Below are 57,671 nucleotides of genomic sequence, written 5' to 3' on the forward strand. Positions count from 1 at the left end.
ATGAAGCATAAAAAAAATTATTTTGGTATCATTTCAGCTATTGGTTTATTATGTATCATGATTGGTTATGCCTACATGATGTATAAATTAAATACCATAACTGAAGAAGTTGAATTAAAGCAACAAAATTTAAAAGAAATAACCCGAGAGCTTACGATTACCGAAAAGAAATTAGTATTAAAAAAAGAATTGATCAATGAGCTTGATAGCCAAATTAAAAAAAGCAACGATACTACTTTAATACTAAGAACATCTAACCAAATAATCACCAACAACAACCTAGAAAAATCAATCGAGGCTAACAAACAAAATACGACTATTTACATACAAGTAAACACGAAAAAAGTACAAGCTACACTTGAAAAAGTAGATTTAGTAGGCTTTTTAAATGCTAAAGGATATACAACATATGGGTATGATTTTGTAAGTGGTCGTGCAAACAATACGCTACGGTATTTTCATGAAGAAGATGTGAAAATTGCAAAATCTGTTCAAAAAATACTAAAAACGGATTTCAACATTACCTTAAAATTAGTCTTCATAAAAAAATATGGTGATAAGGCACCAAAAAAGCAACTAGAACTGTGGATTAAATAAAAACTATAATCAAGCTAATGCTACATAACCAATAAAAAACATACACGATGTTAGAAGAAAATAATTTAATTGATGAAATAACATTTAATCAAATTCAAGAGTTAAAATTAAACAACATTTGTTATCAATCAACAACAAGAGGAAGCTTTTGGCCTTTTAAAGCTAGCTTTAATTCAACCTCTTTTTTTATTGATAAAAATGTTCTCTTAACATCTGCACATAATGTTGTAAAAACATATAGAAGCGTAAACAAGCTAGTCGTAGCACCTGCAAGAGTTGGTAAAATGTATCACTATGGTAAGTTTTCTATAAACACAGAAAACTCTAAAAACTTTAGCATTTTTCCTGATTATGATATGCGAAACAAACCAACAAGAGGCCTCTATGACATTGCTTTAATTTATATTCCCAATCATGTAATTGATAGCAACACCAGCTTTACCTACCAAAACTCGTTGCCTTTATTAGAAGATATTTCTTCTTTATCAATTAATGAAGAAGTGTATTGTGCAGGCTATCCAGCCTCAGGAAAACACAAAAACAGGTATCGAATGACTCTAGATAAATCTAAAATCACTGAGATTAACGAACATAGTTTTACGCATAACCTTAGTACAGCAACAGGCAATAGTGGCTCACCAATTATGGTAAAAAGAAACAATCAATTGTATATTATTGGGGTTAACTCAATAAAACATAATGGAACATTAATTAATGATGTAAAGAAGAACTGGATTCAACAATCCAAAGAAATTCTTGCTTCAGCATAAATAATCACTTTTAAAATCTATATAAAATGGCAATATTAGGAACAAAAAAGTTTTGGAAGCCTGCTATAGGCGCTTCAACAACCCAAAAAGAAAATCAAATTTTAAAAAATTCTGGATATCTAAATATTCAACTCACTTCAGTTAACTATATGTCAAAAGGTAATTTTTGGCAAAATACTTTTGGAGGAAGAGATAATATTGCTTTGGCTACAAATTTAAAATATCAAACAGGCGTTGAAACTATCGAAGCAACTTCAGTTCAAGACGTTCGTGAAGTAAAAGTAAATAAGAATTACAATTTGGGACTAAACAGAAATATTGCTGTAAAAATACCTTTGAATGCAGATGCTATTTCAATTGATGTTAAAATGACTGCCGTAAAAAACGACTTATTAGAAGCGAAGTTTGACATGTTAAACAAACCCGAATATCAATCAGCGCTACAACTCGCACCTACCCTTGTAGGCCAAGTAATTACAGTTACATCATTAGTTAAGGGTTTATTTTCAGATTCTAATCCAGATACGCAACTAGAAGCAAGTTACGCAGGAATTATAAGTGCTCAAAAAGAGGAATACCCTGTTTCAAACGGTAAATTAACTAAGGGGTTATTAATTTTAATTTCAACAGATGATGGAGATAATTTTAGTAATGTTGATGAAAATGACTTTGAATTAAGAGGAGATACTTTATATTATAAAAATAATGAAGTAGAGAATACGTATGCTATATTTAATATTTCATTTGATTTATATAGAGGTGATGACGAAAATTCAAATTGGTTTAAAAAATACAGCAACTCTTTAAATAATTTAGATAAAATTCAGCTCGCTCTCAATAACGATGAAATAGAGAAGATTTATAATGATTCTCTTAAAATGTGGATTGAAGGAAACGCTCTTATTGATGCAGATGCTACCTATGTAAATAAAGAAAAGTTACAAATTAAAGGTTTAGCATTAGACACTTTAAGAAAAAAATATTTAGAATATAGCAATACTACTGCCAACACAGATATGCAAAAATCTACAGAATTATTTGCTGAGTTAATAGGCTCTACACCTTTTAACATGATAAAAGAAGCTTTCCCGTCAACTGGCAATTTAATTGAATCTCATATTAATATGGATACAACTAAATCAATCGACTCTGTTGAATTAGGTTTTTTAAATTTAGATAGTAATTTTTTGGATTCGTTGGATATTGACACTTCTAAATATTTAAAAGATTTAGAAGAAAATAAAATCACTTTTCACTTGCTAAAAAAATAACTTAATTTAACTATAAGCTGTTAAGAATAAAGGTTACATTTAGGAGTTAAAAAGCACTGAAATCACAGAAGTCGTTTTTTTTATGCTTAATAATAGTTATTGCTCATCTCAATTCCTATTACGCAATATTTATAAACTATTCCTTGTCTTATATATTCAAAAAAACGTAACCTTTCATAAAATTATTGTATGGAAACAAACAACACTACTACACTATCAATGAACGATACATTTAACGATCGAATTAAACTACCTTTTAGTTTTGAAACTGCTAAAATGTTAGAAGAAGCAAAAGCGCTACAATTAGATAATTTTGAATATTACGACGTAATTCCTTTACGGTCACCAGCACATTTAGTAGATACTTCATTACCATTCCCTCCTCCTGCAGATGATTATGCTGATGGTTCTTGGACCGATTGGTTAGATACTCTTGCACTAAAAAAATCTCCTTACCTAACCAACGTAGTTAATTTTTTTAAAGAAAACACTACTGTAACTTTAGTACGACTACTCCGATTAGCTCCACATTCAACAGTAAAAGAACATACCGATCCTACTTTAGGTTTAGAGATTGAAAAGTCAGTAATTCGTCTTACAATACCTATTCTTAATAACGAAAATGTTACTTTTTATTTAAACAACACCCCAGTAATAATGGCTACTGGAGAATGTTGGTACATGCGTCTTACCGACCCGCATAAAGTAATAAATGATGGAGATGAAGAACGTATAAACCTTACGATAGATATGATTCCGAACGATTGGATTCGACAAATAATTAAAGACAGTAAACATAGCTAAAAGAAAGAATAATTGTATTAATACCAATAAAAAAAGGTTACGTTAAAACGTAACCTTTTTTTATCTATATATTTATTCTTTGTCGTTTATTCTAAAGCACCTAAATAACGCTCTGCATCTAAAGCTGCCATACAACCTGTACCTGCAGCAGTAACTGCCTGGCGGTATTCTTTATCTTGAATATCTCCAGCAGCAAAAACTCCTGGTAAATTTGTTTTGGTAGATTTACCTTTGGTAATTAAATACCCTGTTTCATCCATATCTAACACACCCTTAAATAAATCAGAGTTTGGTTTATGTCCAATTGCAATAAATACACCTGTTACAGGAATCTCAGTTTTCTCTCCAGTTTGGTTGTTTACAGCACGAACACCTTCAACCACATTCTCACCTAAAACCTCATCAATTTCAGTATTGTACATAACAGTAATATTTTCTGTTTTGTTAACACGGTGCTGCATTGCTTTAGAGGCACGCATATAATCTTTACGAACTAATATGGTTACCTTGCTACAAATATTCGCTAAATATGTTGCTTCTTCTGCTGCAGTATCTCCTGCCCCAACTACAACAACATCTTGTCCTTTATAAAAGAAACCATCACAGGTAGCACAAGCAGAAACTCCACCACCAATTAAACGTTGTTCGCTTTCTAAACCTAAATATTTAGCAGTAGCGCCGGTAGAAATAATAACCGTTTGTGCTTCAATTTCTGTTGATTCGTCTACAGTTATTTTATGTATTCCTCCTTCTTTTTCAGAAAGCTCTACTTTGGTAACCATTCCAAAACGAACATCGGTACCAAAACGCTCTGCTTGGTTTTTTAAATCTTCCATCATTGCTGTACCATCAGTTCCATTTGGGTAACCAGGAAAGTTATCAACCTCTGTCGTTGTTGTTAACTGCCCTCCCATTTGCATTCCTGTATACATAACTGGTTTCATATCTGCTCTTGCCGCATAAATTGCTGCTGTGTAACCTGCTGGTCCAGAACCAATAATAAAACATTTAATTTTTTCTGCCATCGTCTAAAAATTTTGAAGTTACAAATGTAATTTTTTTTTACATCTATTATCTACTTTTGAATATATTTTAACTATGAACATATAAAATCATATTATTTAATAAATATTTTGTTTTTTTATTTGTCATCTACTTTTTTTTTCTACATTTGCAATCCGAATTATTCGGGGTGTAGCGTAGCCCGGTCATCGCGCCTCGTTTGGGACGAGGAGGTCGCAGGTTCGAATCCTGCCACCCCGACAAAAACCTGTAAATCTTTTGATTTTCAGGTTTTTTTTATTACTTGATAGTGTATTCCAATAACAAGTAAGAACCTTCTGTAAAATACAGTATACTAATGAAGTGGTACTTATTTTTTATAAATCTAGAAAGGTTTATAAGAATGCAAATTATGAAGCTTTTAAAAAACATACCAATTCAGCACTCTTAGTATCCTAAAAACTAAATCTTAAGAAATTAAAGCCATTATTAATCATGATATCTACTATAAATGTTATTGATTCTAATAAAAAGGCATTAGAACAATTTCACAGGCGTTGGATTTTAACGAAAAAACCTCTGATAAAAAATTGCTAAAATCAACATCTTAGTTAATCTTGCCAATGTTTATAGTTAAATAGATAACACAGACAAAGTGATTTTAAAAACTCAAATAATGAACAAGAGCATCAATTAAACTGACGGTCTATGTTTCTTATCAAAGAATATTTTTTACAACAACTAAAAACACACATTACACCTTGGCTTACAACATAAACCAAGGTGTTTTTATATAAAACAGCTATTATAACATTAGTATTCTATACAAGATTTTATGTAAATTCGTACTTATGGAATTACTTTTTTTAGGGTTGGCTGGTGGAGCCATCATATCTTATTACATTTTAAAAAAATTCACCTCAGTAAAAAGAAAAAATTTAACCGAAAAACAGTCGGTTGTATTATTAGATAAGATTAAGAAAGTATCTAAATTAATTACTGTTGAAGGAGAATTTGCTGAAATATACCATCACGAAAATACCAAGGAGAAGTTTTTAGGACTTGTTACTAGTAAGAAAAAAGCCATTATTTTAATTAATGCTAAAGTGCATATTGGTTTTGATTTTAGGAAAATAAAAATGCATACTGACACTAAGAAAAAAGTATTAGTTTTATCCGAATTCCCACAACCTGAAGTATTTTCAATAGAACCTAATTTACGTTTCTATGACATTCAAAACGGCTTACTTAATAAGTTCAGTTCAGAAGATTTAACTGAAGTTAATAAAGAAGCAAAAGAACATATTCTTCAAAAAATACCCGAAAGCAACTTAATGCAAACAGCAAACAAAGAAGCTATAGAAGCTGTTAGTTTAATGCAAAATTTAGTAGAAACGATTGGATGGAAACTAGACTACACTGCTTTAAAGATTCCTGAATCAACTCAAAATTTAATTGAATAACTAACAGTAATGGAGAAACATTATAAAACATTTAAACTATTATTCATTTCTGCTTTTTCTTTTTTTTTATACTATTACGTAGGCAATCATGATGCTTTAATGTTACTTCAAGAAAAAGCAGACAAATATTTCACACATGGAGGTTTTGAATTTTTCTTATTCATAAATATTTTTAAATACTTTTTCTTATTACTTAGTTTTATGTCTATTATTTTCCTAGCTTTTATACCCTATAAAAATAAAAAAAATGAATATTGAAGAGTTACGTAATTATTGCATTACAAAAAAAGGAGTTACTGAACATTTTCCTTTCGATGAAGTTACCTTAGTCTTCAAGGTCATGGGAAAAATGTTTGCCTTGGTTGGACTAGATAGGTGGGAACAGGGAGAAACAAAAATTAATTTAAAATGTGATCCTGAACGCGCCTTAGAGCTACGCGCTGAATATGAAAGTATTAACCCAGGATATCATATGAGTAAAAAGCATTGGAATACAGTTACTTTAAACAATGATGTTTCAGACACTCTTGCTTTTGAATTAGTTGACCATTCATACGAATTGGTAGTAAAAGGATTGACTAAAAAACTACAAGAAGAATTAAAATCAATGTAATTGAACATGATAAAATCTGAACTTAGAAAACTTTACAAACAAAAAAGAAACACACTTACTCCGTCAGAAAAAGAAAAACTTGAAGAAAATATTTATCAACAAATTTTCGAGTTAAAAAATGATAACATTCACAATGTGCATTTGTTTTTATCTATGCGAAAGTTTAATGAAATTGACATGCAACCTGTGATCGATTTTTTTAGAGAAAAGGAAAAAAGAATTATTGTTAGTCGCTGCAATTTTGAGAATGATTCTCTTACTCATTTTTATTTTGAAAAAGATGCCAAGCTAGAACTTAACAAATTTGGTGTTCCAGAACCAGTAAAAGCAAAAGAAGCTTTTATAAAAGATATCGATTTGGTTTTTGTTCCTATGTTAATTTCAGACGAACAAAATTACCGAGTTGGTTATGGAAAAGGGTTTTATGATCGGTTTTTATCAGAGTGTAGAGAAGATACTCAAACTATAGGACTCAACTTTTTCTCTCCTATCAAAAAAATAGAAGACACTCATGAATTTGACGTTCCATTAGATATTGTTATATATCCAAAATAAAAAATCCCGCAAAAAGCGGGATTTTTTATTTTATATACTAACGATTATCCGTTCATTGAAATTAAAAACTCTTCGTTGTTTATTGATCTTTTAATTCTGTCTTGAATAAACTCCATTGCTTCAATAGGATTCATATCTGCTAAATACTTACGTAATACCCACATGCGATGCACTGTTTTTTCGTCTAATAATAAATCATCACGACGTGTACTCGACTTAATTAAGTCAATTGCAGGATAAATTCTACGATTTGCAATATTACGCTCTAATTGTAATTCCATGTTACCTGTTCCTTTGAATTCTTCAAAGATAACCTCATCCATTTTCGAACCAGTTTCTGTAAGTGCAGTAGCAATAATAGTTAAAGACCCTCCATTTTCAATGTTACGAGCTGCTCCAAAGAAACGTTTTGGTTTGTGTAATGCATTTGCATCAATACCTCCAGATAAAATCTTACCAGATGCTGGTGCTACGGTGTTGTATGCTCTTGCTAAACGTGTAATAGAATCTAATAAAATTACTACATCATGTCCACATTCTACTAAACGTTTTGCTTTTTCCAATACAATATTAGCTACACGAACATGTTTATCTGCTGGTTCATCAAAAGTAGAGGCAACTACCTCACCACGTACACTACGTTGCATATCAGTAACCTCTTCTGGTCGTTCATCAATTAGTAAAACAATTTGATATACTTCCGGATGATTAGCTGCAATTGCTTTTGCTATATCCTTTAATAACACTGTTTTACCTGTTTTTGGTTGTGCTACAATCATACCACGTTGTCCTTTTCCTATTGGAGAAAACAAATCAATGATTCTAGTTGAGAATGAGCTTCCTTTTTCTGCTAAATTGAATTTTTCTTCAGCAAATAATGGAGTTAAGTGTTCAAAAGAAACACGATCTCGAACAATATTCGGATTCAATCCATTAATTTTTGAAACTCTAATTAACGGAAAGTACTTCTCTCCTTCTTTTGGAGGACGCACATTACCACGAACGGTATCTCCTGTTTTTAGACCAAATAGTTTTATTTGAGATTGTGATACATAAATATCATCAGGTGACGACAAATAGTTGTAATCTGAAGAACGTAAAAAACCATATCCATCAGGCATCATCTCTAACACACCTTCACTTTCTATAATACCATCAAATTCAAAATCAGGATCACGGTACTTGTTACCACTTTTATGGTGTTGTTTATTACTACTCTGATTTTTATTGTGCTTATTACCTCTATTGTTTTGGCTTTTACTATGCTGCGGTTGCTTTTGAGGCTGCTGTTTTTTATCTTCAGTAGCCTTTGGTGGCTGCTTCTTTTCTTCTTGTCTTTTTTTAGGCTTAGCAACAACCTCCTTTTTTTCTGGAATTTCTTTTACCTCTGGCTTCACTACAACTTCTTCTTGTTTTTCAACAACTTTAGCAGTCGTATTAGGTTCAGCTTTGTTAATTCTCTTCCTTTTTGGCTTTTCTACTTTAGGGGCAGCAGGCTTAATTTTAGCCTCATTAGCACTTGCTTCCGCTTGCGCATCTAAAATTTTGTATACCAAGTCTAACTTCTTTAGTTGACTCATTTTGGTTAATCCTATTGATTTCGCAATAACTTGTAAGTCAGCTATTTTTTTAGTTTTTAATTCCGAAATATCGAACATTCGTTAAATAATTAAGTTACTAAAATTCTTTATGTCTAAAGAATTATTTTGTATTAAGTTTTGTTTTGAGTGCTAATTATATAGGGGTTATATAATAATTTGGAGCAGTTACATACATGGCAAATATATACAAAAAATTTAACTTGTAATATTTCTTTTTAAAAAAAGAAGTATTACATTTGCTTTCCTATAAAAAAACATGATACAAAGAATACAATCTATATACTTATTAGTTGCAGGAATTATTTCTGGAGGCTTAACTTTTGGTGTTCGTCTTTGGGCTACTTCACAAACTAATTCTACTGTGTATGTAATGGATTTATTTTCTGGAAACTCAATTTTAGAAAAATGTATTCCTGTTTTATTTTTTAGTTCAGCATTAGTAGCTATTGTAACCATTTTTTTATTTAAAAATCGTCAATTACAATTTGTGCTAAATCGCTTAAACATTTTGATAAACCTTTTTTTATTAGGACTATTGATATATTTATCACAAACATTATCTGGAGAAACTTCGGTTTCTGAGAAAGGTATTGGGATGTTCTTTCCTATCATTGTTGTTTTGCTGTTAGTTTTAGCAAATAGAGCCATTAAGAAGGATGAAGATCTTGTAAAATCTGTAGATAGATTACGATAAGCCTAACATCTTAGTATATTTAGTGCGAAAAAAACCGAGATTTAAAATCTCGGTTTTTTATTTTTGTTTCCTAGGATATTTAAGGCCTACAAACCTAAATGTTAAAGAAATGTTAAAGAAAACTCAGGGTTATCCCTGAGTCAATAATAAAACAATTAGGGATATTGTGTATTGTACACACTCTTTTAACCTTATAAATTTGTAACTGTAATAACAACGATGAATTACAAAAAGATAAAAGTTCACATAGCAGATGACCACAAAATTTTAATAGATGGAGTCATTGCTTTATTAAATACTGAAGATGACATTGAAGTTGAGGGTTTTTCTTTAACAGGTAGACAAGTAATAAACTGGTCTTCTAAAAATACAGCAGATGTATTGGTTTTAGATATAAATATGCCTGAAATGGATGGTATTGAAGTTTTAAAAGCGTTTAAGAAACGTAACACAAACATCAAAACAATAATACTGTCTAGTTTAAGTGACCCAAAACTTGTTCAAGAAATGATAGCATTAGGTGCTAACGGTTTTGTTGATAAAAGTCGAGCTAATGAGCAAATAATTGATGCCATAAAAGTTGTGCACAACGGCATACAATACATTAGCGAAGATATTAAGGTAAAATTATTAAACTTATATGCTTCTGATGCAAAAGAAAAAGAACAAGCTGAATTTCTACATGGAGATTTAACCGAGCGGGAAATTGCTGTTTTAAAGCTTATTGCCAAAGAGAAAAGTTCTAATGAAATTGCAGAAAAACTAAATGTCAGTATAAAAACAGTTGAAACTTATCGAAGCAATTTATATAAAAAATTAAAAGTAAAAAACGTAGTAGGTTTAGCGATGTATGCTGTTAGAAACAAAATAGTGTAAAGACATAATCAAAACCCTTCAAATTTTTCTTTAGTCCCCCAGATTAAGAAGAAGCCCCCCGAAGTCTATACATTTGATACATCGCTAATAAACTACTTTTAATAAATAAACACAATAGCGATGTACGCGTTATTAAACATAGTATAGAAAACCCCTTCATTTTGTTTTCTTTTATCCACAAGAGATATCGTCTCCCGGTCTCTCAACATCTATCCTAAGTACATCGCTATTTTTTTTATAAATTAATAGCTCTAAAACAAAAAATAAAAATCATGAAAAAAAATACTCCTTACTTTCTCGCGTTATCCTTAAGTGTGTTATTTGTTTCTTGTGCTTCTAACGACACAGAGATTATAAATGATACTCCTGAAAACTTGTTGCAATCTTATACTTTAAAAAGAGATGCTTCAGGAGCTTATTCTATTGATTTTCACACAACAGACAATACTGATGTTACTACAGTAACAAATGTAGATAACTCTAACGAAATTATTTTGGCAGAAACTTCCCAAAATACAGCAACAAAACACTCTAATAGTTTTTCTATTGAAAACGACCAACTAAAAATTGGGTTCTTAGAAGCTAATAAAGGAAAAACAAGGAATATATATATTGAAGATGAAAACATTACCTTTGCTAAAGGAATTACAGAGTTTTTAAATTCATATAGTATCACTGCCAATGAAGATAATACCTATCAATTAGATTTCGTGGTAAATGATAATGTAAGCACCAATTTTATATATAATGAAGATCTAAAAACCTATGAAGTACATTTAACCAATGGAACATCTTCTCAAAATAACTTTTCTAGAGAACTGAAAAAAAGACCCGATGCTGATATGCTTAGGTTAGATTTTGTTAACCATATTTATGCTGGAAAAACAGAAGAAGAAATGGTTACAAGAAAACCTAAAGTAGGTGTAGACAACGGTGAATTTATTTAATTTTATTTGTTTGTGAAAATTAATCATTATAAATACTTACTCTTACTTTTTCTAATATTTTCTTTCTGTAAACAAAATATTAGAGCATATCAATTAACTAATAATAGTTTTTTTGATCAAACTTATAATCACAAAAAAGACTCAGCATTAGCTTCTAAATATAACTTTCTAATTAAGGAATATAAAAATCAAAAATACTATAAAACCTTAAAAGAAGCCTTGCGCACATATAGCGCGATAAAGAAAACAAACAATTATAAATATACTTATTTATTCTCTTTATTAATAGCTGATGTATATGATAAAACAAGAAACCACAAACAATCGTTACATTATTATAAAGAGTCTTTCTTTTTATTAGAAAATCAAAGCATAAACGAAATTAGCCCTACTATAATTGAATCCATTGATGATGAAACCCCAAAAGTTATATTAAGGATTGGAAGTTCTTTCCAAAAATTAGGTTTAAAGGATAGTGCTATTTTTTATTATAAAAAGTTAGAAAACTTTCACTTAATTAATGATAATATCCTAAAATACAAGGCAGCATCTTATTCGAACTTATCTGGAATTTATGAACAAGACTCTATTTATGATAAGGCACTAAATTATGCAATCAAAGCTATAGACATTCATAAAAGCAGAAACAATAGAGTAAATCTTGCCAACTCACTAAATAACCTTGGAAACATATATTTATCTCAGTCAAATTACAGTAAAGCAAAAAAAACTTACTTAGAGGGTATTGAATTAATTCAAAATGATAATAGCCAAAACGCTGTAAGGTTTAAAGCTAACCTTTATTATAACCTAGCTTGGGCAATGAGGAAGCTTAAAGACTACAAGGCGTACGATTTTCAAGAACTCTCTTATGAAATAGAAGATAGTCAACGAGAAAAAGAGACTAGAAGAATAATAGCTGAAGTAACAGCAAGGCATGAAGAAAACTTAAAGCAACAAAAGATTGAATTAATAAAACATGAAGTCCAATTAGAAGAAACCCAGCAAGCCAAAACCTCAATCTTGTTTGCCGCTTTAAGTCTTCTTGTTCTTGTTATATCAGGTGTTATTATATACAATTATAAGTTGCGTCAAAAAAACTTACGCCTCAAATTATCTGAAACTAACCTTTTGCAACAACAAAACCTTGAGAAAGTTAAGTCAGAATCGCAAATTAAAATATTAAATGCTACCATAGACGGAAAAGAAACCGAACGAAAACTTATTGCAGAAATTTTGCATGATAATGTTAGTGCCTTATTGTCTTCTGCAAATATGCATTTAACGGCTACCAAAAAACAATTTATCGGAGAAACACCACAAGAAATAGAAAAAACACAAGCTATCATATCAGAAGCTTCACAAAAAGTAAGAGATTTATCTCACAATTTGGTTTCTTCTATTCTATTAAAATTTGGTTTAGAATACGCCATTAAAGATGTCGTAAAAAAATATTCAAACAGTCAGTTAAAGCTGGATGTTTCTGCTCATAACATTGGTCGCTATAACCAAGAGTTTGAAATAAAAATTTTTAACGTAATTCAAGAATTAATCAACAATATCTTAAAACACAGTAAAGCACAATATGCACAAATAGATTTAAAAGAAGAGAAAAATCAACTAACCGTTCTCGTTAAGGATGATGGGGTAGGCTTTTCTACCTCGTCTCCTTCTTTTTCAGATGGTATTGGGCTTAATCAAGTAGAAGCAAGAATTCATATAATGAATGGTAAGCTTACCATAACATCAAAAGAAAATATTGGCGCTTCTATTCATATTATTGTTCCGATAGTAAAAAAAGAAAAAGATTTTAAGTTAACTTCTGTTAGCTAGTTCAATAATTTCCATATTCTTTATCTCCCCGCTATCTATTTCGAACCTCAACATTGTTCTTACCTTATGAAATCCATATTTACCTGCTGCCCCTGGATTTAAATGAAGTAAATTTAATTTTTTGTCGTATTGAACTTTTAAAATATGTGAATGCCCACAAATAAATAGCTTTGGCGTATTCCTTTTTAATTCTTCACGGACTCTTTGGTTATATTTATTAGGGTAACCGCCAATATGCGTTATCCAAACCGCTACCCCCTCTACAATAAACTTGTTATCTAACGGAAACTCTACTCTAGCATCTTTATCATCAATATTTCCATACACCGCCCTAAGTGGTTTTAAGCTTTTAATTGTGTCTGTAACCTGTAAATCACCAATATCACCAGCATGCCAAACTTCATCAGCTTGTTTTACAAACTTTATTATTTGATTATCAATAAAGCTATGCGTATCAGAAAGAAGTAAAATTTTTTTCATTAAGACAAAATTAATGAATTATAAAAGAAAAAATCCACAACATTACATTGTGGATTTCTTTAAACCAAGGGGATTCTCATGAATGGGGAATTCACTTCTCTTTTTAAAGTCGGCAAAAATAACACATACAACTAAACATAAGCATTAACATATGTTAATAAAATTAAAAATGTTTTATTTTAACTTTTTAATCTATAACTTTTCAAGTTATAATTTCATAATTTAGCTCTTTAAAATTTCACGCTTCTTGAGGTATTTTATTGAATTAGCATATAACGGAAAAAATTACCATGGTTGGCAAATACAACCACACGCAATCTCAGTTCAAGAAATAATAAACAAGGCAATTAGTACAATTTTAAGGGAGAAAGTAAATATTGTTGGAGCAGGAAGAACTGATGCCGGAGTGCATGCATCACAAATGTTTGCTCATTTTGATGTAGCAAATCCATTAAATGATAATTTCACCTATAAACTAAACGCCATTTTACCTGATGATATTGTAATATTTAACACACAATTAGTCCACAACGAAGCACATACTCGTTTTGATGCTCTTAGCAGAAGCTATGAGTACAAAGTATGGTTAGGTAGAAATCCATTTTTATTAGATACCACTTGGCAATTACACCATCAACTATTAAATATAGAGCTGATGAATAAAGCCGCTGCTGTTTTATATGATTATGAAGATTTTGAATGTTTTTCAAAAGTAAAAACAGATGTTCACACATTTAACTGCTCTATTAGTAATGCCGAATGGATAAAAAATGGAAATGAACTTACATTTCATATTAGCGCTAATCGTTTTTTAAGAAATATGGTTAGAGCCATTGTAGGCACTTTAATTGATGTTGGCTTAGAAAAAATTACAGTTCATGATTTTAAAAAAATTATAGAGAGTAAAAACCGAAGTAAAGCAGGAGTATCTGTTCCTGCAAAAGGATTATTTTTAACAAAAGTAATATACGACTATATATAGTGAGTAAAACAACAGGAAAAGCATTTGATATCAAAATTTTTGCAAGACTTATGAGTTTTGCAAAAAAATACCGTGTACGATTTACAATAGCAGCACTATCTACCATTTTACTGGCAGGATTTTCTGTACTAACTCCTGTCATTTTAATGACAGCAATAGATGATTTTACGGTTACAAAAGACATCACAAGGTTATTGTATTTTACAATTGCCATGATTGTAGTTTTACTTATTCAGGTATTTTTTCAATTTAGCTTTATTTTTTATGCCAACTGGGTAGGACAACATATTATTAGAGACATAAGAGCGAAAACTTTTAGAAAAATACTTCAATTTAAAATGGGGTATTTCGACAACTCTTCTGTTGGGAAATTAGTAACTAGAGTTGTATCAGACATAGAAACTATTGCTAATTTCTTTACGCAAGGTGTTTTTATGATTGTGAGTGATGTTTTAAAAATGATTGTCGTAATCTTTGTAATGTTTTATACTAACTGGAGATTAGCCTTAATAGCACTTGCTACATTACCTATATTAATTTATGCTACTAAACTATTTCAAATAGCTATTAAATCTACCTTTCAAGATGTTCGTAACCAAGTAGCCAACCTAAACAGTTTTGTACAAGAAAGGGTTACAGGAATGAAAATTCTTCAACTCTTTAACAGAGAAAGAGTTGAGTATAAAAATTTTATTGAAATTAACAATAAACACAAAAAGGCACATGTAAAAACGGTATGGTACTACTCTATCTTCTTTCCTATTGCCGAAATATTATCTTCTATTGCTATAGGACTTATTGTATGGTATGGCGGACTTCAAGTTGTTGAAGATAAAACTGTGAGTATTGGGGCTATTATTGGTTTTATAAAAATGGCTCAAATGCTTTTTAGACCACTACGCCAAATAGCTGATAAATTTAACCAATTACAAATGGGAATAGTAGCGGGTGAACGTGTTTTTAACATAATAGATACTAAAAGCTCTATAGACAAAAACGGCTCTATTATTGCTGATAATATTCAAGGCACTATTAATTTTAAAGAGGTACACTTTAGCTACATAAAAGGAGAAGAAATTTTAAAAGGAATTAACCTTAACGTTAAAGAAGGACAAACTGTTGCAATTGTAGGAGCTACAGGTGCAGGAAAATCAACTATAATTAATCTTATAAACCGTTTTTACGAAATAGATAGCGGTGAAATTTCAATTGATAATATCAAAATTCAAGACTATGAACTTTCCTCTTTACGCCAAAAAGTAGCAGTAGTCTTACAAGATGTTTTTTTATTTTCTGACAGTATTTTAAACAATATTACATTGAATAATGAAAATATTTCACTTGAAGAGGTTAAAACGGCTGCCAAACAAATTGGAATTCATCCATTTATAATGAGCCTCCCTAACAACTATCATTATAATGTTAAAGAACGTGGAGGCATGCTATCTTCTGGTCAACGCCAGTTAATTGCATTTTTACGTGCCTATGTTAGTAAACCAAGTATTTTAATTTTAGACGAAGCTACTTCATCAGTTGATGCACATTCAGAACAAATGATTCAATATGCTACAGATGAAATCACAAAAAACAGAACCTCTATAATCATTGCTCACCGTTTAGCAACCATTAAAAAGGCTGATATGATTATAGTTATGGATAAAGGTACAATTGTTGAAAAAGGAGATCATTCAGAATTATTAAAAAAACAGAAAGGTTATTATAAGAATTTGTATGATAAACAGTTTAATAGTGAAACTGTTGTGTAAATAAATTTGTTTACATCAATCAAAAAATAGTACATTTGTTATTCAATCTTAAAAACTAAAATCAATAAACGATGAAAAAAGTAATCTTATCTGTATTTGTTGTTGCTGCATTATTAGCAACATCTTGTAAAAACACTAAAGAAGAAGCTAAAGATGCTACTGAAGATGCTGTTGAAGTGGTAGAAAATGCTGCTGAAGAAGCTGAAGACGCTACAACTGAGGCTGTTGAAGACACAAAGGAAGCTATTGAGGAAGCTGCTGACGCTATAGAGTCTGCAATCGAAGGTATTACAATTCCAGAATTTAAAGATCCAAAAGTAGGAGAATACTTACAATCTTACTCTCAATATGCTAAAGATTATATCGACGCAAAAGGAGATGTAGTTAAAAACGCTGAATTAGCTAAAAAAGGTGTTGAATTAGCTACACAAGCTAAAGACATAGTTCAAAACTTAGATCAGGAAGCTGCAAAAAAATTCAATAACGTTATGACAGCTATTCAATCTAAAATGGCTCCTACTCAATAATTCTTTTGAGAAAAACATAAAAAGGCTCGCAAATTGCGAGCTTTTTTTATGTCATTACATCTTTCTCTAATTTTCTATGAAGCTCTTCTATTGAGTTATACGACACAAAATCACCATCTTTTATATACGAAATCTCTCCTGTTTCTTCTGACACCAGTAAACAAATTGCATCTGTTTTTTCACTAACCCCAATAGCAGCTCTATGGCGCAAGCCAAATCGAGAAGGGATTTTAGTACTACTAGAAACTGGTAATATTACACGAGTTGCTACAATATAATTATCACGAACAACGGTTGCCCCATCATGTAGCGGACTATTTTTATAAAAAATACTTTCAATAATAGCTTCATTAATCAAAGCATTCATTTTATCGCCAGTATTAATCAAAAAATCAAGATTATTCGTTTTTTCTATCACTAATAAAGCTCCTGTTTTTGTTTTTGACAAATTAACACATGCACCCAAAATAGTTTCAATATCTATTTCTGAATTAATTTCAGTTTTTAAAAACTTTAACTGATTTAAAAAACCTCTTTTGGTAGAAAAGTTAGTAGTTCCAATCATTAACAAAAACTTTCTTATTTCTTGTTGAAACACTATTATCAATGCTATTACTCCTCCAGAAAGTAAATAACCTAAAATTCCGCTTAACATTTCCATATTTAGTGCCTGCGTAACTTTCCATATTAAAAAAATAAACGCAATTCCTATTACAATGTTAATAGCTACCGTTCCTTTTAACAATTTATAGATGTAATACAGTAACAGCGCTACTAAAAAAATATCTAACACATCTAAAAACGAAAAATCGATAAAATCTAAACTCATTAATTATCTCGGAGTTTTACCCTCTTTTTTTAACTACCTATCACTCAGGCATTATAAATCATTTTATAAGTAAATGTAATAATTATATTACAACTGCCCTACAATCTTTACTGCTTCTACTGCTTCCTTTACATCATGAACCCTTAAAATATGTGTTCCATTCAATAAAGCAATAGAGTTAGCAACGGTAGTGGCATTTAATGCTTCTTGAGGTGTAGTTTCTAAAAGCTTATACAACATTGATTTTCGCGAAACACCTGTTAAAATAGGAACTTCTAAACTTTTGAAAAGAGATAAGTGTTTTAGCAACTCATAATTCTGATTCATCGTTTTACCAAAACCAAAACCAACATCAATGAGTACATCATTTACTTTCAATCGTCGAAGCTTAAATAGCTGCTCTGCAAAAAAAGAAATCACTTCGGTTACTACATTCTCATAACTTGGGGCTTGTTGCATATTTTGTGGGGTTCCTTGCATATGCATCATAATATAAGGCACTTGAAGTTTTGCCACTGTTTTAAACATATGCTCATCCATCTTTCCTCCAGAAATATCATTAATAATTGCAGCACCTGCATTTATCGACTCTTTCACTACTCTACTTCTAAAAGAATCTACAGATAATAGTATATCTGGAAACTTCTTTAACAACAGCTCGATTACAGGTAATATTCTCTTTAATTCTTCTTCTTCAGAGATATGTTTTGCTCCAGGACGTGAAGAATACGCTCCCACATCAACAAAACAAGCTCCTTCATTCAACATTTTTTCTGCTTGATTAAGAATCTCCTTTTCGTTTTTATACTTTCCCCCATCAAAAAAAGAATCTGGAGTAACGTTTAAAATCCCCATTACCCTTGGAGAAGTTAGATCTATCAAGGTTCCTTTACAATTAATTGTCATTGTAGTAAATTTCCGAGTAAAAATAAATGAAAAGCTTGTAATATTTACTATTTTTGGACGAATACTTTTAAATAAGCAAAATGCAGAACACCTCTAAACAATACGATGCTGTAATTGAAGAATGTAGAAGTTTATTTGTAAAAAAAATGAGCGATTATGGTAGTGCTTGGAGAGTTTTAAGACTTCCTTCTTTAACCGATCAAATATTTATTAAAGCACAACGTATACGCCAACTGCAAGAAAACACTGAGCGAAAAGTTGATGAAGGAGAAAAAACAGAATTTATTGGTATTATTAATTATTCTATAATGGCATTAATTCAAATAGATTTAGGAGTTGTTGAACAACCAGACCTAACTACTGAAAAAGCCATTAATTTATACGACAAACATATAAAAATCACCAAAGAGTTAATGGAAAATAAGAACCATGACTATGGTGAAGCATGGAGAGATATGCGAGTTTCATCGTTAACCGATTTAATTTTACAAAAACTACTTCGTGTAAAACAAATTGAAAATAACAAAGGCAAGACTATCGTTTCGGAAGGAATTGACGCAAATTATCAAGATATGATTAATTATGCTATTTTTGCCATGATTCACCTTTCTGAATCAGATAATTAACTTAAAACACCCCTATATGATTTTAAAAATGTTAACTCATATTTCAAGAGTACTTGTAGGACTTCTTTTTATTTACTCTGGATTTGTAAAATTAGTAGACCCTATTGGCTCTCAGTACAAGTTTCAAGAGTATTTTAGTGAAGGGGTATTAAACCTAGAGTTTTTAATACCGTTTGCACTACCTTTTTCAATTCTTTTAATTGTTGCTGAATTGGTTTTAGGTATTATGCTTTTAACTGGCTACAAACCAAAATTTACTGTTTGGAGTTTGTTTAGCCTTAACCTAATATTCTTATTCTTAACATGGTACTCATACACTTATAATAAGGTTACAGACTGTGGTTGTTTTGGCGATGCTTTGAAACTTACACCAAAAGAAACATTCTATAAAAATGTTTTTTTTATGATATTTATTGTAATTCTAATTTTAGGAATCAAGTACATAAAACCATTAATATCTAACAAAATAGCATCAATAACCACCTTTATTTCTTTATTTTTATCACTTGTTGTCGTGTACTACGTGTTACAACATCTACCTATTATAGATTTTAGAGCCTATGCTGTAGGAACTGATATTGCAGAAGGTATGAGATACCAAGAAGGAAGCGATGATGTACCTCCAATTCATGATTTTATGATTGAAACAGATGAAGAAGGTGATAAACTTGAAGAAATGCTAGCAAAAGAAAAAGCGATGCTAGTTATTATATATAATTTTAACAAAATGGATAAAGAGGGCGTTTCTGAAGTTGCCAAAGTTGCCAAGAAAGCTAAAGAGCAAGGCTATGAAATTTATGTATTAACTGCCTCTTATATTGAGGATTTAGCAGCTACTCAAAAAGAATTACAACTTCCTTATACCTTTGGCTTCTGTGACGAAACAGCTTTAAAAACTGTAATTAGAGCCAATCCTGGTATTGTTACTGTAAAAAAAGGAATTATTACAGGTAAATGGAACTGGACAGATGCCAATGATGTAGAATTATAATATAAATTCTATTTATATATTATAAAACCTCACAAAATTTGTGAGGTTTTCTTATTTTTGACATTATAGACAACTACTCAATATAAAAGTAACTTTTTATCTAAGAGAGTAAAATCAACTATTAATTTAGATTTTTTTTTGAAACAATTAATATTAGTTTTTATAGGTGGAGGTATAGGAAGTGTATTACGCTATCTTATTGGAAAAGCACTAAATAGTTCGCAAACAGAAATTCCTTACGGAACTTTTACCGCTAATATTTTAGGTAGCTTACTTATTGGAATTGTTTTAGGACTTGCCACTAAAAATCAAGCCTTAACACAAAATCACACTTTATTATTAGCTACTGGTTTTTGTGGCGGGTTTACCACTTTTTCAACCTTTGCTTATGAAAATCATATTTTTTTAAAGTCTGGAGATTTTATCTCTTTTACTCTATATACCATGGCAAGTTTTATCTTAGGGTTTTTAGCAGTTTTCGCAGGAATCTATTTAGTAAATTACCTTTGGGCAGATCAACAAACTGTTTAATTTAAAATTATTTTGATTTCAAATCGAACTTATTAAAGTTTAAAGCTCGATTATCAAATAAAACTTATACAATAAAATGAACGAACTTATACAATACACCTCAGCAGGCAACTATGTAATAATTACTATTACAAATGGAAAAGCCAATGCTATTTCTCATGAAGTAATAGACAGCTTAAATACCTCTTTTGACAATGCTGAAAAAGAAGGAAAACCAGTGATATTAACTGGGCAACCAGGGATATTTTCTGCAGGTTATGATTTAAAAAGCATGACACAATCTCCTGAATCAGCATTAGAACTGGTAACTAAAGGATCACAATTATCACACAGAATGCTTTCTTTTCCTTACCCAATAATTGCTGCTTGTTCTGGACACGCAATCGCTAAAGGAGCTTTTTTATTACTATCTGTTGATTATAGAATAGGTATTGAAGGAGATTTTAAAATCGGACTAAATGAAGTTTTGATTGGTATGACAATGCATAATGCAGGAATTGAAATAGCAAAAGCTCGTTTAACCCCTGTTTACTTTGAAAGAAGTGTTAGTTGCTCAGAGATATACAGTCCAAAGGATGCTACTACTGCTGGTTTTTTAGACAAAATTGTTCCTGAAGAACATTTATTACCCACAGCCATAAAGGTTGCAGAAATGTTTTCAAAACTCAACAAAAAAGCACATAAAGAAACTAAACTAAAAGTAAGAAAAATATATTTAGCTTCATTGCTAAAAGCTATTGAAAAAGACAGCAGAGAAGGATTAACTCCTCCGTCAAAATAAAAAAAATCCTGCTATGCAGGATTTTTTTATTCTGGTTTATTATAAGCCATTACTCCCGCTTTTATTTCTACATCTATATAATTATCTCTTGGGGTAATAGGACAAGAATAACGATTACTATATGCACAATAAGGATTATACGACTCGTTAAAGTCAATAACAACAGTTCCGTCATCCTCTATATCTGTTGTATAAACATCTATAAAGCGACCACCTTTATAAGATGTCTTTCCATTTGTGTTATCTAAAAAAGGTAAAAATAAATGGTTTACATATTCTGGTTTGGGGTTTACATTTTGATAAATAGAAAGCTCAAACTCTTTATTAGCAATTTTAAACGATAAAACTCCATACTTTCTATATACAGCCACTCTACTTGTTGTTGTAGGAAAATTAAAAATGAGGGCATCTGGTGTTTTCTCTAACCTTGCCTTTACCTTATACTTATTGTCTATTGGAAAAAAATCCAATCCTTTAAATTTTTTTAATCCTTTTTTAGTTAAAGGAGATTTAGAAGCATCTTTAAACTTAGCATTCAAATCTTTTTGAAAGTCAGACGCTCCTAAAAGAGGCTTTTTATCTTGACTTTTGCAAGAAAATGCAATTACAATAAAAATAAATAATACTATTTTCTTCATGTGTATTCTTTCTTTTTTTATCCATCAAAAATACTATATTCTCACCAAAGCACCACCATTCCTTAAAAAATCATTAAATAAACCAACGAAAAGTGTTAATATTCTACTAATAATTTGAAATAATAAAATAAAATTGCTATATTTATGTTTATAGATAATACTTATAACTGATAAAATATAAAGGCAAAAAAGGATTTTTTTACCCCATAAGAAAAACTTATCAACTAATAAATCAAATTGATAGGCTTGTTTGCTTATAAAAAGAAAGTTTCCTATATATTTGTCGCCCCAGTAATTTTAGGGACTATATCTTTCATCAGACTAAACCTAAAAGAAAATTTTAAATTAAATTGGTAAATTTTATGAATTCAGAATTAATCAATAAAGCAGAAGAATTTGAAAACAGAAAATTCAAATTTATTACTACAAGTGATAGAATATTAGCTGCTAGAGAAGCAAAAGCTTTAATTCTAGAGATTAATGAGGTATATAAACAAACAAAAGACAGTACGTTAATGGACTTGATGAAACGTTTAACTGCTGTGAAACAACGTATTGAAAAACGTTTAAAAGGAAAACCTTTAACAGCTTAAACAATAAACAACATTTAAGCTCGTTTATGCTATATAAGAATAGTAGTCTCATCAACTACCGCTCTCATTATAATATTTATTCTTGATAAAGTTCTAAGTAATTTTACTTAGAGCTTTTTTTAAAATATATTTACAGCATCGGGATGTAGCTTAGTCCGGTTAAAGTGCTGGTCTGGGGGACCAGAGATCGGTGGTTCGAATCCACTCATCCCGACTTTTTTCTCTCTCAAAAAATAAAATAAACTCAAAATCAACCACTTAAAACCCCTCTAAAACTACTACGAAAAATAACCTTCAAAAAAAAGAAAAAAAAGTTTTTCAATTTCAAAAAACATTATATATTTGCCACGCTTTTAAAGCAAATGCCGATGTAGCTCAGCTGGCTAGAGCAGCTGATTTGTAATCAGCAGGTCGTGGGTTCGAGTCCCTCCATCGGCTCTAAACTAAAAGCGCTAACAAAAAGTTAGCGCTTTTTTTATGCGCTTATTTTACTAAATTTGTCATAACTCTATTTTACAAAAAACTTAATGAAAAATATATTTGTTATTGGTATTGCTGGGGGTACAGGAAGTGGAAAAACTACGGTTGTAAACCAAATAATTAATGAACTTCCTGCTGATGAAGTATGTGTTATCTCACAAGATTCTTATTACAAAGAAACCGATAATTTAACCTACGAAGAACGTACCAAAATTAACTTTGATCACCCAAGAGCAATTGATTTCGATTTAATGGTTGAACATCTTACCAACCTTAAAAATGGAGACATTATTGAACAACCAATATATTCGTTTGTAACACACAATAGAACTAAAGACACTATCAAAACACACCCTCGAAAAGTTATTATTATTGAAGGAATTTTAATCTTTAACAACAAAGAACTTCGTAACTTGTGTGACATAAAAGTTTTTGTACATGCAGATGCTGACGAACGCTTAATAAGACGCGTTAGAAGAGATATTAAAGAAAGAGGGAGAGATATTGATGAAGTTTTAAACCGATATCAAAACACCTTAAAACCTATGCATCAGGAATTTATTGAACCAACAAAAAACTATGCTGACATTATCATCCCTAATGACAGGTACAATACCGTTGCTATCGACATTGTAAGAACCGTAATTAACGATCGTTTATAACATGAATTTAAAGTCAATAAAAAATAAACCATCCTTTAAAATTGCCACCAACATTTACGTGCTTATACTTACCGTATTTATAATATGGATGCTTTTTTTTGATGAAAATTCTTATCTTACACATAGAGAGTTTAACAAAGAAATTGACGAGTTAAATAGCTGGATTGATTATCATGAAAAAAAAATAAGAAAAGACAAAGAAACCATACAGCTACTACAAGACTCTCTAAAACTAGAACGTTATGCTAGAGAAAAATACTTAATGAAAAAAGATAATGAAGATATTTATATTATTGAATTTGATACCATAAAAAAGTAATGAGCAACTATTTATTTGACGAATTTAAAGGTGTTACTCCTGCAGAATGGAAACAAAAAATACAAGTAGATCTAAAAGGTGCCGATTATAATGACACTCTTTTATGGAAAACTGAAGAAGGTATTACTGTAAAACCTTTTTACACTAAAGAAGACAGAACCAACACCAAAGTTAACACTCCAACCAAAGGCTTTGCTATTTGCCAATATATCAATATTGAAGATGAAGAAAAAGCAAATTTATTTGCTATCAATTCAATTCAAAGAGGAGCAAATGCTATTGAGTTTAATGCTCAAAAAGAATTTGATTACAAACTTTTGTTAAAAGAAATTGACACTAAAGAAACTACGCTTTATTTTACGTTCAATTTTTTATCATCAGCATTTGTCAAAGAATTAGCTAAATTTATAAATTCTCGTAATTGTTATTTCAATATAGATATTATAGGGCACTTGGCAAGTTCTGGAAATTGGTATTCAAACCTTAAAAGTGACCACACACTATTAGAGAAAATAATAAAAACAACCGAAAATACTATTTGTATTAATGCTTCCATTTATCAAAATGCAGGAGCCACAATGGTTCAACAACTCGCATACACCCTTGCTCATGCGAACGAATACCTCAATTACTTTGGAAGTTCTGTTGCCAATAATATTCATTTTAATTTTTCAGTAGGAAGTAATTACTTTTTTGAAATTGCCAAACTGAGAGCTTTTAGAATTTTATGGGATTCTCTTTTAAAAGAGTATAACACTAAATCAACTACACATATTTTTGCGCAACCAAGTTCACGTAACAAAACGATATATGATTACAATGTAAATATGCTTCGTACAACCTCAGAATGTATGAGCGCTGTTTTAGGAGGAGCAAACACTGTAGCTAATAGTTCTTATGATAAAATTTTTCATCAACCAAACGAGTTTGGAGAACGTATTTCAAGAAATCAACTATTAATTTTACAACAAGAAAGCGAACTAGCAGAAGCACAGAATATTGCTGACGGAGCGTATTATATAGAAACAATTACCCAACAACTTGCTCAAAAAGCACTAGAAGTTTTTAAGTTAATAGAAAAAGGAGGTGGTTTCTTAAAACAGTTAAAAGAGGGAGTTATTCAACGAAAAATAAAAGAGTCTGCTGACAAAGAACAACAACTATTTGATTTAGGAGAATTAGTATTACTTGGAACAAACAAAATTCAAAACGAAAACGACAAGATGAAAAACGATTTAGAAGTTTTTCCTTTCTTAAAAATTCGTAATGAAAAAACCCTTATTCAACCTATTATTCAAAAACGATTAGCTGAAAATCTAGAACAAGAACGTTTGCAAAATGAGTAGAAAAGATATATCAAATATACAAATAGACAAAAGCCAAGAACAGCAAAGCAAAAACTTTAAACATGAAGATTTTATTGCTGGTATTGCTCCTAACTTACGCGGACCATATTCTACTATGTATGTTCGCAGACCTTGGACCATTCGTCAATATGCAGGTTTTTCTACTGCTGAAGAAAGTAATGCTTTTTACAGAAGAAATCTAGCTGCGGGTCAAAAAGGACTATCCGTAGCTTTTGATTTAGCTACCCACCGAGGATACGATTCAGACCATGAACGTGTACAAGGAGATGTTGGGAAAGCTGGGGTTGCCATTGACTCGGTTGAAGACATGAAAATTTTGTTCGACCAGATTCCACTAGATAAAATGTCCGTTTCTATGACTATGAATGGAGCCGTTTTACCTATTTTGGCCTTTTATATTGTAGCAGCCGAAGAACAAGGAGTAGCTCCTGAACTATTATCTGGAACTATTCAAAACGATATTTTAAAAGAGTTCATGGTGCGTAACACCTATATTTACCCACCTACACCATCAATGAAAATTATTGCTGATATTTTTAGATATACTTCTGAAAACATGCCCAAATTTAATTCAATTTCTATTTCAGGATACCACATGCAAGAAGCTGGTGCTACTGCTGAAATTGAATTAGCATATACGTTAGCTGACGGACTAGAATACATAAAAAAAGGATTAGAGGCTGGAATGGATATCGATACTTTCGCTCCTCGCCTGTCTTTTTTCTGGGCAATTGGAATGAATCATTTTATGGAAATTGCCAAAATGCGTGCAGGAAGAATGCTATGGGCAAAAATGGTAAAACAATTCAATCCAAAAAACTCAAAATCACTAGCCTTAAGAACACACTGCCAAACCAGTGGATGGAGTTTAACAGAACAAGATCCTTTTAACAATGTAGCTCGTACAGCAATCGAAGCAATGGCAGCTGCTTTTGGAGGAACCCAAAGCTTACACACCAATGCTTTAGACGAAGCAATTGCTCTACCTACCGATTTTTCAGCTCGTATTGCTCGTAACACACAAATATACCTACAAAAAGAAACAAATATCACTAAAACTGTTGATCCATGGGCAGGTAGCTATCACCTAGAACAATTAACCGAAGATATTGCCAATAGAGCATGGGAATTAATTCAAGAAGTTGAAGAATTAGGAGGAATGACTAAAGCTATTGAAAAAGGGATTCCGAAAATGCGTATAGAAGAAGCTGCTGCCAAAAAACAAGCAAAAATTGACAGTGGTCAAGATGTAATTGTAGGTGTTAACAAATATCAGCTAGAACAAGAAGACCCTTTACATATTTTAGAGGTAGATAACGAAGCTGTTCGTCAATCTCAAATCAATCGATTGAATGATTTAAAATCAAAAAGAAATCAAGCTGAAGTAGACAAAACTTTACGTGATTTAACTGAATCTGCTAAAACGGGTGAAGGAAATTTATTAGATTTAGCTGTAAAAGCTGCAAGAAACAGAGCTACTTTAGGTGAAATTTCGGACGCCCTTGAAACTATTTTTGGACGTCATAAAGCGGTACATAAAACCATTTCAGGAGTGTATAGTAAAGAAATAAAAGACGACGAATTATTTAAAAAAGCAACCGAGTTAGCCGATCAATTTGCAAAATTAGAAGGACGTCGACCACGTATTATGATAGCAAAATTAGGACAAGATGGTCACGATCGCGGTGCTAAAGTAGTTGCTACTGGTTATGCCGATTTAGGTTTTGATGTAGATATAGGCCCTTTATTTCAGACACCTAAAGAAGCTACCAAACAAGCTATAGAAAACGACGTACATATTTTAGGAATTTCCTCATTAGCTGCGGGACACAAAACCTTGGTTCCTCAAGTTATCGCGGAACTTAAAAAATATGATCGTGAAGACATTATGGTGATTGTAGGAGGAGTAATTCCTGCCCAAGATTATCAGTTTTTATTTGACGCTGGTGCTGTAGGTGTTTTTGGTCCAGGAACTAAAATTGCACAAGCTGCTATTGATATGTTAACTATTTTAATTGATAGTACCGAAGAATAACAGTTATGAAAATAAAATTCATTGATAGAAAAACAGGTAAAATAATTACCGAAACCCCTCCCGGAGAAGGGTATTTAAAATTGCTATATAATAATCCGTTTGGTGAAATGGCTTTATTACCGTTAGTTAAGCGTAAGTTTTTATCATCATGGTATGGTAAACTTATGAACAAGCCTAACTCTATTAACAAAATAAATAGTTTTGTTAGGGAGCTTCAAATTGACATGAATGAGGCAGAAAGACCTTCTGAGGACTATATTTCTTTCAATGATTTTTTCTATCGAAAATTAAAATTAGGTGCTCGCCCTATTGAAGAAGGCTTCGTTTCTCCTGGTGACGGAAAAATGTTAGCATTTAAAAAAATTTCAGATATTCATAACTTCTTTATTAAAGGAAGAAAATTCACCTTAGAGGAATTTTTAGGCAATAAAGAACTAGCTACAAAACATAAAAACGATTCTTTAATTATACTTCGGTTAGCCCCTAACGATTATCATAGATATCATTTTCCATACGACGGAACTCCTTCCGAAGTAACCAGAATTAAAGGAAGTTATTTTTCAGTATCTCCATATGCCTTGGCTTCAAATTTCACCAAAGTCTTTTGTGAAAACAAACGCGAGTATTGTGAATTAACGACTCTAGACAAAGGAGATGTTTTAATCGCTCCTGTAGGAGCTACTATGGTAGGTAGCATTATAGAAACCTACACTCCCAACACTCCTGTTAAAAAAGGTGATGAAATGGGGTATTTTGCTTTTGGTGGATCTACTATCGTTATATTAGTTGACAGTTCCAAAGTTACTCTTGATAAAGATATTTTAGACAATACACAAAACAAGATGGAAACTTTTGTTAAAATGGGAGAAAAAATTGGCAAATAACACTTTTATTTTTAATAATTAACTTCTTAAAAATGATTGAATTCATAGGGTGGTTAAAGCTTTAATCCGTAAATTTGCGTCGTTTTACACTTAGCAGATTTACTGATGAAAAAAATCTTAGATGTTCTCTACTCTACCCGTTTAATGGCTGTGTTATTTTTTGTTTTTGCCATTGCTATGGGTATTGCCACTTTTATTGAAAACGATTACGGAACACAAACTTCAAAAGCATTGGTGTACAACACTTGGTGGTTTGAATTAATTATGGTGTTTTTTGTTATCAATTTTTTTGGAAATATTTTTAAATACAAACTATACAAAAAGGAAAAATGGTCGGTGCTTTTATTTCATATCGCTTTTCTTTTAATTTTAATTGGGGCTGGTATTACTCGATATATTAGTTATGAAGGGTTGATGGTAATTGATGAGGGTGAAACTACGAATACTTTTTTCTCGGATACCAATTACCTTAATGTTGTTATTGATAATAATGAATTTCAGAAAGAAACAAACAACAAGCTATTACTATCTGCTTGGGGAACAAATTCAGCAAACTTTACCGAATATTTTCAACCAAAAAAAGACGGTGAAAATCATAAAATTGATTTTAATCTAGTAAACTATATTCCCTGGGTTGAGCAAAAATTCATTGAAGATAAAAACGGTACTGAACATATTTTATTTGTAGAAAGTTCAAGCGGCAGTAGGCACGAACATTATATTAAAAGCGGAACAGTACAAAATATTCATAATATATTAGTTGGTTACAACTCAGAAGAAAGTGGAGCTAATATTAATATATTTAAAAGAAACGACTCTCTAAAAATCATTACAAAATCTGAAGGAAATTTTCAGATAATGGCTACTCAAGAAAAAGGTTTTGTAAAAAAAGATACTATTCAAAATTTTAAACTACGATCACTTTATAATGTATCTGGTTTACCATTTGTAGTTCCACAGTATCCAATAAAAGGAGAAGTAAAAACCGTTAGTGGAGAAAAAGATCCTAAAAAGTTTGATATGGTTGTTTTTGATGTTACTTCTCAAGGAAAAACTGAACGCATAGAATTAACTGGAGGACAATTTAACGTTGACGGAACAAAACAATTTAGTATCGGTGACTTGAATTTTAGAGCTTGGTATGGTGCAAAACTTCGCAAAACACCTTTTAGTATAAAACTAAACGACTTTCAATTAGAAAAATATCCCGGTTCGGAAAGTGCTGCTGCATATGCAAGTGAAATTACAGTTGTAGCTCCTGAAGAAACTTTTGACTATAGAATTTTCATGAATCATATTTTAGATTATCAAGGATATAAATTTTTTCAATCAAGTTATAAGATTGAAGGTGAACACGAACAAACACATCTATCAGTAAACCACGATTTTTGGGGAACGCTAGTTACTTACCTTGGATATTCTCTATTATTTATTGGCTTAATTAGTTCTTTATTTGCAAAAAACACTCGCTTTGGTAATTTAAAACAATCGCTAGTAAAAATCCGTAATAAAAAAGCTAAACTATTTGTTATTACTTTACTGTTTTCTTTAGTTAGTTTTGGTCAACATCAAACACATGAGCCAAAACAAATTACAGAAGCTCAAATAGATTCTATTTTAACAGCTAATAAAGTAGATGATAAACACGCTTCTTTATTTAGTTCTTTAGTTATTCAAGATGCTGGCGGACGTATGAAACCCGCCCACACCTTTGCTTCTGAATTGGTTAGAAAAGTAGCCCATGTAGATAAATTCAAAGATTTAGACCCAAGCCAAATTTTACTTTCTATTACTGAAAATCCAATGCTTTGGCTAAATGTTCCTTTTGTATATTTAGAAGATGGAAATACCCAAGTTAGAGAAATTTTGGGAGTACCAGAAGATGCTGAATATGCTCGCTTTATTGATTTCTACAACAAAGATGGCTCTTCTAAAATTAGCAAGTTGGTAGTTGAAGCTGAAAAGAAAAAAATTCAAAATAAGTTTGAAAAAGATATTATAAAAATTGAACGTAGAGTTTGGTTATTATCTCAAGCTTTAGGAGGCGGTATGTTACGTATCTATCCTATTCCAAATGACGAAAACAATAAATGGGTATCTCAACCTGAAACACTACAAGCTAATTTTAAAGGGACTGACTCTGTATTTGTGCGTCAATCATTACCCGTATATTTACAGCTATTACAGGCTTCAAAGAAATCAGAAAACTATACAGAAACTAACAAAGTTCTAGACGGAATTAAGAAGTTTCAACGAAAGTTTGGCTCAGAAGTTATTCCTGCAAAAGACAAAATTGATTTAGAAATTGCTTACAATAAACTAAACATCTTTGTTAAACTTTCTAAATCTTACGGGTATGTAAGTTTGATTTTAATTGTATTTGTTTTCTTACAAATTTTCAACAATAAACCATGGGTTAATACTATTGTAAAAGGGTTAATTGGTATTGTAATTTTCTTATTTGTCTTTCACGTCCTTGGACTAACTGCTCGTTGGTATATTAGTGGAAATGCTCCTTGGAGTAATGCTTATGAATCTATCATATTTGTTGGTTTAGCGACAATGCTCTTTGGTTTATTACTTGGTAAAAAATCATCACTAACTATTGCTGCGACTACATTCTTAGTTTCCATTATTTTAATGTTTGCCCATCAAAACTGGTTAGATCCTGAAATTGCTAACCTTCAACCTGTATTAAACTCTTGGTGGTTATATGTTCACGTTTCTGTAATTGTAGCAAGTTATGGTCCTTTTGCCATGGGAATGATTTTAGGAATCTTCTCTTTATTCTTAATCATTTTCACTAATGATAAGAACAAAAAGAAAATGGACTTACATATTAAAGAGCTTACCATTATTAATGAAATGGCATTAACAGTTGGGTTAGTAATGCTTACCGTTGGTAACTTTTTAGGTGGAATGTGGGCTAATGAAAGTTGGGGGCGTTATTGGGGTTGGGATCCTAAAGAAACTTGGGCTTTAATTTCAATTATGGTATATGCCTTTGTATTACACATGCGTTTAATTCCTGGTTTAAGGAGTCGATACACTTTTAATTTATGGTCAATTATAGCTTTTACTTCTATTATGATGACTTATTTTGGAGTAAACTTCTATTTATCAGGGTTACACTCTTATGCTAGTGGTGATAAAGTAATCACCCCTGCTTCAGTATATTACTCTATAGCTTTTGTTAGTATCTTAGGAGTTCTAGCTTGGGTCAAAAACAAAAAGTATTACAAAAAATAAGTTATTACTTTTTCTGTTAAAAAATGTATTTTTGCAAACTGATAAAAAGAAAAGATAATTATGTTCAATAAAAATATAAAATTAGTTTTAGCTACTTTAATAACTGCATGGTCTGTGTATGAATTTATACAAGGGCATATCATGAATGGTATATCTATACTCTTACTTGCTGGGCTGTTTATTTTATTTTATTTTAAAAACGAGTTTATTCTTTTAGCTTTTTTACAACTTCGTAAACAAAACTTTGCAGGAGCTCAAAAATGGTTAGGCTATATTAAAAATCCTTCTACTGCATTAACTAAAAAACAAGAAGGTTATTATAATTACTTGCATGGAATTATGCTGTCTCAAACTAACATAACTCAAGCTGAAAAGTATTTAAAAAAAGCAGTTAAATTAGGGTTAGCTATGGATCATGATTTAGCTATGGCTAAATTACAATTAGCAGGTATTGCCATGACAAAACGCAGAAAGAGAGAAGCTACCCATTTAATGGCGGAGGCTAAAAAACTAGACAAACATGGAATGCTAAAAGAACAAATGCAAATGATGAAACAGCAAATGAAGAAGATTTAACACTTCTTAAAGTATTTCATTATATATTTTTGTAATTTTGCTTGCTAACAAAAAACATCAATGATTAGAAGTCTATTTTTAAAAGCTTTTGACAAGTACGCTTCGCGATGGGTTGTTCTAATTATAGATATTATTTTAATTTCTATATCTTTCATTTTAGCCTATACAGTACGTTTCAATGCCAGTTTAAACTTTGATGTTAGTAATCTTTACGTACAACTTCCTTTTATTATTGCCATTGCTCTTGTTAGTTTTTTAATTGTTGGTTCGTACAAAGGTATAGTGAGGCATACAGGTACTAGAGATGCTTTTAATGTTTTTATTGGGGTTACCTTACTTTCTATTATTACAACTTCAATTGTTTTACTAAATAATCTACTTGATTTCTTTCCTAGTTTTACAATACCGAAATCTATCATAATTATCCACTATCTGATTTCTGTACTCATTTTAATAATTAGTCGATTTATTTTTAAAGCTTTTTATGAAATAATTTCTACAGAACTTAAATCGATTACTAATGTATTAATATATGGAGCTGGTGATTCTGGCTTAATAACGTATGGTGCTTTAAATAGAGATACTAAAAACAAATATCAAGTAATTGGTTTTATAGATGATGATTCTAAAAAAATTGGGAAGAAGTTAGATCGAATAAAAATTTATGACGGAAAAAAAGTCAACAAAGCCTTTATTAAAGAAAAGCAGATTATTGAAGTTATTATTTCTATTCAAAATATTAAGTCTGAAAAACTTTTATACCTTACAGACAACCTATTGAGTTTAGGAGTTCAAGTAAAAATTGTTCCTCCTCTCTCGAAATGGATAGGTGGTGATTTAGAAGCTAATCAAATTAAACAGGTAAAAATTGAAGACTTATTAGATAGAAAACCTATCTCTATTGATAATCCTATTGTAAAGAGAGATGTTAATGATAAAGTAGTTTTAGTAACTGGAGCTGCTGGATCTATTGGTTCTGAAATCTCACGTCAACTAAGTATTTACAATCACAAGCACTTAGTATTAATTGACCAAGCAGAGTCTCCTCTATACGACCTTCAACAAGAACTAATTCAAAAAGGTCGTAAAAATTTTACGGCTGTCGTTGCGGATGTTCGGGATGAAAAAAGAATAAATCAAATATTTGAAGAGTTCAAACCTCAAAAAGTATTTCATGCTGCAGCTTACAAACATGTACCTTTAATGGAAATGAGTCCTTACGAAGCTGTAAAAATAAATATTGGAGGAACTAAAAATATTGCTGATTTATCAATAAAGCATAATGTTGAACGCTTTGTTATGGTATCAACCGATAAAGCTGTAAACCCAACTAACGTGATGGGTGCGACAAAGCGTGTTGCTGAAATGTACATAAGTTGCTTGAGCAGCTCTAATAACCATACAACAAAATTTACTACTACACGTTTTGGTAACGTATTGGGTTCTAATGGTTCTGTTATACCACTTTTTAGGCGTCAAATTGAAAATGGAGGACCTTTAACTGTTACTCATAAAGATATTACTCGCTACTTCATGACTATCCCAGAGGCTTGTAGGTTAGTTCTAGAAGCTGGTACAATGGGTAATGGCGGTGAAATTTATATTTTTGACATGGGTAAATCTGTAAAGATATACGATATTGCTAAAAGAATGATTCATTTATCTGGATTACAATTTCCCGATGATATAGATATAAAAATCACAGGTTTACGTCCTGGTGAAAAATTATACGAAGAACTCTTGGCTGATGGAGAAAATACTACTCCTACTTACCATGAAAAAATTATGATTGCTAGGAATCAATTAATAGATTATTTATCTATCAGAGCTAAAATAAAAGAGCTTTGTTTATCCAATAAGAATCACGACAACAACAAAACAGTCGAATTAATAAAGGAAATTGTTCCAGAATATAAATCAAACAATTCTATATACGAAAGGCTAGATACTGCTGCTAAAAATTAAATTAGTATTTTCGCCAAAAAATTCAATCAATGCAAAGAATTTCAAAAATTGTTTTAGTTATAATGACACTATGTATAGCTTCTTGTGCTTCTAGAAAAGACATTGCTTATTTTCAAAAAGATCAAGTTGACCAATCACTAACGAATACAACATACAAAACGATATTTAAACCCGATGATTTACTACAAATAACCATATCTGCACTAGATATGGAAGCTGTAAAACCATTTAACCTACCCGTAGTTGCTTTTTCGACTACTACAGACAGAGCTGTTGGATCGCCTCAACAACAATCTTACTTAATTGATAATGATGGTTTTATTGACTTTCCTGCTCTTGGTAAGATAAAATTAGCAGGCTTATCAAGACCAGAAGCTATCAGTTTACTTAAAAATAAATTATCTCCTGATTATGTTAAAGACCCAACTGTAAACATCAGGATTACTAACTTCTCAATTACGGTATTAGGCGATGTAAAGATGCCAGGAAAGTTTACCATCCCTAACGAACGAATTTCTGTTTTAGAAGCTGTTGGTTTAGCTGGTGATTTAAACATGTCAGGTATAAGGACTATTGAAGTTAAAAGAGAAGAAAACAACCAAATAAAAAGTTACAGGTTAGACTTACGGTCTAATAAAGTTTTTAACTCCCCTGCTTATTATTTACAGCAAAACGATGTAGTGTATGTTGAGCCTAATAAGGCTACATCACAAGATGCTGCTTATAACAAAAACACAGGGCTTTTTATCTCTTTAGGTTCTATAATTATTTCTCTAATAACTTTAATTACAAGATAGTACTGCTATGAGTAATGACCAATATACTCCACAATTACAAGAAAACGACACAATTAATATCAGAGCTGAATTAGAAAAGTATTTAATTCACTGGAAGTGGTTCGCTTTAGGTGTTTTAATAGCTATTATTGGAGCATTTATATACCTAAGATATAGTGCGCCAAAATACAGCGCTTCAACAACTATATTAATTAAGAATGATAAACAAGGTGGTATTTCAGACGAATTAGCCGCCTTTGAAGACTTAGGTATTGTTGGTGGTTCTAGTAAGAATATTGATAATGAAATTGAAATTTTAAAATCCAGAAAACTTATTAACGATGTTATTCATAAGCTTAAATTAAACATCCAATATTTAGCTGAAGGTAGAATTAAACAATCTGAAGTTTATAAAACAAGTCCAATAATTTTTTCACAACTAGATTCCGTTCCTGATTTTTTTAACAAAATTGATACAATATTCAATATAGAGATTTTATCTAACGAAAAATTTCTTTTAAAAAATACTGAAGGCAATATTGTTTCTGAGAACCTATTTGGCGAATCAATAAAGAGTATTAAGTTAGGTAATTTTAAAATTGACAAAACTCTTGAATTTAATGACAGTAAGATTAATAACACTATAAAGGTAGCAATGAAGCCTATTCATAGGGTTATTGATGAATATCAAAGCAGTATTAATATATCTCCTATAAGTAAAAAATCAAGTGTTTTAAAATTATCTCTTCAATCTACGGTAAAAGAAAAAGCTGAGGATATTTTAGATGAATTGGTTAAACAATATAATTTAGATGCTATAAATGATAAAAAGGAAGTTTCTCAAAGAACCAATGATTTTATCGCTGATCGCCTAACCAGTATAGCTAAGGAACTTGGTAAACTTGATGATAGTGTTGAGACATTTAAAGATAAAAACAACATCACTGATATTGAATCTGAAGCTCAATTAACTCTTCAAACCAATACCGAAAACCGAAAAAGGTTAATAGAAGCTTCAACCGAATTAAGTTTAGCTAAATCTCTAAACAGTGAGTTAAACAACAATGATTATTTACCTGCCAATTTAGGTCTATCAGACACGAATATTGGAAATTCTATCAATGAATACAATCAATTATTAGCTCAATTAAAGCGTTTAGAGAAAAGTGCAGGAGCTAAAAACACTATATTATTAGATGTTCAAGAGAACTTAACTAGCTTAAAAGCTTCACTAAGAAGGAGTCTTCAAAATACTGTGAGATCTTTACAAATAAGGGTAAACAATTTACAACGTGAAGCTAATAGGTTTAGCACTAAAATATCTTTAATCCCTAATAAAGAAAGAGAGTTTCTAGATATCGCACGCCAGCAAGAGATTATTGCTGGACTATATTCTTATTTACTGAAGAAAAAAGAAGAAACTGCAATATCTCTTACTGCTACTGCGGTTCCTAATGCTAAAATTATAGATAAAGCATACAGCTCTGATATTCCTGTCAGTCCCAAGAGAAAAATTATCCATTTAGCAGCACTATTAGTTGGATTAATTATTCCTTTTATTATTATTTATTTAAGAGACCTATTAGATACTAAAGTTCACACAAGAAAAGATATTTCTGATTTAACTTCAATTCCTTTCTTAGGTGACATTCCTCATTCTGAAACAAAAGAAAAAATAGTTATTAATTCTAGTGCTCGATCAAGTGCTGCCGAAGCTTTCAGATTAATTAGAACTAATCTTGATTTTATGCTTCCTAATGAAGGTAATGGAGCAAAAACTATTTTTATTACCTCAACTACAAGTGGAGAAGGAAAATCATTTACCTCTATAAATTTAGCTGCTTCTTTATCATTATCGGGTAAAAAAGTAATTTTAGTAGGAATGGACTTAAGAGCACCTAAAATAACTGAGTACCTAGAAATTCCTGATAGAAAAGGTGTCACTAACTTTATAACAAATCATAGTATCGCGTTAGATTCCTTAAAATTTTCAATAGACGATGTACCTAATTTAGATATTATTTCTTCTGGAGCTATTCCTCCAAACCCTGCTGAACTATTAATGAGTAATAGAATAAATGAGGTTTTCACAGAGTTAAAAGAAAAATACGATTACATTATTATTGACACTGCTCCTGTAAGTTTGGTAACAGACACCTTACTTATTGCAAAATATGCTGATCTTGTATTGTATGTTAGTAGAGCTAATTATTTAGATAAACGAATGTTAGTTATTCCAGAAACTCTATATAGAGACAAAAAACTTCCAAATCTAGCTATTATATTAAATGACACTGACTTAAAGCGTGGTTATGGTTATGGATATGGCTACGGATATGGTTATGGATATGGAATGGATCATGATAGTGTTAAGCCATGGTATAAAAGAATATTTAATTAATTTTCAAATAAAAAAGGAAGCTGTACAGCTTCCTTTTTTATTTGAAAATTATATTATTCTCTAATAATTTTTCAATTTGTTTTTTTGTTTTTACAGTTCCTATTTTCTGTAATAACTTTAAGTGATTATGGTGATGTGTATCCGTGCCTACAAACTCATACATTCCTTCACTTAATAACTTTTGTGCTGTTTTTTGAACTCCTTTACCATACTGCTCTGTTAAAGATAGAAGATTTAATTGAAAAACACATCCTGCTTTTTTTAACTTGTAAAAATTATGGAAGTCGTTGTGGTAAAAACTGTATCTCTCTGGATGAGCTAAAACGGGCTTGTATCCTTTTAACTGTATTTCAAATAATATATCATACAAATTGTACGGAGCGTTAAAATACGACATTTCAACAAGTATGTAGTTGTCTTTTAAAACCAAAATGTCATCTGCTTTCAATCTTTCTATAAAACGTTCATCCATCATATATTCAGCAGCTGCTCTTATAGAAATATTTTTAAACCCTTCATTATTTAGGGCTTCTTTAACCTCTGCAAGTTTATTCTTTATTGTTACAGAAGAATTAGGGTATACATCTCCTAAAACATGGGGAGTTGTAACAAAATTCTTAATTCCATAAGAGTACATTGTTTTAATTAATGAAACTGAATCTTTAATGTCTTTAGCTCCATCATCAATTCCTGGTAGTAAATGAGAATGTATATCTACAAATCCTTGTGGGAAGATTTCTTCTAAAGGAATTTCTTTTTTCTTAAAAAAAAACATATTAAGGTAAAATATTTATTTTGAATACAAATTTAAACTAATAAGTTTTACTTTGCTATAACAAATTTCATTCCTTTTTGTTTTTCTAAACAGAATTATAAATTGTTATTTCGTTTTGATAATATATATTTGATCTTATAAAATGGTATATAATGATATTAATTGCCGATGGAGGCTCAACAAAAGTCGATTGGGTAGCTCTTGATGATACTAAAAAAGAAGTTTTAAGAACTACAACACTTGGTCTAAATCCATCTGTGTTAATAAAACAAGAAATCTTGAGTATAATTAATAACACTCCAGATCTATTAAGTCTACAAAATAAAGCACTACAAATTCATTTCTATGGTGCTGGCTGTGGAAGTTCTATAGCTGCTAATAGTTTACACAATATATTGAAATCGGTATTTAAAACAGCTGAAATTTTTGTTTATGAAGACACATTAGCTGCAGTATATGCCAGTACTCATAGTAAACCTGGAATTGTATGTATTTTAGGAACAGGATCTAATAGCTGTTATTTTGATGGTAAAAATATAATTACTAACGCCCCTTCTCTTGGGTATACACTGATGGATGAAGCTAGTGGTAATTATTTTGGCAAACAGTTGTTACGTGATTTTTACTATAGAAAAATGCCTAGAAAAATTTCTTTAAAATTTGAAAATTCTTTTAATTTAGATATTGATATTGTTAAAACCAATTTGTACAAAAACTCTAACCCAAATGTGTACTTAGCTTCTTTTGCTAAATTTATGTTTGAACATAAAAATGAAAAATATATTAGAACACTAATAAAAAAAGGATTTCAAGATTTTTTTATATATAGAATCCTTCCTTTTGAAAAAAACACAAAAACTCCAATTTATTTTATTGGTTCTATAGCATATTTCTTTAAAGATATCCTTGAACAAGTTGCCTTAGAAAATAAACTAACCATCACTGATGTAATTCAACGACCTATTGATAATTTAATAGATTTTCATCGAGAAAATTCATTTTAACAAAGCTCTACAACCCTTTCTAAGGCCATTCCTCTTGAACCTTTGATTAAAATTGTACTATTTATAATTTGATTATTTTTTAAATGTTTTTCTAAGTCTTCAAAGGTCTTATATTTAATTGCATTGATTGCTTCTGTTTTAAAAAAGTTGTCTCCAACCAAAAAAATGGTATTAAACTCACTTTTTTCAAGTATATCAACTATATTTTGATGCTCTTCTGAACTATATTTTCCTAATTCAAACATATCTCCTAAAATAATTGCTTTATGGTTTGCTTCTAACTTGTTAAAAGTTTCAATAGCTGCTTTCATACTTGTAGGGTTGGCATTATAAGCATCTAAAACAATCTTATTTGTAACAGTATTAATTACTTGAGATCTATTATTTGATGGAAAGTAATCTTCAATAGCCTTTTTAATATCTTCTTTTGAAACGTCAAAGTAATTTCCTATTGTAATTGCTGCTGAAATATTAGAATAATTATAATCTCCTATTAAATTACTTAAGATCTTTTCATTCTTATAAGAGAGCTTTACAAACGGACTTGCTTCAACAAATTTTATACTTTTTTCAAAAGTTATTCTTGTTATATCTTTTGTTCTTGCTATTTGCTTTTCATCATTAGGGTTTACAAATACTTTTTTATGATGCTTTTTAAGAAAATCATACAGTTCAGATTTAGCTTTCACTACTCCTTCTAATGACCCAAACCCTTCTAAATGAGCACTTCCAAAATTTGTAATATATCCATAATCAGGATTTACTATTTTAGATAAGAGTGCAATTTCTTTCGCATGGTTTGCCCCCATTTCAACAACACCAACCTCTGTGTTTTTATCCATTGACAACAAAGTTAATGGTACACCTATATGGTTATTTAAATTTCCTGAAGTTGCTTTTGTGTTATATCTTGTTGAAAGAACAGCATTTATTAGTTCTTTTGTAGTAGTTTTTCCATTACTACCTGTTAAAGCTATGATAGGTACTTTTAACTGATTTCTATGATAATTAGCGAGTTTTTGAAATGTTTTTAAAACATCTTTTACTAAAATTATTTTTTTTGAAGTTTTATATACAGCTTCATCAACTATTGCATAACTAGCTCCTTTAGCTATTGCTTCTTCCGCAAACTTATTTCCGTTAAAGTTTTGTCCTTTTAAAGCAAAAAAAAGTGTGTTATTTCTAATATTTCTAGTATCTGTATCAACTAAACCATGAGTAAGATACAGTTGGTATAAATCTTCTATCTTCATTATGTAAAAATAAATAACCTCATTGAATTTCAATGAGGTTATTAAATAATTTTAGTTCAATTTTTAGTTCACTTTATCTGGTGTGGCTGTTTTTCTTTTATTTAACACCATTGGTCCCATTTTGTCAGTGGCACACCTAAACCCTATATAATTTGTTGCCATATACTCTGGGAAATACCTTCTTTGAGCTGGATCTAACCAATATTCTCTATCAGCCCAAGATCCACCTTTAAAAACTCTAGACTTATCACTAATTAAAGTAGTTCTTCTTTTATCATCATACTTATAGTTATTAATAACATTACCAAGAGAGTCTAGTTCTTCTTCTGGCTTTTGAGGCGAGTTATACATTCTTGTAGAACGGTCTAACTGATCTTTATCTAGGTTATAAAACTTAGAAGAAGCTTGATCCCCATCTCCTAAACTTGCATTATTTGCTAAGTTATAGTTTCTTCTCATATAAGTATCTTCTTTTGTAATAGGAATATACTTAACACTACCTGGTAAATCTTTTGGTACAATCCTACCATTTTCTAAGGTGTCATATTCTACTTCTCCATCTCCAACAATCACTACTTTTCCATCTTCATTAATTAATTTTTTTGTAAAAATATTTCCTCTAAAATAATTAAAGTCATTTGCTTCAGAGTCAATAATAGGTCTGTAAACATCTTCTACCCATTCAGCAACATTACCAGACATATCGTAAAGTCCAAATGCATTAGGTGGATAACTTCTTACGGCATTAGGAATATCTGCTCCATCACTACTCCATCCTGCAATACCACTATAGTCTCCTTTTCCTTGCTTAAAGTTTGCCAATTGGTCACCTCTTCTTCTTTTATCTCTATCGCGTGTATATTTTCCACTCCAAGCATACTTTTTTCTTCCTCTAATATTATTATACTCACGGTTTTCAAAAAGTGCTTTTGCTGCATATTCCCATTCTACTTCTGTTGGTAATCTAAATTTTTGAGATAATATACCATCTGAAGATGTCACTTGTCTTCCTGTAAATGCTCCTTTTTCTGGTTTAGGTTCGCCTTTAGCTCTTGGCACTGGGATTCCTTTTTTATAAATAGTAGAATCTCCGTCAAAAATAGCATACGGGTCTGTTAAATATGTATCGGTATCAAAATTATTTTGCCCTTTGAAGTCTAATGAATCTTCTTTAAATATATTTTTAATAACACCTTTATCCATTAATACCTTTAAGTTAACCGCATTGGTACGCCACTTACAGTATTTATTAGCTTGTATCCAACTAACTCCAACAACTGGATACTCTGCATAAGAAGGATGTCTTAAGTAACTTTCTGATAATAAATTCGTATTTCCTAACCCCTTTCTCCAAACTAAAGTATCTGGTAAAATAGATGGATATATGTTTTTAAATTGAGGGTCTTCAGTAGGAAAAACATCTTTTGTATACTGCATAAACAACCCATATTCTGCATTTGTAACTTCTGTTTCGTCCATATAAAAAGTACGAACATGCATTCTTTGAGGAGTGGTATTCCAGTCAAACATCACATCATCTTGTACCAATCCCATAGTAAAAGTACCTCCCTCGATGTGAACCATACCTGGTGGAACGTTTTTACCATCTTTAAACTCTCCCTTTAAATAACCTCCATAATTAGGGTCATTAAAGTTCCAACCTGTCAATGAAGATTTACTCGACCCACCTCCATTACTCTTACAAGAAGTAACTAATAAGCCAGTGATCGCCAATAAACTAAATAATTTTAACGTACTTTTCATGTATTTCTTACTGTTTTTTAAGGGTGTCGCAATTTACAATATTTCTAATTTCTTACAACTAATTTATCTATAAATTCACAATTAGTAACCTTGTGTATGCAAGATTACAAACGACAGTTTTTACACTTTAGTATTACGAATCTAAAGAAAAAGATTAAAATACAGGCTGTAATAACTTATTAATTTAAGGTAACAAAGGTAAAAATTCTATAATTAAGACCATGTATATAATATATTTTTAGTAATATCGTTACCTTTATTAAATATAGTAAATTTAAATTTAACTGTATAAAGAAAATTATATATTTGCTAAATAATTAATCAAATTTTACATGAAAAAATTATCAATCGTATTATTTTTTGTGTGCTTTACCCTTCAAAATAAAGCGCAAGCCCAAACATCTATAAACACCACTGCAATGCCTTTTTTATTGATAACGCCCGATGCTCGTGCTGGTGGTATGGGAGATATTGGAGTCGCTACATCTTCAGATGCTTATTCAATCTTTCACAACCCTGCAAAAACTGCATTTAACCAAAACACAATAAGTATTGGGTTAAATTATACTCCATGGCTTAGAAACCTAACTGATGATATATTTGTTGGTGGAGGTTCTTATGTTAACAGATATAGTGAAAAATCTGCTTGGGGAGTTGACTTAAAGTATTTTTCTTTAGGTGAAGTAGCTTTGACAGATAATAGTGGTGCTTCTAACGGAACAGAAAACCCCAATGAATTAGCCATTACAGGTATTTATTCATTAAAATTAAGTGAAACTTTCTCTATGGGAATAGGTTTAAAGTACATCCACTCTAACTATAAAATAAGAAGTAATAATTCTAACTTAGATGCTGTTAACTCTTTTGCTGTTGATGTTTCTGGATATTACCAATCTAAAGAAGACAACTTTGGAAGTTTTAACGGACGTTACCGATTAGGTTTTAATATAGCCAACATAGGGCCAAAAGTTGAGTACAGTCCTGGAGTTCCTAACTTTATTCCAACTAACGCTAAAATTGGTGGTGGTTTTGACTTTATCTTTGATGATTCAAACATCTTAGGACTTAATTTAGAATTTACTAAACTCTTAGTTCCATCAAGCGCTAGCTCTGACAGAGGTTGGTTTGAAGGAATGTTTACTTCTTTAGGAGATAGAAGTTTTAGTGAAGAACTACAAGAAACTACTTGGGCTTTAGGTGCTGAATATATGTACAATAATGCCTTTGCATTAAGAGCTGGTTATTTTCACGAAAGTGAAGAAAAAGGACAACGTCAATACTTTACATTAGGTACAGGATTCACGGCAAGAGCTTTCACTTTAGATTTATCTTATCTAATAAATACTGCAGCAGTTAATAATCCTTTAGAGAACACTTTACGTTTTTCTTTATCTTTTGACTTAGGAGAATTATACTAAGTATATTAAAAACTAGTATTTTTTTTATAAATTCGTATCACAATACAAAAGCAGTCTACCAGACTGCTTTTTTTGACTAATCATATTTACTATGAAGAAAATTGATATAACTACTTCTGCTATTTTATTTGATAATATCTCTCAGCTATCAACTCAAGATGCTTTTTTAGTAGAAAAAGCAGTAGAAGCAAGACAAAAAGCATACGCTCCTTATTCAAAATTTAGTGTAGGTGCAGCTTTACTACTTGAAAATGGAGAAATTATCTTAGGAAACAATCAAGAAAATGCTGCCTATCCTTCTGGTATGTGTGCAGAACGGGTAGCTATATGGAAAGCTAGTTCTGAGTATCCTAATATGAAGGTAAAAAAAATAGCTATTAATGCAGCTTCTGAAAATACAACAGTAAATAAGCCAGTTGGTCCTTGTGGTGCTTGTCGTCAAACATTATCAGAATACGAAATCAACCAAAAACAACCTATAGAGATTATTTTTATGGGTGAAATTGGTAAGATTGTTAAGACTGAATCATTACTTTCCTTATTGCCTTTTTCTTTCGATAGCTCTTATTTATAATTTACAAAAAACAAAGTCACAAAAAATAGATATTGTTTTTTATAAAAAGACAATACAACTTTTCTTTTTTAAGAATATCATAATTCTTTAAAAATGAATATTAATAAAGAGGTAATCGACAATAAAAATGCTTAATTTGTAGATTACTCAACATTAAAAATTAGATATCTAATGAAACTATCCGTAATTACAGGAACAGGTACTTTTATTCCATCAATAAAAAAAGAAAATGACAAGTTTAATAATAACTTATTTTTAAATACTGATGGAAGCTCCTTTGAGAACCCTAATCCTATAATTATTGAAAAATTCAAATCAATAACGGGTATTGAAGAACGTCGTTATGCTAAACCAGAATACAACGCTTCAGATCTTGGATTTTTTGCTGCAAAAGAAGCCATTAAAGATGCCAATATAAACCCTGAAGAGTTAGACTATATTATTTTTGCCCATAATTTTGGAGACGTAAGAAAAGGTGCTATTCAAAGTGATATTCTTCCAAGTTTAGCTACTCGTGTAAAACACTTATTAGAAATTGAAAACCCTAACTGTGTAGCCTATGATATTCTATTTGGTTGTCCAGGTTGGATAGAAGGCGTTATTCAAGCTCAAGCTTTTATTAAAGCTGGAATTGCAAATAAATGTTTAGTTATTGGAGGTGAAACTCTATCTAGAGTTGTTGACATAAATGATAGAGATTCTATGATATATAGTGATGGAGCTGGAGCTTGTATCGTTGAGGCCACAGATAAAAAAGATTGTGGGATTTTAAGTCATGCTTCACAAACTTTTACTAAAGAAGAAGCCTATTATCTGTTTTTTGGAAACTCAAATGATAAGAACAAGAATAAAGACATTCGTTATATTAAAATGCATGGTCGAAAAATTTATGAGTTCGCTCTTAACAATGTACCCAAAGCAATGCAAACTGCTTTAAACAAGAGTGGTGTCTCTATTGATGATGTTAAAAAAATTTTTATTCATCAAGCTAATGAAAAAATGGACGAAGCCATTATTAAACGTTTTTATCGTTTATGCAAAAAACCAATTCCAGAAGGCGTTATGCCTATGAGTATTCATAAATTAGGAAATAGCTCGGTAGCAACCGTACCTACATTGCTCGATTTAGTTTTAAAAGGTAATATTGAAAATCAAGAGGTGAAAAAAGGAGATGTTATTATTTTAGCTTCTGTGGGTGCAGGTATGAATATTAATGCAATTATTTACAAGTATTAATAGTTTCTTAATCTTGTTAATTTCTTATTAAATATTCTCGCAAATCTAAAATCTAAGTACTATTTTTGCGCATGCAACAACACAACGTACTTATATTAGATTTCGGATCGCAATACACGCAATTAATTGCGCGCCGTGTAAGAGAATTAAATATTTATTGTGAAATTCATCCTTACAATAAAATACCACAAAATTTAAACGATTTTAAAGCTGTTATTCTTTCAGGAAGCCCATCATCGGTTCGTTCAGAAGAAGCTCCACACCCAGACTTGTCAGAAATTAGAGGTAAAAAACCATTATTAGCAGTATGCTACGGTGCACAATATTTAGCACATTTTTCTGGTGGTTTAGTAGCTCCTTCTAATACTCGTGAGTATGGTAGAGCTAACTTATCTTTTATTAAAGAAGAAGACAATTTCTTTAATAATATTTCTGAAGGAAGCCAAGTTTGGATGAGTCATTCAGATACCATCAAACAATTACCTACAGGAGGAACTTTATTAGCAAGCACTCACGATGTTGAAAATGCTGCTTATAAAATTGAAGGAGAAACTACCTATGCTATCCAATTTCACCCAGAAGTATATCATTCTACAGATGGAAAACAATTATTACAAAATTTTTTAGTTAATATAGCAGGAGTTGCTCAAACGTGGACACCAGATTCATTTGTTGATGAAACAGTAGCAGAGTTAAAAACAAAAATAGGTAATGATAAAGTTGTTTTAGGATTATCTGGAGGAGTTGATTCTACCGTGGCAGCTGTATTGTTACATAAAGCTATTGGAAGCAATTTACACTGTATTTTTGTGAATAATGGGCTGTTACGTAAAAATGAGTTTACCGATGTATTAAAACAATACGAAGGTATGGGGTTAAACGTAAAAGGAGTAGATGCTTCGGTACGTTTTTTGGATGAACTTGCAGGGTTAAGTGACCCTGAAGCCAAACGTAAAGCTATTGGTAAAGTTTTTATTGATGTTTTTGATGATGAGGCAAACCAAATAGAAGATGCTAAATGGCTAGCACAAGGAACGATTTATCCTGATGTGATTGAATCAGTTTCTGTAAACGGTGGACCTTCAGCTACTATAAAAAGTCATCATAATGTAGGTGGATTACCTGATTTCATGAAATTGAAAGTAGTAGAGCCTTTACGTATGATTTTTAAAGATGAAGTACGTCGCGTAGGAGCTTCTATGGGAATTGACAAAGAATTATTAGGTCGTCATCCATTTCCTGGTCCTGGTTTAGCCATTAGAATTTTAGGAGATATTACTGCTGAAAAAGTTCGCATATTACAAGAAGTAGATGCTGTATTTATTAACGGTTTAAAAGAAAACGGACTATACAATAAAGTATGGCAAGCTGGGGCTATTTTATTACCAGTAAACTCTGTTGGAGTTATGGGCGATGAGAGAACCTATGAAAAAGTAGTAGCTTTACGTGCTGTAGAAAGTACCGATGGTATGACAGCAGATTGGGTAAATTTACCCTATGAGTTTTTACAAAAAACATCAAATAAAATAATAAATAATGTAAAAGGTGTGAATAGAGTTGTATACGATATAAGTTCAAAACCACCTGCAACAATTGAATGGGAGTAAAATAAACCCTACATAAATAAAATAAAAAGAGTAGATGAAGAAATTACAGTTTTTACTATTAGTTTGTATTTTAACCTTTGCCGTTTCTTGTGGTCAACAAAAACGTTATATATCGTATAAAATTCAGGAAGGAGAAACAATGCGAGATGTTGCAAGTCGTTTGAATATGAAAACAAAAGATTTATTCCGTTTGAATCCTGACGTAGGAAGACGTCCTGATGCTAATACAGTAATTGTAATTCCTAACCCTAAACTTAAAAATAGTACCTCTTCATCTACTACTATTTCTTCCCCTGAAGAAACAAAAACCTCAGATACTGTGATAGAAAGTAAGGATACTATTTCTGAAAACGAAATAGAAAACCCTGTTTTTCAACGAACAATTATTGAATATGAAACACATGAGGTACAAAAAGGTGAAACTGTATACCGCATTACCAAACAGTATGATATTTCTAAAGATGAATTAATTAAGTACAATCCAGAATACACTAATATTCAAAGTAATAACTTAAGTATTGGTCAAATATTAAAGGTTAAAGAAATAAAGAAAACAATAACTATTGATAAAGAAGAGGTTTTAAAAAACTTTTTAACTCATACTGTTGTTAAAGGTGAAACCATTTATAGTTTAACTCGTTTTTATAACATTTCTAAAGAAGAATTAATTCTCTTAAATCCTGAATATCCTAGTTTAACTGACAACAATCTCTCTGTAGGTCAATTACTTAAGATAAAACCTATTGAAGAAGTTAATGAAAAAGAAAATTATACTTTTTATAAAGACGAAATTATTGAAGACGCTTCTATAGATATTGCTATTTTACTTCCTTTTAAAGCTGATGAATATAGTGAAAAATCGAGCAAAGATATTTTTGAAGGAAATCAATTAGCTAATATGGTTACCGATTTCTATTTAGGTGCTGAAATTGCTATTGACTCAATTAAAAAGCAAGGAATAAATGTAAACACTACTATTTTTGACACTGGTAATAGAGGAGAAAATATCTCTACTATTTTAAATGATAACAAAATAGAAGATAACGATGTCGTTATAGGTCCTTTTTACTCAGACAAAGCAGAAGATGTTGCTCGTTTGGTAAATGTTCCTGTTGTTTTTCCACATTTTTCAAGTAAACAAAATAAATTCTCTTCTTCTAAGTTAGTAAAAACTTCCCCTGATAAAGATTATTATGTATCTTACTTATCTTCTTACTTAAAAGATAATTATAAAGATCAAGAAGTTTTTATTGTTAGTGATGATAAAGACGAAACCAACAATAATACTTCTAAAATTATTTCTGAATTAAAAAAGCATGGTAGTATTAGCGAAATACATGTTTTAAAACCAAAAAATGGTTATATTAAAAGAGCGCGCTTTACAGAAAAAATGTCTTCAGAAAGACATAACTGGGTAGTAGTTGCTTCTGATGATAATGTGGTTGTTGCAGACGCTCTAAACAGCATGATTGGTTTACCTGATGATGTTAATGTTCAAGTTTTTGCTATTGATAAAAGCAACGCATATAGTAAAATTGACAATAATAAATTGGCTAGTATTAACTTTACATATGTTTCTAATACATACACAGATGAAGAGGCCATGGAAACTAAAGTTTTTAATAAAAAATATCTACAACAAAACAATACCATACCTTCTGATTATGCTATCAAAGGTTTTGATATCACATACGATATTTTAATGCGTTTGGCTTCTGGTGAAGAGCTTACCGAAACTTTTAAAAAAGGAGTTTCTTTGCGTCTCGAAAACAAGTTTGATTATCATCAAAAAATATTTAGAAGTATTGGTAATAAAGGTTTATTTATTGTGAAATACAATAAAGACCTAAGTTTAAGCAGACTGAGATAACCTTACAAAACTTATAAATAAAAAGCCGAAAACTGTACAGTTTTCGGCTTTTTATTTATAAGTCAGTTGTTTGCTATTTATTATTACTTTAATTCAACAGATTGCTCCTTATTCTTCAAAGTTTCGTGATTGGGATTACTATTTCTTTTTTTCTCATTCATTTTTTGCTTGTCTTGATGTGCTAGGAATCTAATAATGGTTCTTATGTTCTATTCTTTCATTTTGTCTTGATACAAAACGAAACAAAAAATCAAGACAGACTTTTCCTTTTATTGAATTCTACGTTTTATTCCGTATTCGAAATCCAGACCGCAAACTCTCTGGATTCTCCTATACTTCATTACCTCGAATTCTACTCAAATAAAAAATAGGTCGGTTATAATTTATGCAAAACTTGTATTTTCTCAGCTCTTATATGTAAGGTTACTTCATTAGCGTTCACAATGATCAGTTATAGCTACTCATACATTTGCTGATAATATTTCTGGTATTCACCACTCGTTACATTTTTTACCCATTCTTCATTATCTAAGTACCATTGAACTGTTTTTTCTATTCCTTCTTCAAATTGCAAAGAGGGTTGCCAACCCAATTCATTTTTAAGCTTTGATGCGTCTATTGCATAACGAAAATCATGACCTGCTCTGTCTTTCACATAAGTAATTAGTTTTTCTGAAGCTCCTTCTTTTCTTCCCAAGAGTTGGTCTACCGTTTTTATAAGTATCTTGATTAAATCTATATTCTTCCATTCATTAAAGCCACCAATATTATAAGTATCACCAACTGTTCCTTTGTGGAAAACAATATCAATTGCCTTGGCATGATCTTCAACATACAACCAATCTCTTATGTTTTCTCCTTTTCCATATACTGGTAAAGGTTTATTATTTTTGATATTATTAATAAAGAGTGGGATTAATTTCTCTGGAAATTGATAGGCTCCATAATTATTAGAACAATTAGAAATGACAACAGGCAATTTATAAGTATCAAAAAAAGCTCTTACAAAATGATCAGAAGATGCTTTCGAAGCTGAATAAGGTGAATGTGGGTCATAGGATGTTCTTTCTGTGAAGTAACCATCTTTCCCTAAAGAACCATATACCTCATCGGTTGACACATGGTAAAATAATTTGTTCTTTAAATCACTTTTCCAATGATTTTGAGCAGCTTGTAATAAACTCAAGGTTCCCATTACGTTAGTTCTGGCAAAAGAAAAAGGATCTTTTATCGACCGGTCAACATGTGACTCTGCTGCTAAATGAATGACACTATCTATGTTATATTCTGAAAAGATAGTAGTTACAACTTGGTAATCGCAAATATCAGCCTTCACAAAAGTATAATTAGACTTTTGTTCTATATCTTTTAAGTTTTCTAAATTCCCAGCATACGTAAGAAGGTCTAAATTTACAATATTATAGTCTGGATACTTATTAACAAATAGGCGTGCCACATGAGACCCTATAAATCCTGCTCCTCCTGTAATTAATATATTTCTCATGAAAAATTTAATATAAACTCCTCAAAGTTACTAATAAATAAACGGAGTTTCTAACGCTTTAAAAGTAGACAGTTTTGTGTCTTTTGAAGAAAGTATTACCTCTTTTGAATTAATTTTCCAATCAATATTCAAAGTAGTATCATTCCAAATAATTCCTGAGTCGTATTCTGGAGCATACCAATTATCAACTTTATAAGCAAAAACAGCTTCTTTGGATAAAGTTACAAAACCATGTGCAAAACCTCTCGGTATAAATAATTGTCTTTTATTTTCTTCGGATAACTCTACTGTTATATGCTTGCCATAACTAGGTGAATTTTTCCTCACATCTACCGCTACGTCTAATACTTTTCCTTGAATACAACGAACTAGCTTCGCTTGAGCAAAAGGTGGTTGTTGAAAATGCAAGCCTCGTAAAGCACCATAAGTAGATTTAGATTCATTATCTTGAACAAAGTTTGCTTGTCCGATATGTTCTTCAAACTCTTTTTGATTAAATGACTCAAAAAAATACCCTCTTTGGTCTCCAAAAACTTTCGGTTCTATAATTACAACTTCTGGAATGGCTGTTTTTGTAAAAATCATCGCTATTCTTTTGCTAAATTTAATAGGTATTGGCCATAGCTATTTTTTCTCAACGGTTCTGCTAATTTTTTTACTTGCTCTTTATTGATATAGCCCATATACAATGCTATTTCTTCTACACAAGCTACTTTTAACCCTTGACGTTTTTCAATAGTTTCAATAAACTGACTTGCTTCTAATAAAGAATCATGCGTCCCTGTATCTAACCATGCATAACCACGTCCCATTAACTCAACCTTTAACTGTTCGTTTTCTAAATAATATTGATTTACAGAAGTAATTTCTAACTCTCCTCTTTCAGATGGTAGCACTTTTTTAGCCACTTGAACTACATCATTAGGGTAAAAATATAAACCAACCACCGCATAATTAGATTTTGGATTCTCTGGTTTTTCTATAATAGATATTGCATTTCCATTATTATCAAAATCTACCACTCCATATCGTTGCGGATCTTTTATATTATATCCAAAAACTGTTGCTTTGTTATTCTTTTTTATATTTTGAATTGCAGATTGTAACATTTCGGGCAAACCGTGGCCATAAAAAATATTATCGCCTAAAATCAAACATACATCATCATTCCCTATAAATTCTTCACCAATAATAAACGCTTGTGCTAATCCATCGGGTGATGGCTGCTCTGCATAACTAAGATAAATTCCTAGGTCACTTCCATCTCCTAATAACTTTTGAAAACTAGGTAAATCATCAGGAGTAGAAATAATCAATATTTCTTTAATTCCCGCTAACATCAATACCGATAACGGATAATAAATCATCGGCTTATCATAAACAGGTAATAACTGTTTTGAAACTCCCTTTGTAATAGGATATAAACGTGTTCCTGATCCACCTGCTAGTATAATTCCTTTCATGATAATATGTCTACAAATGATTAAATAATAAAAAGTTAAGCTAGATACTAGATAATTTTAAACTATTCTTTAATTCTGTCTCCAGATCCTTTACCTCCAATTGTTGCAAAAATATACTGAAAATATTTTTTTACCGTTAATGACTCTAACATTTCTGCATCAACTTCTGCCAATTTTTTTGGCGTTGACATATCTATTTTATTAACTTGAGCTAAACCTGTTATTCCTGGTAAAGAGTTATATACTCCTCTGTTACTTCTCTCTAGAATTAGTTCTTCCTGATTAAAAAGGTTAGGTCTTGGCCCAACCAAACTCATATCTCCTTTTAACACATTAATTAATTGAGGTAATTCATCTAGCTTCAATTTCCTTAAAAAAGAACCTAATTTAGTTACTGAACTACTATTTGCTAAATGTGTTGCCACTGATTGAGTATTTACAGTCATCGTTCTAAACTTTAATAGTATAAATGGCCTTTGGTTTTTACCTACTCTTTGTTGTTTAAAAAGAGGAGAACCAGTATCAAATACCCCTAATACATATATGACTAACCCTATTGGCCATAAAAGTAAAATTCCAAAAAGTGAAAATATAAAATCAAAAAATCGTATCATAATTATTCCGTAAAGCTTTTAATTGTTTTAATTATTCCTTCTCTCGTACTCAGTGGAAGCTTATCTATTCCAAAAGCGTTTTTTATTTTTTCATTGGACACTACATAATTCTCTGTCAATTTTTGAACTCTTTCAGAGTTAATTGGAATAGGAAGCACATCACCAAGTTTAGCCAGTACATTAATTAATAGTTTAGGTGTGTTAAGTATCTTCACTGTTTTATTAACTCCTATACCTATTGTTTCAACTAACTCTTTTGTTGATAATGATTCATCATCTGCTACATTATATACACCAGATGGAATGTCATTCTTTCCTAGTAATTCTTTAATTATAAAACATAAATTCTCAACCGATACAAAAGAACGTTGATTTTCATACTTTCCAAAAGGATATGGTATCCCTTTTGAAACAAAAGAATACAATAAATTTAAATTCCCTTTATTGTTTGGTCCATGAATCATGCAAGGTCTTAAAATATAAATTCGCTTATTTTTAGGAAGTTTTTTACTTAATATATATTCTTCAGCCGCTAACTTTGATTTACCATAAGTAGTTACAGGATTGGGCTTAACTTCTTCCATCAGTTCAATCTCTACCTCATCAGCTACAGCTTTTACTGAACTCATAAATATAAACACCTCACAGTCACTCTCTAAAAATTGATTAAATATTTTTTTTGTTAAGTCTACGTTTACCTCAAAATATTCTTTTTCTTCTAATGTATTTTTTAAATCATGGGCTTTTCCTGCCAAATGGATAAAAACATTATGTGATGATAATAGCTCTAAAGATAAACCTTCATATGTTAAGAAATCTTTAGATTTATTTCTAGACACTCCTGTTATGTTATAATTCTCTTTTAAAGAGTCTTTTAAATTACTTCCTACAAACCCAGTAATACCCGTAATTAAAATATTCTTATTCATTACCAAAAAGTATTATAGATTCTGTCATTTTTTTATTTATTTCCGACCTAGAAAACTTCTTCTTAAACTCAACTCTTTCTATATTTTGATAAGAGTAACTTTTCATTTTATAACTTAGTTCTTTTGAGTTTGTTGGTTCAAATAAAATTAAGTTAGGCATATTCTCTTCTAGGAAAATTTTGGCATATCCATCAACACCTGCAATTATTGGTTTATTAAAGGTTCCATATTCAAAAAGTTTCGATGGTAAAACTCTTTCAAATGCTTTATGTTTGTTTAAATGTAAAAACAAATAATCGGCTTCTTGATAGTAATTTATTAACTGATTTCTACTCACAGGAGGTAATAGCTCTACATTTTTTATTTTTTTACAATTAAGTTTCTCTTCTAATTTATGCTTTGCACTTCCATCTCCTATAATTAAAAATTTATGAGTCTTAGATAGTTTTTCCGCAATTTCAGGTATTATTAAATCCAAACCTTGTCCTTCTCCTATATTCCCCCCATAAACAATCATTCTTTTTTCCTCTTGATGTTTTTTTTCTTTTCTTTCTATAGATAAAAAGATATCATCTATGCCATTTGTAAAAAAAGAATACCTTGCATTCTTATATTTTTTAAAATAACTTTCAAACCCTCTGGATACTAAATTTATATGTTTTGCTCTACCGAACGTATAATTTTCAACTGGTTTTAAAAATAAGTTTAGTCCTAAATTAATTATTTTATTTTTATATAAATCTGTAATTGTTTCTCTAAAAATATCTCGAATATCTAAATACAATTTGGCTTTTTTCTTTCTTGCTATTTTAGCCCCTAAAAAAGCTGTAAATAAACGAGAAGAAGAGGCATAAACTAAATCATACTCATTATTTTTTGTTAGTTCTAACGCTTTAGAATAAAACTGCTTAAAAGATTTAATTTGTCCAACAATTCCACTTCCATGCTCAGGTATTTTAATTCTATTGATTGTAATACCCTTTTCTAACTTTTCTTTGTCTTTAGCCTTTACCTTAAATGAATCATATCTATTAGGTTGCGTTGTTATTACATCAATTATATCTTCTTTCTTTAGGTGTTGAATAAGCTCCTTAAATAAGGATGTGTTCCTAAAAGACCCAGCACATAAATCTGGCTCAAAATAAAACGTAAGAAATAATATTCTCATAATTAAACCTTTATTATTGATGTTTCTAATTTATCTTCAAAAATAACTACCAACTTCTTTCCTTTAATTGTTTTATTGAATCCTATGCTATAGTTATACTCCTTTTCTAAAATTTTGCTCAATTTACCACCAAATTTTAACTTTAAATCATCTAATTGGTATTCTTTGTCATCATTCTTTTTAAACTTAACATCTGGATGAAAATGCAACATAAACTTTTTTTCTAATTGAGAATTGCCAATAATAAAATCATTAATTTTAAAAGTATTCTCTTTAAACTGAAAAACTCTTTTATGAATTACTCCATAATCCTTATACCCATTATGCTTAGCTGAAATTTTACCCCTCCTTTCTTTCAGTTCAAAAACTTTGGCTCTCTTCGCAACTCTAAAACCTCCCCAAACTTTTGTTTGTTCTAAATCACCTAATTGAACCGTATTATGATAATATGTTCCCCTTTCAGTTTGTCTTATCTGATTTTTTTCATAAGTAGAGACCCCTGGATCTACAATAATGGGCTTATTGTCAAAACACAACTCAAAACTAAAAGTATCTGAATGCGCATGTCCTGGTTGATATGAGGGTTGTATATCTCCTACATCTAAAAATATCTCAAGCTTATCTAACTCATACTTTCTATAGCCTGAATCTTTGAGACTTATTTTCTTCCAAGTAATACCTAGTACTTTGGCATAAGTAAAAAGTTCTTTTGAAGTAGGAGCTATATTAAAGGTACTATCATTAACCATAGGAATATTTCCATTATTATAAGTCACAATGCTTAACCATGACAACATTTTAGAACATTGCTCTTCCAGAAAAGCTAATAACTTTTTATCTTTCCATTCATCATTAAACTTAATTAATTGAATACAATCCAATAATCTACTTAATAATGTTTGATGATACATTGGAGATAGTTCATAATGGCCTCCATCTTCTAAAACTTGTTCTTTTAACTCTAGTTTTAATATTTTTTCAGCTTTTTCATATAGCTGTTCATCTCTAAAATAATAAGCACCAAATAATAACGAGAACCCATTCTCTAACAAATGATTACCTAATAAATGATATTCTATATTATTTATTAAAATTTGATAATGATTATAGAGTGTTTCATCTACTAAAGCATTTTTTATATTGTTTTTTGACAAAAATTTAATCCAGTTTATTCCTCTTAGAGAAAGTACATATGGCTCTTTTCCATCTAATAATACTTCATCATTTTCTAAATAGTTTAAAATAAGTTCTAAACCATTTTTCATTTCGATATTATTTTGATTTAAAAAATCAAAATAATTTAAATTATACGTCCATAACTTTCCGAATGCAGCATAATTCCAATCTATTTTATTTTCAAAATTTTTAGAAACATTTAAAAATCTAAATTCTTTATTCCCTAGGTAAGGATTATTACTGTAGATAAAATCTTTCCATTTTAAATCATTTTTTTTATTAGTTTGTTTTTTTTTATATGCTTTTTTAAAAAAACGATTTCTTATAAAATAGTAAAGCCTGTAGTAAATTTGAACAGGCTTTAAAAATTTTATAGTATTATATAATGTGATTACTTTATTTCTACCCATCCTCCTTGTTTCAAAGATTCTATAGCTGCAAACGACGCTTTTGTTGTATTCACAATTTCCTCAAAGGGAATAATTGGATTACCTCCATTTTTCTGACTTGTTATTAACTCATTAAACTGATTATAATGCCCTTTATTTTGTTTAGAAAAACTCTTAGAGAATTTTTTAAAACCATATCCTCTAAGTTTTCTCCAATTATCCATTATTAATGTTCTTTCTTGAGAATACACCTCTACTCGTTCTTTAGAGTACGCTTTAGATCCATTTGCAAAGTAATTGATTACTACATTTGTTCCATTTTCATATTTTAATAGAATACTTGCGTTATCAGTATTCTCTTGAGGGTTTAGTCCCATAGAACTCATACAAACGGATTTCACCTTACTTCCTGCTAGATACGTACATAAATCTATATAATGACATGCTTCTCCGATAATTCTTCCTCCCCCAATTTCCATATCATGCACCCATACATCAGCAGGAATAAAACCAGCATTCATAGTAGCAATAATATTCATTGGTGTGTTATCATTGCCTAAAGCTTTTTTCATCTGTTTTGCTAATGGAGCAAAACGCCTATTGAAACCTACAGATACTGTTACTTCTGTTTCATTATATTCTTTTATAATATCATCTAGCTCGCTCGTGTTTAATGCCAAAGGTTTTTCAACAAAAACACTTTTGTTTGACCTCATAGACTCTAAAACCATTTGAGCATGCATATTATGCTTTGTTGTAATAAAAATAGTATCTACATCCTCATCCTGTAAGATTTCTTTATAATTTGTAGTAGAGTTTACAATCCCATACTGTTTTGCCATTGTAGTAGAAGACAACCCACCAGAACTAGCTATATATTTTACATCTGCCCCTAGTTTCTTCAAATTAGGTAATATTGTTGCACTTGTAAAATTTCCAGCACCAACTATTCCTATAATACCCTTTTGCTTATTAAATGATTTCTCATTTATAGTAACAGTACTTTTAGGGTTCTCTGTAGAATTATATTCTAAAATTGATGCTATTGACTTAGATGAAGACATATCTCCATATATTTTTTCAAACTCATTTAATGGAACTCTTTCTGTTATTAAAGGTTTTACATTTAAAGATCCATTAGAAATAGCATTAAGTACAGCTTCAAAATTTCTTTTTTCTGTCCAACGGACATAACCTATTGGATAATCATTACCTTTTTGCTCATATTCCTCATCATATCGACCAGGTCCATAAGAACATGATACTTGAAATGATATTTCTTTGTTATAAAAGTCGGCTCTACTAATATCTAAGCCTATAACCCCTACTAAAATTACTCTACCCAATTTACGACACATCTGTGCTGATTGGGAAATAATTTCATTACTTTTACTTGATGCAGTTATAATTACTCCATCTGCTCCAACTCCATTCGTAAATGTTTCTACAAACTTTACTTGATCCGTTCCTTCTGACGGATTAATCGCTATTATTCCTTTATCTTTTGCTATTCTTATTTTTTCAGAATCAAAATCAA

At 30.6% G+C, this 57,671-nt stretch carries 53 protein-coding genes and 3 tRNA genes (2 of these 56 running past the window's edge); 39 read left to right on the forward strand and 17 right to left on the reverse strand.

Annotation, left to right across the window (positions count from 1 at the left end):
- A protein-coding gene (locus tag ACKTSW_RS09075; RefSeq protein WP_408024950.1) for a hypothetical protein crosses the window boundary here: on the forward strand, nt 1–11 show its final stretch. 271 nt of this gene lie to the left of the window's left edge; 11 of the gene's 282 nt are visible here — the last part of the coding sequence; its start codon lies beyond the left edge, outside the window; the stop codon is at nt 9–11.
- Nucleotides 1–597 carry a hypothetical protein gene (locus ACKTSW_RS09080; protein WP_408024951.1) on the forward strand — a complete coding sequence of 199 codons (597 nt, stop codon included), beginning with the start codon at nt 1–3 and terminating at the stop codon, nt 595–597. Before ACKTSW_RS09075 ends, ACKTSW_RS09080 begins: the two co-directional genes overlap by 11 nt.
- Before the next feature lie 47 nt (nt 598–644).
- Nucleotides 645–1,367 (forward strand): trypsin-like serine peptidase, encoded by a 723-nt coding sequence (locus tag ACKTSW_RS09085; protein ID WP_408024952.1) that lies wholly within the window; start codon nt 645–647, stop codon nt 1,365–1,367.
- A 26-nt stretch (nt 1,368–1,393) separates the two neighbouring features.
- On the forward strand, nt 1,394–2,638 hold the full coding sequence (locus tag ACKTSW_RS09090; protein WP_408024953.1) for a hypothetical protein: 1,245 nt from the start codon (nt 1,394–1,396) through the stop codon (nt 2,636–2,638).
- 189 nt (nt 2,639–2,827) lie between these two features.
- Nucleotides 2,828–3,442 (forward strand): aspartyl/asparaginyl beta-hydroxylase domain-containing protein, encoded by a 615-nt coding sequence (locus tag ACKTSW_RS09095; protein WP_408024954.1) that lies wholly within the window; start codon nt 2,828–2,830, stop codon nt 3,440–3,442.
- Nucleotides 3,443–3,528: 86 nt separating this feature from the next.
- Here the strand turns inward: ACKTSW_RS09095 and trxB are convergent, their stop codons facing one another.
- Nucleotides 3,529–4,467, reverse strand: a complete 939-nt coding sequence (gene trxB / locus ACKTSW_RS09100) for a thioredoxin-disulfide reductase (protein WP_408024955.1) — start codon at nt 4,465–4,467, stop codon at nt 3,529–3,531.
- Nucleotides 4,468–4,630: 163 nt separating this feature from the next.
- Between trxB and ACKTSW_RS09105 the strand changes: the two genes are divergently transcribed.
- The 4 genes from ACKTSW_RS09105 to ACKTSW_RS09120 all read left to right on the forward strand — a co-directional run bounded on the left by ACKTSW_RS09105 (nt 4,631) and on the right by ACKTSW_RS09120 (nt 7,075).
- Nucleotides 4,631–4,705: transfer RNA gene (locus ACKTSW_RS09105), tRNA-Pro, on the forward strand.
- Between the two features lie 590 nt (nt 4,706–5,295).
- Nucleotides 5,296–5,907, forward strand: a complete 612-nt coding sequence (locus ACKTSW_RS09110; protein ID WP_408024956.1) for a DUF4230 domain-containing protein — start codon at nt 5,296–5,298, stop codon at nt 5,905–5,907.
- A 247-nt stretch (nt 5,908–6,154) separates the two neighbouring features.
- A complete protein-coding gene (locus tag ACKTSW_RS09115) occupies nt 6,155–6,520 on the forward strand; it encodes an MmcQ/YjbR family DNA-binding protein (RefSeq protein WP_408024957.1) in 366 nt (121 codons plus the stop codon).
- 6 nt (nt 6,521–6,526) lie between these two features.
- Nucleotides 6,527–7,075 carry a 5-formyltetrahydrofolate cyclo-ligase gene (locus ACKTSW_RS09120; protein WP_408024958.1) on the forward strand — a complete coding sequence of 183 codons (549 nt, stop codon included), beginning with the start codon at nt 6,527–6,529 and terminating at the stop codon, nt 7,073–7,075.
- 44 nt (nt 7,076–7,119) lie between these two features.
- On the opposite strand, the gene rho is transcribed toward ACKTSW_RS09120, so the two are convergent.
- A complete protein-coding gene (rho, locus tag ACKTSW_RS09125) occupies nt 7,120–8,733 on the reverse strand; it encodes a transcription termination factor Rho (RefSeq protein WP_408024959.1) in 1,614 nt (537 codons plus the stop codon).
- 199 nt (nt 8,734–8,932) lie between these two features.
- Between rho and ACKTSW_RS09130 the strand changes: the two genes are divergently transcribed.
- The 4 genes from ACKTSW_RS09130 to ACKTSW_RS09145 all read left to right on the forward strand — a co-directional run bounded on the left by ACKTSW_RS09130 (nt 8,933) and on the right by ACKTSW_RS09145 (nt 13,026).
- Nucleotides 8,933–9,370 (forward strand): DUF4293 domain-containing protein, encoded by a 438-nt coding sequence (locus ACKTSW_RS09130; RefSeq protein ID WP_408024960.1) that lies wholly within the window; start codon nt 8,933–8,935, stop codon nt 9,368–9,370.
- 219 nt (nt 9,371–9,589) lie between these two features.
- On the forward strand, nt 9,590–10,246 hold the full coding sequence (locus tag ACKTSW_RS09135) for a response regulator (protein ID WP_408024961.1): 657 nt from the start codon (nt 9,590–9,592) through the stop codon (nt 10,244–10,246).
- A 272-nt stretch (nt 10,247–10,518) separates the two neighbouring features.
- On the forward strand, nt 10,519–11,193 hold the full coding sequence (locus ACKTSW_RS09140; RefSeq protein WP_408024962.1) for a hypothetical protein: 675 nt from the start codon (nt 10,519–10,521) through the stop codon (nt 11,191–11,193).
- Between the two features lie 12 nt (nt 11,194–11,205).
- Nucleotides 11,206–13,026, forward strand: coding sequence for a tetratricopeptide repeat-containing sensor histidine kinase (locus ACKTSW_RS09145; protein WP_408024963.1), 1,821 nt, complete (start codon nt 11,206–11,208; stop codon nt 13,024–13,026).
- Here the strand turns inward: ACKTSW_RS09145 and ACKTSW_RS09150 are convergent.
- Nucleotides 13,009–13,506 (reverse strand): metallophosphoesterase family protein, encoded by a 498-nt coding sequence (locus ACKTSW_RS09150; protein WP_408024964.1) that lies wholly within the window; start codon nt 13,504–13,506, stop codon nt 13,009–13,011. The two genes, ACKTSW_RS09145 and ACKTSW_RS09150, sit on opposite strands and share 18 nt — an antisense overlap.
- A 247-nt stretch (nt 13,507–13,753) precedes the next feature.
- Here ACKTSW_RS09150 and truA point away from each other — a divergent pair, with 247 nt between their 5' ends.
- The 3 genes from truA to ACKTSW_RS09165 all read left to right on the forward strand — a co-directional run bounded on the left by truA (nt 13,754) and on the right by ACKTSW_RS09165 (nt 16,781).
- Nucleotides 13,754–14,488 (forward strand): tRNA pseudouridine(38-40) synthase TruA, encoded by a 735-nt coding sequence (truA, locus tag ACKTSW_RS09155; protein WP_408024965.1) that lies wholly within the window; start codon nt 13,754–13,756, stop codon nt 14,486–14,488.
- Nucleotides 14,488–16,254: an ABC transporter ATP-binding protein gene (locus tag ACKTSW_RS09160; protein ID WP_408024966.1), complete on the forward strand. Its 1,767-nt coding sequence runs from the start codon at nt 14,488–14,490 to the stop codon at nt 16,252–16,254. Before truA ends, ACKTSW_RS09160 begins: the two co-directional genes overlap by 1 nt.
- A 71-nt stretch (nt 16,255–16,325) precedes the next feature.
- On the forward strand, nt 16,326–16,781 hold the full coding sequence (locus tag ACKTSW_RS09165) for a hypothetical protein (RefSeq protein WP_408024967.1): 456 nt from the start codon (nt 16,326–16,328) through the stop codon (nt 16,779–16,781).
- 46 nt (nt 16,782–16,827) lie between these two features.
- On the opposite strand, the gene cdaA is transcribed toward ACKTSW_RS09165, so the two are convergent.
- Together cdaA and folP are read right to left on the reverse strand one after the other, a co-directional pair.
- Nucleotides 16,828–17,610 (reverse strand): diadenylate cyclase CdaA, encoded by a 783-nt coding sequence (gene cdaA, locus ACKTSW_RS09170; RefSeq protein ID WP_408024968.1) that lies wholly within the window; start codon nt 17,608–17,610, stop codon nt 16,828–16,830.
- Between the two features lie 87 nt (nt 17,611–17,697).
- The gene (folP, locus tag ACKTSW_RS09175) at nt 17,698–18,516 is read right to left on the reverse strand and encodes a dihydropteroate synthase (RefSeq protein WP_408024969.1); all 819 of its coding nucleotides are present in this window, start codon (nt 18,514–18,516) and stop codon (nt 17,698–17,700) included.
- Between the two features lie 80 nt (nt 18,517–18,596).
- On the opposite strand from folP, the gene ACKTSW_RS09180 reads away from it, so the two are divergent.
- From ACKTSW_RS09180 to ACKTSW_RS09195, 4 genes are all read left to right on the forward strand, one after another.
- Complete coding sequence (locus ACKTSW_RS09180) at nt 18,597–19,142, forward strand: DUF1599 domain-containing protein (protein WP_408024970.1); 546 nt, start codon at nt 18,597–18,599, stop codon at nt 19,140–19,142.
- Between the two features lie 16 nt (nt 19,143–19,158).
- Nucleotides 19,159–20,133 carry a DoxX family protein gene (locus tag ACKTSW_RS09185; protein WP_408024971.1) on the forward strand — a complete coding sequence of 325 codons (975 nt, stop codon included), beginning with the start codon at nt 19,159–19,161 and terminating at the stop codon, nt 20,131–20,133.
- Between the two features lie 138 nt (nt 20,134–20,271).
- Nucleotides 20,272–20,664 carry a fluoride efflux transporter CrcB gene (crcB, locus tag ACKTSW_RS09190; RefSeq protein WP_408024972.1) on the forward strand — a complete coding sequence of 131 codons (393 nt, stop codon included), beginning with the start codon at nt 20,272–20,274 and terminating at the stop codon, nt 20,662–20,664.
- Nucleotides 20,665–20,740: 76 nt separating this feature from the next.
- A complete protein-coding gene (locus ACKTSW_RS09195) occupies nt 20,741–21,445 on the forward strand; it encodes a crotonase/enoyl-CoA hydratase family protein (RefSeq protein WP_408024973.1) in 705 nt (234 codons plus the stop codon).
- 26 nt (nt 21,446–21,471) lie between these two features.
- Here the strand turns inward: ACKTSW_RS09195 and ACKTSW_RS09200 are convergent, their stop codons facing one another.
- Nucleotides 21,472–22,083 carry a DUF1684 domain-containing protein gene (locus tag ACKTSW_RS09200; RefSeq protein ID WP_408024974.1) on the reverse strand — a complete coding sequence of 204 codons (612 nt, stop codon included), beginning with the start codon at nt 22,081–22,083 and terminating at the stop codon, nt 21,472–21,474.
- A gap of 362 nt (nt 22,084–22,445) precedes the next feature.
- Here ACKTSW_RS09200 and ACKTSW_RS09205 point away from each other — a divergent pair, with 362 nt between their 5' ends.
- The 13 genes from ACKTSW_RS09205 to ACKTSW_RS09265 all read left to right on the forward strand — a co-directional run bounded on the left by ACKTSW_RS09205 (nt 22,446) and on the right by ACKTSW_RS09265 (nt 37,390).
- Nucleotides 22,446–22,676, forward strand: a complete 231-nt coding sequence (locus ACKTSW_RS09205; protein ID WP_408024975.1) for a hypothetical protein — start codon at nt 22,446–22,448, stop codon at nt 22,674–22,676.
- A gap of 139 nt (nt 22,677–22,815) precedes the next feature.
- A tRNA-Pro gene (locus ACKTSW_RS09210) sits at nt 22,816–22,890 on the forward strand.
- Nucleotides 22,891–23,040: 150 nt separating this feature from the next.
- Nucleotides 23,041–23,114 (forward strand) — tRNA-Thr (locus ACKTSW_RS09215).
- A 98-nt stretch (nt 23,115–23,212) separates the two neighbouring features.
- Nucleotides 23,213–23,818 (forward strand): uridine kinase, encoded by a 606-nt coding sequence (udk, locus tag ACKTSW_RS09220; protein ID WP_408025026.1) that lies wholly within the window; start codon nt 23,213–23,215, stop codon nt 23,816–23,818.
- A gap of 1 nt (nt 23,819) precedes the next feature.
- Nucleotides 23,820–24,137, forward strand: a complete 318-nt coding sequence (locus ACKTSW_RS09225) for an FtsB family cell division protein (protein WP_408024976.1) — start codon at nt 23,820–23,822, stop codon at nt 24,135–24,137.
- The gene (locus tag ACKTSW_RS09230; protein WP_408024977.1) at nt 24,137–25,483 is read left to right on the forward strand and encodes a methylmalonyl-CoA mutase subunit beta; all 1,347 of its coding nucleotides are present in this window, start codon (nt 24,137–24,139) and stop codon (nt 25,481–25,483) included. The genes ACKTSW_RS09225 and ACKTSW_RS09230 overlap by 1 nt, the downstream gene beginning before the upstream one ends.
- A complete protein-coding gene (gene scpA, locus ACKTSW_RS09235) occupies nt 25,476–27,539 on the forward strand; it encodes a methylmalonyl-CoA mutase (RefSeq protein ID WP_408024978.1) in 2,064 nt (687 codons plus the stop codon). The genes ACKTSW_RS09230 and scpA overlap by 8 nt, the downstream gene beginning before the upstream one ends.
- Nucleotides 27,540–27,544: 5 nt before the next feature.
- On the forward strand, nt 27,545–28,423 hold the full coding sequence (gene asd / locus ACKTSW_RS09240; protein ID WP_408024979.1) for an archaetidylserine decarboxylase: 879 nt from the start codon (nt 27,545–27,547) through the stop codon (nt 28,421–28,423).
- A gap of 105 nt (nt 28,424–28,528) precedes the next feature.
- Nucleotides 28,529–31,672, forward strand: coding sequence for a cytochrome c biogenesis protein CcsA (gene ccsA, locus ACKTSW_RS09245; protein WP_408024980.1), 3,144 nt, complete (start codon nt 28,529–28,531; stop codon nt 31,670–31,672).
- 60 nt (nt 31,673–31,732) lie between these two features.
- Entirely contained in the window at nt 31,733–32,248 is a 516-nt protein-coding gene (locus ACKTSW_RS09250; RefSeq protein WP_408024981.1) for a DUF2892 domain-containing protein, read from the forward strand.
- Between the two features lie 60 nt (nt 32,249–32,308).
- Entirely contained in the window at nt 32,309–34,213 is a 1,905-nt protein-coding gene (locus ACKTSW_RS09255) for a polysaccharide biosynthesis protein (protein WP_408024982.1), read from the forward strand.
- 29 nt (nt 34,214–34,242) lie between these two features.
- The gene (locus ACKTSW_RS09260; protein WP_408024983.1) at nt 34,243–35,010 is read left to right on the forward strand and encodes a polysaccharide biosynthesis/export family protein; all 768 of its coding nucleotides are present in this window, start codon (nt 34,243–34,245) and stop codon (nt 35,008–35,010) included.
- Between the two features lie 7 nt (nt 35,011–35,017).
- Nucleotides 35,018–37,390, forward strand: a complete 2,373-nt coding sequence (locus tag ACKTSW_RS09265; protein WP_408024984.1) for a GumC family protein — start codon at nt 35,018–35,020, stop codon at nt 37,388–37,390.
- A 37-nt stretch (nt 37,391–37,427) separates the two neighbouring features.
- On the opposite strand, the gene ACKTSW_RS09270 is transcribed toward ACKTSW_RS09265, so the two are convergent.
- Nucleotides 37,428–38,165 carry a tyrosine-protein phosphatase gene (locus tag ACKTSW_RS09270; protein ID WP_408024985.1) on the reverse strand — a complete coding sequence of 246 codons (738 nt, stop codon included), beginning with the start codon at nt 38,163–38,165 and terminating at the stop codon, nt 37,428–37,430.
- A gap of 152 nt (nt 38,166–38,317) precedes the next feature.
- Between ACKTSW_RS09270 and ACKTSW_RS09275 the strand changes: the two genes are divergently transcribed.
- Nucleotides 38,318–39,169, forward strand: a complete 852-nt coding sequence (locus ACKTSW_RS09275; RefSeq protein WP_408024986.1) for an N-acetylglucosamine kinase — start codon at nt 38,318–38,320, stop codon at nt 39,167–39,169.
- Here the strand turns inward: ACKTSW_RS09275 and ACKTSW_RS09280 are convergent.
- Both ACKTSW_RS09280 and gldJ read right to left on the reverse strand, forming a co-directional pair.
- Entirely contained in the window at nt 39,166–40,422 is a 1,257-nt protein-coding gene (locus ACKTSW_RS09280) for a UDP-N-acetylmuramoyl-tripeptide--D-alanyl-D-alanine ligase (RefSeq protein WP_408024987.1), read from the reverse strand. The two genes, ACKTSW_RS09275 and ACKTSW_RS09280, sit on opposite strands and share 4 nt — an antisense overlap.
- Nucleotides 40,423–40,485: 63 nt before the next feature.
- The gene (gene gldJ / locus ACKTSW_RS09285) at nt 40,486–42,186 is read right to left on the reverse strand and encodes a gliding motility lipoprotein GldJ (protein WP_408024988.1); all 1,701 of its coding nucleotides are present in this window, start codon (nt 42,184–42,186) and stop codon (nt 40,486–40,488) included.
- 332 nt (nt 42,187–42,518) lie between these two features.
- Here gldJ and porV point away from each other — a divergent pair, with 332 nt between their 5' ends.
- From porV to ACKTSW_RS09310, 5 genes are all read left to right on the forward strand, one after another.
- Nucleotides 42,519–43,604, forward strand: a complete 1,086-nt coding sequence (gene porV / locus ACKTSW_RS09290) for a type IX secretion system outer membrane channel protein PorV (protein WP_408024989.1) — start codon at nt 42,519–42,521, stop codon at nt 43,602–43,604.
- A 91-nt stretch (nt 43,605–43,695) separates the two neighbouring features.
- On the forward strand, nt 43,696–44,178 hold the full coding sequence (cdd, locus tag ACKTSW_RS09295; protein WP_408024990.1) for a cytidine deaminase: 483 nt from the start codon (nt 43,696–43,698) through the stop codon (nt 44,176–44,178).
- A gap of 171 nt (nt 44,179–44,349) precedes the next feature.
- Nucleotides 44,350–45,414 carry a 3-oxoacyl-ACP synthase III family protein gene (locus tag ACKTSW_RS09300; protein WP_408024991.1) on the forward strand — a complete coding sequence of 355 codons (1,065 nt, stop codon included), beginning with the start codon at nt 44,350–44,352 and terminating at the stop codon, nt 45,412–45,414.
- 71 nt (nt 45,415–45,485) lie between these two features.
- Nucleotides 45,486–47,021, forward strand: coding sequence for a glutamine-hydrolyzing GMP synthase (guaA, locus tag ACKTSW_RS09305; protein ID WP_408024992.1), 1,536 nt, complete (start codon nt 45,486–45,488; stop codon nt 47,019–47,021).
- A 34-nt stretch (nt 47,022–47,055) separates the two neighbouring features.
- Nucleotides 47,056–48,891, forward strand: coding sequence for a PBP1 and LysM peptidoglycan-binding domain-containing protein (locus ACKTSW_RS09310; protein ID WP_408024993.1), 1,836 nt, complete (start codon nt 47,056–47,058; stop codon nt 48,889–48,891).
- A 457-nt stretch (nt 48,892–49,348) separates the two neighbouring features.
- Here ACKTSW_RS09310 and rfbB read toward each other — a convergent pair whose 3' ends face one another.
- From rfbB to ACKTSW_RS09350, 8 genes are all read right to left on the reverse strand, one after another.
- Nucleotides 49,349–50,395 (reverse strand): dTDP-glucose 4,6-dehydratase, encoded by a 1,047-nt coding sequence (gene rfbB, locus ACKTSW_RS09315; RefSeq protein ID WP_408024994.1) that lies wholly within the window; start codon nt 50,393–50,395, stop codon nt 49,349–49,351.
- A 30-nt stretch (nt 50,396–50,425) separates the two neighbouring features.
- Nucleotides 50,426–50,980, reverse strand: a complete 555-nt coding sequence (gene rfbC / locus ACKTSW_RS09320) for a dTDP-4-dehydrorhamnose 3,5-epimerase (protein ID WP_408024995.1) — start codon at nt 50,978–50,980, stop codon at nt 50,426–50,428.
- Between the two features lie 2 nt (nt 50,981–50,982).
- A complete protein-coding gene (rfbA, locus tag ACKTSW_RS09325) occupies nt 50,983–51,858 on the reverse strand; it encodes a glucose-1-phosphate thymidylyltransferase RfbA (RefSeq protein ID WP_408024996.1) in 876 nt (291 codons plus the stop codon).
- Nucleotides 51,859–51,920: 62 nt separating this feature from the next.
- Nucleotides 51,921–52,472: a sugar transferase gene (locus ACKTSW_RS09330; protein ID WP_408024997.1), complete on the reverse strand. Its 552-nt coding sequence runs from the start codon at nt 52,470–52,472 to the stop codon at nt 51,921–51,923.
- A gap of 2 nt (nt 52,473–52,474) precedes the next feature.
- Entirely contained in the window at nt 52,475–53,401 is a 927-nt protein-coding gene (locus ACKTSW_RS09335) for an NAD-dependent epimerase/dehydratase family protein (RefSeq protein WP_408024998.1), read from the reverse strand.
- On the reverse strand, nt 53,394–54,569 hold the full coding sequence (locus ACKTSW_RS09340) for a glycosyltransferase family 4 protein (RefSeq protein ID WP_408024999.1): 1,176 nt from the start codon (nt 54,567–54,569) through the stop codon (nt 53,394–53,396). The genes ACKTSW_RS09335 and ACKTSW_RS09340 overlap by 8 nt, the downstream gene beginning before the upstream one ends.
- Nucleotides 54,570–54,571: 2 nt before the next feature.
- Entirely contained in the window at nt 54,572–56,155 is a 1,584-nt protein-coding gene (locus tag ACKTSW_RS09345) for a heparinase II/III domain-containing protein (RefSeq protein ID WP_408025000.1), read from the reverse strand.
- On the reverse strand, nt 56,137–57,671 hold the 3' portion of the coding sequence (locus ACKTSW_RS09350; RefSeq protein ID WP_408025001.1) for a bi-domain-containing oxidoreductase. Its footprint extends 586 nt past the window's final position; only the last 1,535 of its 2,121 coding nucleotides appear in the window; its start codon lies beyond the right edge, outside the window — the gene reads right to left on this strand; its stop codon occupies nt 56,137–56,139. The genes ACKTSW_RS09345 and ACKTSW_RS09350 overlap by 19 nt, the downstream gene beginning before the upstream one ends.

The organism is Tenacibaculum sediminilitoris, assembly GCF_964513795.1.
Lineage (GTDB): Bacteria > Bacteroidota > Bacteroidia > Flavobacteriales > Flavobacteriaceae > Polaribacter > Polaribacter sediminilitoris.

Excerpts from the sequence above, each read along its gene's own strand:
- ACKTSW_RS09080 (WP_408024951.1), top strand. The coding sequence starts at position 1 with ATGAAGCATAAAAAAAATTATTTTGGTATCATTTCAGCTATTGGTTTA.
- ACKTSW_RS09085 (WP_408024952.1), top strand. The coding sequence starts at position 645 with ATGTTAGAAGAAAATAATTTAATTGATGAAATAACATTTAATCAAATT.
- ACKTSW_RS09090 (WP_408024953.1), top strand. The coding sequence starts at position 1,394 with ATGGCAATATTAGGAACAAAAAAGTTTTGGAAGCCTGCTATAGGCGCT.
- ACKTSW_RS09095 (WP_408024954.1), top strand. The coding sequence starts at position 2,828 with ATGGAAACAAACAACACTACTACACTATCAATGAACGATACATTTAAC.
- trxB (WP_408024955.1), bottom strand. The coding sequence starts at position 4,467 with ATGGCAGAAAAAATTAAATGTTTTATTATTGGTTCTGGACCAGCAGGT.
- ACKTSW_RS09110 (WP_408024956.1), top strand. The coding sequence starts at position 5,296 with ATGGAATTACTTTTTTTAGGGTTGGCTGGTGGAGCCATCATATCTTAT.
- ACKTSW_RS09115 (WP_408024957.1), top strand. The coding sequence starts at position 6,155 with ATGAATATTGAAGAGTTACGTAATTATTGCATTACAAAAAAAGGAGTT.
- ACKTSW_RS09120 (WP_408024958.1), top strand. The coding sequence starts at position 6,527 with ATGATAAAATCTGAACTTAGAAAACTTTACAAACAAAAAAGAAACACA.
- rho (WP_408024959.1), bottom strand. The coding sequence starts at position 8,733 with ATGTTCGATATTTCGGAATTAAAAACTAAAAAAATAGCTGACTTACAA.
- ACKTSW_RS09130 (WP_408024960.1), top strand. The coding sequence starts at position 8,933 with ATGATACAAAGAATACAATCTATATACTTATTAGTTGCAGGAATTATT.
- ACKTSW_RS09135 (WP_408024961.1), top strand. The coding sequence starts at position 9,590 with ATGAATTACAAAAAGATAAAAGTTCACATAGCAGATGACCACAAAATT.
- ACKTSW_RS09140 (WP_408024962.1), top strand. The coding sequence starts at position 10,519 with ATGAAAAAAAATACTCCTTACTTTCTCGCGTTATCCTTAAGTGTGTTA.
- ACKTSW_RS09150 (WP_408024964.1), bottom strand. The coding sequence starts at position 13,506 with ATGAAAAAAATTTTACTTCTTTCTGATACGCATAGCTTTATTGATAAT.
- ACKTSW_RS09165 (WP_408024967.1), top strand. The coding sequence starts at position 16,326 with ATGAAAAAAGTAATCTTATCTGTATTTGTTGTTGCTGCATTATTAGCA.
- cdaA (WP_408024968.1), bottom strand. The coding sequence starts at position 17,610 with ATGAGTTTAGATTTTATCGATTTTTCGTTTTTAGATGTGTTAGATATT.
- folP (WP_408024969.1), bottom strand. The coding sequence starts at position 18,516 with ATGACAATTAATTGTAAAGGAACCTTGATAGATCTAACTTCTCCAAGG.
- ACKTSW_RS09180 (WP_408024970.1), top strand. The coding sequence starts at position 18,597 with ATGCAGAACACCTCTAAACAATACGATGCTGTAATTGAAGAATGTAGA.
- ACKTSW_RS09185 (WP_408024971.1), top strand. The coding sequence starts at position 19,159 with ATGATTTTAAAAATGTTAACTCATATTTCAAGAGTACTTGTAGGACTT.
- ACKTSW_RS09195 (WP_408024973.1), top strand. The coding sequence starts at position 20,741 with ATGAACGAACTTATACAATACACCTCAGCAGGCAACTATGTAATAATT.
- ACKTSW_RS09200 (WP_408024974.1), bottom strand. The coding sequence starts at position 22,083 with ATGAAGAAAATAGTATTATTTATTTTTATTGTAATTGCATTTTCTTGC.
- ACKTSW_RS09205 (WP_408024975.1), top strand. The coding sequence starts at position 22,446 with ATGAATTCAGAATTAATCAATAAAGCAGAAGAATTTGAAAACAGAAAA.
- ACKTSW_RS09225 (WP_408024976.1), top strand. The coding sequence starts at position 23,820 with ATGAATTTAAAGTCAATAAAAAATAAACCATCCTTTAAAATTGCCACC.
- ACKTSW_RS09230 (WP_408024977.1), top strand. The coding sequence starts at position 24,137 with ATGAGCAACTATTTATTTGACGAATTTAAAGGTGTTACTCCTGCAGAA.
- scpA (WP_408024978.1), top strand. The coding sequence starts at position 25,476 with ATGAGTAGAAAAGATATATCAAATATACAAATAGACAAAAGCCAAGAA.
- asd (WP_408024979.1), top strand. The coding sequence starts at position 27,545 with ATGAAAATAAAATTCATTGATAGAAAAACAGGTAAAATAATTACCGAA.
- ccsA (WP_408024980.1), top strand. The coding sequence starts at position 28,529 with ATGAAAAAAATCTTAGATGTTCTCTACTCTACCCGTTTAATGGCTGTG.
- ACKTSW_RS09250 (WP_408024981.1), top strand. The coding sequence starts at position 31,733 with ATGTTCAATAAAAATATAAAATTAGTTTTAGCTACTTTAATAACTGCA.
- ACKTSW_RS09255 (WP_408024982.1), top strand. The coding sequence starts at position 32,309 with ATGATTAGAAGTCTATTTTTAAAAGCTTTTGACAAGTACGCTTCGCGA.
- ACKTSW_RS09260 (WP_408024983.1), top strand. The coding sequence starts at position 34,243 with ATGCAAAGAATTTCAAAAATTGTTTTAGTTATAATGACACTATGTATA.
- ACKTSW_RS09265 (WP_408024984.1), top strand. The coding sequence starts at position 35,018 with ATGAGTAATGACCAATATACTCCACAATTACAAGAAAACGACACAATT.
- ACKTSW_RS09270 (WP_408024985.1), bottom strand. The coding sequence starts at position 38,165 with ATGTTTTTTTTTAAGAAAAAAGAAATTCCTTTAGAAGAAATCTTCCCA.
- ACKTSW_RS09275 (WP_408024986.1), top strand. The coding sequence starts at position 38,318 with ATGATATTAATTGCCGATGGAGGCTCAACAAAAGTCGATTGGGTAGCT.
- ACKTSW_RS09280 (WP_408024987.1), bottom strand. The coding sequence starts at position 40,422 with ATGAAGATAGAAGATTTATACCAACTGTATCTTACTCATGGTTTAGTT.
- gldJ (WP_408024988.1), bottom strand. The coding sequence starts at position 42,186 with ATGAAAAGTACGTTAAAATTATTTAGTTTATTGGCGATCACTGGCTTA.
- porV (WP_408024989.1), top strand. The coding sequence starts at position 42,519 with ATGAAAAAATTATCAATCGTATTATTTTTTGTGTGCTTTACCCTTCAA.
- cdd (WP_408024990.1), top strand. The coding sequence starts at position 43,696 with ATGAAGAAAATTGATATAACTACTTCTGCTATTTTATTTGATAATATC.
- ACKTSW_RS09300 (WP_408024991.1), top strand. The coding sequence starts at position 44,350 with ATGAAACTATCCGTAATTACAGGAACAGGTACTTTTATTCCATCAATA.
- guaA (WP_408024992.1), top strand. The coding sequence starts at position 45,486 with ATGCAACAACACAACGTACTTATATTAGATTTCGGATCGCAATACACG.
- ACKTSW_RS09310 (WP_408024993.1), top strand. The coding sequence starts at position 47,056 with ATGAAGAAATTACAGTTTTTACTATTAGTTTGTATTTTAACCTTTGCC.
- rfbB (WP_408024994.1), bottom strand. The coding sequence starts at position 50,395 with ATGAGAAATATATTAATTACAGGAGGAGCAGGATTTATAGGGTCTCAT.
- rfbC (WP_408024995.1), bottom strand. The coding sequence starts at position 50,980 with ATGATTTTTACAAAAACAGCCATTCCAGAAGTTGTAATTATAGAACCG.
- rfbA (WP_408024996.1), bottom strand. The coding sequence starts at position 51,858 with ATGAAAGGAATTATACTAGCAGGTGGATCAGGAACACGTTTATATCCT.
- ACKTSW_RS09330 (WP_408024997.1), bottom strand. The coding sequence starts at position 52,472 with ATGATACGATTTTTTGATTTTATATTTTCACTTTTTGGAATTTTACTT.
- ACKTSW_RS09335 (WP_408024998.1), bottom strand. The coding sequence starts at position 53,401 with ATGAATAAGAATATTTTAATTACGGGTATTACTGGGTTTGTAGGAAGT.
- ACKTSW_RS09340 (WP_408024999.1), bottom strand. The coding sequence starts at position 54,569 with ATGAGAATATTATTTCTTACGTTTTATTTTGAGCCAGATTTATGTGCT.
- ACKTSW_RS09345 (WP_408025000.1), bottom strand. The coding sequence starts at position 56,155 with ATGGGTAGAAATAAAGTAATCACATTATATAATACTATAAAATTTTTA.